The sequence below is a fragment of the Acidovorax sp. K2F genome (assembly GCF_025246485.1).
In the GTDB taxonomy this organism is placed as follows: Bacteria; Pseudomonadota; Gammaproteobacteria; order Burkholderiales; family Burkholderiaceae_C; genus Acidovorax; species Acidovorax delafieldii.
Genome location: NZ_JAOBSQ010000032.1, coordinates 170,055 through 227,256 on the forward strand (window position 1 = coordinate 170,055; position 57,202 = coordinate 227,256).

The 57,202-nt window shown below is 67.2% G+C and carries 51 protein-coding genes (2 of these 51 only partly in view); 35 read left to right on the top strand and 16 right to left on the bottom strand.

All coding sequences use genetic code 11. The annotated features are described in order from the left end of the window. From N4G42_RS11425 to N4G42_RS11440, 4 genes are all read left to right on the top strand, one after another. A protein-coding gene (locus N4G42_RS11425; protein ID WP_260667237.1) for a PQQ-dependent sugar dehydrogenase crosses the window boundary here: on the top strand, nt 1–161 show its 3' portion. 1,012 nt of this gene lie to the left of the window's left edge; the window shows 161 of its 1,173 coding nt (coding positions 1,013–1,173); the start codon falls outside the window, past its left edge; its stop codon occupies nt 159–161. 222 nt (nt 162–383) lie between these two features. Then, nucleotides 384–1,913 (top strand): thymidine phosphorylase family protein, encoded by a 1,530-nt coding sequence (locus N4G42_RS11430; RefSeq protein WP_260667279.1) that lies wholly within the window; start codon nt 384–386, stop codon nt 1,911–1,913. Nucleotides 1,914–1,915: 2 nt separating this feature from the next. Next, a complete protein-coding gene (locus N4G42_RS11435; RefSeq protein ID WP_260667238.1) occupies nt 1,916–2,827 on the top strand; it encodes a ribose-phosphate diphosphokinase in 912 nt (303 codons plus the stop codon). Between the two features lie 88 nt (nt 2,828–2,915). Then, on the top strand, nt 2,916–3,518 hold the full coding sequence (locus N4G42_RS11440; RefSeq protein WP_056744751.1) for an isochorismatase family protein: 603 nt from the start codon (nt 2,916–2,918) through the stop codon (nt 3,516–3,518). Nucleotides 3,519–3,603: 85 nt separating this feature from the next. Here the strand turns inward: N4G42_RS11440 and chrA are convergent, their stop codons facing one another. Continuing rightward, entirely contained in the window at nt 3,604–4,956 is a 1,353-nt protein-coding gene (chrA, locus tag N4G42_RS11445) for a chromate efflux transporter (RefSeq protein WP_260667239.1), read from the bottom strand. Nucleotides 4,957–5,142: 186 nt separating this feature from the next. Here chrA and N4G42_RS11450 point away from each other — a divergent pair, with 186 nt between their 5' ends. Then, entirely contained in the window at nt 5,143–7,044 is a 1,902-nt protein-coding gene (locus tag N4G42_RS11450) for a propionate--CoA ligase (protein WP_260667240.1), read from the top strand. Nucleotides 7,045–7,069: 25 nt separating this feature from the next. On the opposite strand, the gene N4G42_RS11455 is transcribed toward N4G42_RS11450, so the two are convergent. From N4G42_RS11455 to N4G42_RS11475, 5 genes are all read right to left on the bottom strand, one after another. Further along, nucleotides 7,070–7,516 (bottom strand): GNAT family N-acetyltransferase, encoded by a 447-nt coding sequence (locus tag N4G42_RS11455; protein ID WP_260667241.1) that lies wholly within the window; start codon nt 7,514–7,516, stop codon nt 7,070–7,072. A gap of 93 nt (nt 7,517–7,609) precedes the next feature. After that, nucleotides 7,610–11,431, bottom strand: a complete 3,822-nt coding sequence (locus N4G42_RS11460; RefSeq protein ID WP_260667242.1) for an EAL domain-containing protein — start codon at nt 11,429–11,431, stop codon at nt 7,610–7,612. A 157-nt stretch (nt 11,432–11,588) separates the two neighbouring features. Continuing rightward, on the bottom strand, nt 11,589–12,515 hold the full coding sequence (locus N4G42_RS11465; RefSeq protein WP_260667243.1) for a DMT family transporter: 927 nt from the start codon (nt 12,513–12,515) through the stop codon (nt 11,589–11,591). Next, nucleotides 12,512–13,063, bottom strand: a complete 552-nt coding sequence (locus N4G42_RS11470) for a methylated-DNA--[protein]-cysteine S-methyltransferase (RefSeq protein ID WP_260667244.1) — start codon at nt 13,061–13,063, stop codon at nt 12,512–12,514. Before N4G42_RS11470 ends, N4G42_RS11465 begins: the two co-directional genes overlap by 4 nt. 80 nt (nt 13,064–13,143) lie before the next feature. Beyond that, nucleotides 13,144–14,745 (bottom strand): DNA-3-methyladenine glycosylase 2 family protein, encoded by a 1,602-nt coding sequence (locus N4G42_RS11475; protein ID WP_260667245.1) that lies wholly within the window; start codon nt 14,743–14,745, stop codon nt 13,144–13,146. A gap of 163 nt (nt 14,746–14,908) precedes the next feature. Between N4G42_RS11475 and N4G42_RS11480 the strand changes: the two genes are divergently transcribed. From N4G42_RS11480 to N4G42_RS11490, 3 genes are read left to right on the top strand one after another with little or no spacing between them, the layout of a single operon-like run. After that, entirely contained in the window at nt 14,909–16,297 is a 1,389-nt protein-coding gene (locus tag N4G42_RS11480; protein ID WP_260667246.1) for a phosphomannomutase/phosphoglucomutase, read from the top strand. Nucleotides 16,298–16,317: 20 nt separating this feature from the next. After that, nucleotides 16,318–17,097 (top strand): carbon-nitrogen hydrolase family protein, encoded by a 780-nt coding sequence (locus tag N4G42_RS11485; protein ID WP_260667247.1) that lies wholly within the window; start codon nt 16,318–16,320, stop codon nt 17,095–17,097. Further along, nucleotides 17,094–18,467 (top strand): 3-deoxy-D-manno-octulosonic acid transferase, encoded by a 1,374-nt coding sequence (locus N4G42_RS11490; RefSeq protein WP_260667248.1) that lies wholly within the window; start codon nt 17,094–17,096, stop codon nt 18,465–18,467. The genes N4G42_RS11485 and N4G42_RS11490 overlap by 4 nt, the downstream gene beginning before the upstream one ends. 52 nt (nt 18,468–18,519) lie before the next feature. Here N4G42_RS11490 and N4G42_RS11495 read toward each other — a convergent pair whose 3' ends face one another. The 6 genes from N4G42_RS11495 to N4G42_RS11520 all read right to left on the bottom strand — a co-directional run bounded on the left by N4G42_RS11495 (nt 18,520) and on the right by N4G42_RS11520 (nt 26,222). Beyond that, the gene (locus N4G42_RS11495; RefSeq protein ID WP_260667249.1) at nt 18,520–19,848 is read right to left on the bottom strand and encodes a TolC family outer membrane protein; all 1,329 of its coding nucleotides are present in this window, start codon (nt 19,846–19,848) and stop codon (nt 18,520–18,522) included. A gap of 116 nt (nt 19,849–19,964) precedes the next feature. Next, nucleotides 19,965–20,318, bottom strand: coding sequence for a rhodanese-like domain-containing protein (locus N4G42_RS11500; protein WP_055401749.1), 354 nt, complete (start codon nt 20,316–20,318; stop codon nt 19,965–19,967). Nucleotides 20,319–20,351: 33 nt separating this feature from the next. Next, on the bottom strand, nt 20,352–21,065 hold the full coding sequence (locus tag N4G42_RS11505; RefSeq protein ID WP_260667252.1) for a protein-L-isoaspartate O-methyltransferase: 714 nt from the start codon (nt 21,063–21,065) through the stop codon (nt 20,352–20,354). Between the two features lie 41 nt (nt 21,066–21,106). Continuing rightward, nucleotides 21,107–24,289, bottom strand: coding sequence for an efflux RND transporter permease subunit (locus tag N4G42_RS11510; protein ID WP_260667254.1), 3,183 nt, complete (start codon nt 24,287–24,289; stop codon nt 21,107–21,109). 14 nt (nt 24,290–24,303) lie between these two features. After that, the gene (locus tag N4G42_RS11515; RefSeq protein WP_121942895.1) at nt 24,304–25,473 is read right to left on the bottom strand and encodes an efflux RND transporter periplasmic adaptor subunit; all 1,170 of its coding nucleotides are present in this window, start codon (nt 25,471–25,473) and stop codon (nt 24,304–24,306) included. A gap of 2 nt (nt 25,474–25,475) precedes the next feature. Beyond that, nucleotides 25,476–26,222 carry a TetR/AcrR family transcriptional regulator gene (locus N4G42_RS11520; protein ID WP_116749892.1) on the bottom strand — a complete coding sequence of 249 codons (747 nt, stop codon included), beginning with the start codon at nt 26,220–26,222 and terminating at the stop codon, nt 25,476–25,478. Between the two features lie 242 nt (nt 26,223–26,464). Between N4G42_RS11520 and N4G42_RS11525 the strand changes: the two genes are divergently transcribed. From N4G42_RS11525 to N4G42_RS11635, 23 genes are all read left to right on the top strand, one after another. Continuing rightward, nucleotides 26,465–27,277 (top strand): GntR family transcriptional regulator, encoded by an 813-nt coding sequence (locus N4G42_RS11525; RefSeq protein ID WP_199170813.1) that lies wholly within the window; start codon nt 26,465–26,467, stop codon nt 27,275–27,277. 47 nt (nt 27,278–27,324) lie between these two features. Further along, on the top strand, nt 27,325–28,527 hold the full coding sequence (locus tag N4G42_RS11530) for an ABC transporter substrate-binding protein (protein ID WP_099730298.1): 1,203 nt from the start codon (nt 27,325–27,327) through the stop codon (nt 28,525–28,527). A 96-nt stretch (nt 28,528–28,623) separates the two neighbouring features. Beyond that, nucleotides 28,624–29,496: a branched-chain amino acid ABC transporter permease gene (locus N4G42_RS11535; RefSeq protein ID WP_056062878.1), complete on the top strand. Its 873-nt coding sequence runs from the start codon at nt 28,624–28,626 to the stop codon at nt 29,494–29,496. Further along, nucleotides 29,493–30,464 carry a branched-chain amino acid ABC transporter permease gene (locus N4G42_RS11540; RefSeq protein WP_056744784.1) on the top strand — a complete coding sequence of 324 codons (972 nt, stop codon included), beginning with the start codon at nt 29,493–29,495 and terminating at the stop codon, nt 30,462–30,464. The genes N4G42_RS11535 and N4G42_RS11540 overlap by 4 nt, the downstream gene beginning before the upstream one ends. Further along, entirely contained in the window at nt 30,454–31,215 is a 762-nt protein-coding gene (locus tag N4G42_RS11545; RefSeq protein ID WP_056744787.1) for an ABC transporter ATP-binding protein, read from the top strand. Before N4G42_RS11540 ends, N4G42_RS11545 begins: the two co-directional genes overlap by 11 nt. After that, nucleotides 31,212–31,949, top strand: a complete 738-nt coding sequence (locus tag N4G42_RS11550; RefSeq protein WP_260667255.1) for an ABC transporter ATP-binding protein — start codon at nt 31,212–31,214, stop codon at nt 31,947–31,949. Before N4G42_RS11545 ends, N4G42_RS11550 begins: the two co-directional genes overlap by 4 nt. A gap of 84 nt (nt 31,950–32,033) precedes the next feature. Further along, a complete protein-coding gene (locus N4G42_RS11555; RefSeq protein WP_369816973.1) occupies nt 32,034–32,996 on the top strand; it encodes a Bug family tripartite tricarboxylate transporter substrate binding protein in 963 nt (320 codons plus the stop codon). Beyond that, a complete protein-coding gene (locus tag N4G42_RS11560) occupies nt 32,993–34,282 on the top strand; it encodes a 3-isopropylmalate dehydratase large subunit (protein WP_260667256.1) in 1,290 nt (429 codons plus the stop codon). Before N4G42_RS11555 ends, N4G42_RS11560 begins: the two co-directional genes overlap by 4 nt. A 139-nt stretch (nt 34,283–34,421) precedes the next feature. Next, nucleotides 34,422–34,940, top strand: coding sequence for a 3-isopropylmalate dehydratase (locus N4G42_RS11565; RefSeq protein WP_260667257.1), 519 nt, complete (start codon nt 34,422–34,424; stop codon nt 34,938–34,940). Next, nucleotides 34,933–36,639, top strand: a complete 1,707-nt coding sequence (locus N4G42_RS11570; RefSeq protein ID WP_056062862.1) for a hydantoinase B/oxoprolinase family protein — start codon at nt 34,933–34,935, stop codon at nt 36,637–36,639. The genes N4G42_RS11565 and N4G42_RS11570 overlap by 8 nt, the downstream gene beginning before the upstream one ends. Further along, a complete protein-coding gene (locus N4G42_RS11575) occupies nt 36,636–38,708 on the top strand; it encodes a hydantoinase/oxoprolinase family protein (RefSeq protein ID WP_260667258.1) in 2,073 nt (690 codons plus the stop codon). Before N4G42_RS11570 ends, N4G42_RS11575 begins: the two co-directional genes overlap by 4 nt. Then, complete coding sequence (locus N4G42_RS11580) at nt 38,705–39,328, top strand: cysteine hydrolase family protein (RefSeq protein WP_260667259.1); 624 nt, start codon at nt 38,705–38,707, stop codon at nt 39,326–39,328. The genes N4G42_RS11575 and N4G42_RS11580 overlap by 4 nt, the downstream gene beginning before the upstream one ends. Before the next feature lie 8 nt (nt 39,329–39,336). Continuing rightward, entirely contained in the window at nt 39,337–40,749 is a 1,413-nt protein-coding gene (locus tag N4G42_RS11585; protein WP_260667260.1) for an FAD-dependent oxidoreductase, read from the top strand. Nucleotides 40,750–40,753: 4 nt separating this feature from the next. After that, nucleotides 40,754–41,617, top strand: a complete 864-nt coding sequence (locus tag N4G42_RS11590; RefSeq protein WP_260667261.1) for an oxaloacetate decarboxylase — start codon at nt 40,754–40,756, stop codon at nt 41,615–41,617. 104 nt (nt 41,618–41,721) lie between these two features. Beyond that, on the top strand, nt 41,722–42,264 hold the full coding sequence (msrA, locus tag N4G42_RS11595; RefSeq protein WP_260667262.1) for a peptide-methionine (S)-S-oxide reductase MsrA: 543 nt from the start codon (nt 41,722–41,724) through the stop codon (nt 42,262–42,264). A 200-nt stretch (nt 42,265–42,464) separates the two neighbouring features. Next, the gene (locus N4G42_RS11600) at nt 42,465–42,890 is read left to right on the top strand and encodes a Fur family transcriptional regulator (protein ID WP_121942906.1); all 426 of its coding nucleotides are present in this window, start codon (nt 42,465–42,467) and stop codon (nt 42,888–42,890) included. Further along, nucleotides 42,887–43,570 carry an ATP-binding cassette domain-containing protein gene (locus N4G42_RS11605; protein WP_260667263.1) on the top strand — a complete coding sequence of 228 codons (684 nt, stop codon included), beginning with the start codon at nt 42,887–42,889 and terminating at the stop codon, nt 43,568–43,570. The genes N4G42_RS11600 and N4G42_RS11605 overlap by 4 nt, the downstream gene beginning before the upstream one ends. Further along, nucleotides 43,567–44,805, top strand: a complete 1,239-nt coding sequence (locus N4G42_RS11610; protein ID WP_260667264.1) for an FtsX-like permease family protein — start codon at nt 43,567–43,569, stop codon at nt 44,803–44,805. The genes N4G42_RS11605 and N4G42_RS11610 overlap by 4 nt, the downstream gene beginning before the upstream one ends. A gap of 61 nt (nt 44,806–44,866) precedes the next feature. Beyond that, complete coding sequence (locus N4G42_RS11615; protein ID WP_260667265.1) at nt 44,867–45,118, top strand: hypothetical protein; 252 nt, start codon at nt 44,867–44,869, stop codon at nt 45,116–45,118. A 41-nt stretch (nt 45,119–45,159) separates the two neighbouring features. After that, on the top strand, nt 45,160–45,789 hold the full coding sequence (locus tag N4G42_RS11620) for a DUF3299 domain-containing protein (RefSeq protein WP_260667266.1): 630 nt from the start codon (nt 45,160–45,162) through the stop codon (nt 45,787–45,789). Between the two features lie 66 nt (nt 45,790–45,855). After that, nucleotides 45,856–46,317, top strand: coding sequence for a hypothetical protein (locus N4G42_RS11625; protein WP_260667267.1), 462 nt, complete (start codon nt 45,856–45,858; stop codon nt 46,315–46,317). A 315-nt stretch (nt 46,318–46,632) separates the two neighbouring features. After that, entirely contained in the window at nt 46,633–48,744 is a 2,112-nt protein-coding gene (locus N4G42_RS11630) for a TonB-dependent receptor (RefSeq protein ID WP_260667268.1), read from the top strand. Between the two features lie 303 nt (nt 48,745–49,047). Beyond that, nucleotides 49,048–50,670, top strand: a complete 1,623-nt coding sequence (locus N4G42_RS11635) for a sensor domain-containing diguanylate cyclase (RefSeq protein WP_260667269.1) — start codon at nt 49,048–49,050, stop codon at nt 50,668–50,670. A gap of 63 nt (nt 50,671–50,733) precedes the next feature. Here N4G42_RS11635 and modC read toward each other — a convergent pair whose 3' ends face one another. Genes modC through modA form a run of 3 tightly spaced genes read right to left on the bottom strand, consistent with a single transcriptional unit; the run spans nt 50,734 to nt 53,288 of the window. Next, a complete protein-coding gene (gene modC, locus N4G42_RS11640; RefSeq protein ID WP_260667270.1) occupies nt 50,734–51,822 on the bottom strand; it encodes a molybdenum ABC transporter ATP-binding protein in 1,089 nt (362 codons plus the stop codon). Next, on the bottom strand, nt 51,819–52,502 hold the full coding sequence (modB, locus tag N4G42_RS11645; RefSeq protein ID WP_099730282.1) for a molybdate ABC transporter permease subunit: 684 nt from the start codon (nt 52,500–52,502) through the stop codon (nt 51,819–51,821). Before modB ends, modC begins: the two co-directional genes overlap by 4 nt. A gap of 39 nt (nt 52,503–52,541) precedes the next feature. Beyond that, complete coding sequence (modA, locus tag N4G42_RS11650; protein ID WP_409557819.1) at nt 52,542–53,288, bottom strand: molybdate ABC transporter substrate-binding protein; 747 nt, start codon at nt 53,286–53,288, stop codon at nt 52,542–52,544. A 116-nt stretch (nt 53,289–53,404) separates the two neighbouring features. Here modA and N4G42_RS11655 point away from each other — a divergent pair, with 116 nt between their 5' ends. After that, nucleotides 53,405–54,157 (top strand): TOBE domain-containing protein, encoded by a 753-nt coding sequence (locus N4G42_RS11655; protein WP_260667271.1) that lies wholly within the window; start codon nt 53,405–53,407, stop codon nt 54,155–54,157. Nucleotides 54,158–54,209: 52 nt separating this feature from the next. Here the strand turns inward: N4G42_RS11655 and N4G42_RS11660 are convergent, their stop codons facing one another. Next, nucleotides 54,210–54,605, bottom strand: coding sequence for a DUF2845 domain-containing protein (locus tag N4G42_RS11660; RefSeq protein WP_260667272.1), 396 nt, complete (start codon nt 54,603–54,605; stop codon nt 54,210–54,212). Between the two features lie 138 nt (nt 54,606–54,743). Between N4G42_RS11660 and N4G42_RS11665 the strand changes: the two genes are divergently transcribed. The 3 genes from N4G42_RS11665 to N4G42_RS11675 form a co-directional block, all read left to right on the top strand. Further along, the gene (locus N4G42_RS11665) at nt 54,744–55,469 is read left to right on the top strand and encodes a response regulator transcription factor (protein ID WP_260667273.1); all 726 of its coding nucleotides are present in this window, start codon (nt 54,744–54,746) and stop codon (nt 55,467–55,469) included. A 56-nt stretch (nt 55,470–55,525) separates the two neighbouring features. Beyond that, the gene (locus tag N4G42_RS11670; protein WP_260667281.1) at nt 55,526–56,863 is read left to right on the top strand and encodes a sensor histidine kinase; all 1,338 of its coding nucleotides are present in this window, start codon (nt 55,526–55,528) and stop codon (nt 56,861–56,863) included. 177 nt (nt 56,864–57,040) lie between these two features. Further along, a protein-coding gene (locus tag N4G42_RS11675; RefSeq protein ID WP_260667274.1) for an ABC transporter ATP-binding protein crosses the window boundary here: on the top strand, nt 57,041–57,202 show its start. Its footprint extends 924 nt past the window's final position; the window shows 162 of its 1,086 coding nt (coding positions 1–162); the start codon lies at nt 57,041–57,043; the stop codon falls past the right edge of the window.

Genomic DNA, 57,202 nt, shown 5'->3' on the forward strand with positions numbered 1-57,202 from the left:
TGGAAGTGTCTGGCGGCAAGGTGCAAAAGGAGGAGCGGCTGTTGCAAGGCAATGGCGAGCGCATCCGCGACGTACGCCAGGGGCCAGACGGCTTGTTGTACCTGCTGACCGACAGCCCGCAGGGACGGTTGCTGCGCTTGCAGCCCGCTGCGGCCCCATGACCGGTTTTGCTTGATGCAGGTCAAGCAAGCCCGGAGATGGGTGACCGAACCGGCGGACCCGGGGTGATCCCGCAGGCTGGGCGCGTATTTTCGGTATAGGCTGGCGCGATGCATGCTGAGCCCACCACCTCTTCCCCTGCCACGCCCACCGCTCCTCCTGCGACCTCGGTCAATCCGGGCACCGCGCCCGACGATCTGGCGAGCACGCCCGCCCGGTCCCAGCTGGCCCTGCGCCGTGTGGCGATCGACACCTGGCGAGAAAACGTCGCCTATCTGCACCGCGACTGCGCCGTATACCGCGCCGAGGGCTTCCAGGCGCTTTCCAAGATCGAGGTGCGCGCCAACGGCCGCCGCATCCTGGCCACGGTGAACGTGGTGGACGACCCTGCCATCGTGGGCTGCCACGAGCTGGGCCTGTCGGAAGACGCGTTTGCCCAGCTGGGCGTGGACAACGGCCACACCGTGTCGGTGGCCCAGGCCGAGCCGCCCGAGTCCATGGGCGCTCTGTTCCGCAAGATCGCCAGCGAGCGCCTCACGCGCGAGGATTTTGGCGCCATCGTGCGTGACATTGCCGACCACCGCTATTCCAAGATCGAACTCACGGCCTTCGTGGTGGCCTGCCACCGCAACGAGCTGGACCGGGAGGAGGTCTTCTTCCTGACCGATGCCATGGTGGCCAGCGGCCGGCGGCTGGACTGGCACGAACCGCTGGTGGTGGACAAGCATTGCATTGGCGGCATCCCCGGCAACCGCACCACCATGCTGGTCGTGCCCATCGTGGCGGCGCACGGCATGTTGTGCCCCAAGACCTCGTCCCGCGCCATCACATCCCCCGCAGGCACGGCCGACACCATGGAGGTGCTGGCCAAGGTGGAGCTGCCGCTGGAGCAGCTGGCCGACATCGTGCGCGACTACCGGGGCTGCCTGGCCTGGGGCGGCACGGCCAACCTGTCGCCCGCCGACGATGTGCTGATCTCGGTAGAGCGGCCGCTGTCCATCGATTCTGCCGGGCAGATGGTGGCGTCCATCCTGTCCAAAAAGGTGGCGGCCGGTGCCACGCACCTGGTGCTTGACATTCCCATTGGCCCCACGGCCAAGGTGCGCTCCATGCCCGACGCGCAGCGTCTGCGCCGCCTGTTTGAATATGTGGCGCGGCGCATGGGCCTGTCGCTGGACGTGGTCATCACCGATGGCCGCCAGCCCGTGGGCAACGGCGTGGGCCCGGTGCTGGAGGCGCGCGACGTGATGCGCGTGCTGCAGAACGATCCGCGCGCACCCGACGACCTGCGGCAGAAGGCGCTGCGCCTGGCTGGGCGCCTGATCGAGTGCGACCCTGATGTGCGCGGCGGCGACGGCTACGCGATTGCGCGCGACATTCTTGATTCCGGCCGGGCGCTGGCGCGCATGAACGCCATCATCGCCGCCCAGGGCAGCACCGGGTTTGACCACAACCACCCGGCACTGGGTGTACTGACACTGGACGTGGTGGCCCCCGCCAGCGGCGTGGTCGCGGGCATCGACAACTACCAGATCGCCCGCGTGGCCCGGCTGGCCGGGGCGCCCAAGGTGCCCGGCGCCGGGGTGGATCTGATGCACAAGCTGGGCGACACCGTGGCGGCGGGCGACCTGCTGTACCGCGTGCACGCCAGCTACCCGGCTGACCTCGAGTTTGCGCGCCACGCGTGCGAGCGGGACAGCGGCTACCGGCTGGGCACGGCCGACGAGGTGCCGCGCGTGTTTGTGGAGTTCTGAGCATGGCCGCACCTGAAGCCGCGTGCGTGCTGTATTTCGACGATGAAGCCGCACCTGCGCTGCGCCTGGCGCAGGCCGCAGGGGTCACCGCCCAGGCCATCGAACGCCACCGTTTCCCTGATGGCGAACTCAAGCTACGCCTGCCCGTGGATGCCACAGGCCGAATGCCAAAGCACGCCGTGCTGCTGCGCAGCCTGCACCAGCCCAATGAAAAGCTGGTGGAACTGCTGCTGGCCGCGCGCACGGCCCGCCACCTCGGCGTGCAGCACCTCACGCTGGTGGCGCCGTACCTAGCCTACATGCGGCAGGACATCGCCTTCCACATCGGCGAGGCCGTGAGCCAGCAGGTGGTGGGCGGGTTCCTGGCAGGGTTGTTCGATGCCGTGATCACGGTGGACCCGCACCTGCACCGCATCGAGCGGCTGGAGCAGGCCATCCCTGTGCCGCAGGCGGTGGTGCTCAGCGGCGCCGAGCCACTGGCCGACCTGATCGCTGATCGGCGCCCCAATGCACTCCTGGTAGGCCCGGACGGCGAATCCGTCCAGTGGATCGCCCAGGCCGCCGCCCGCCACGGCTTTGACCATGCCGTCTGCACCAAGGTCCGTCATGGCGACCGCCATGTGGCCATCGAACTGCCCGCGCTCAACGCCCAGGGGAGGGCGGTGGTGCTGCTGGACGACATGGCCAGCACCGGCCGCACGCTGGCGCTGGCCGCGCGGCTGCTGCTGCAGGCGGGTGCCGCCTCGGTGCATGTGGCGGTGACGCATGCGCTGTTTGCGGGCGATGCGCTGCAGTCATTGCGCGAAGCCGGGGTGGGGGAGGTGTGGAGCACGGACTGCATTCCACACCCGAGCAATGCCGTGCCCATGGCCGGGCCGCTGGCCAAGGCGCTGCAGTCGATCCTTCGCACCTGAAAACCCCGGGCACGGGCTGCGACAATGCACCATTGCCTCCCACGCTGCGCCCGCACAGCGATTCAACGAACACAGAAACGGTCCCACCATGCTGCTTGACGCCACCGAATCCCAACTCGTCCTGGTCGATTACCAGGAGCGCCTGATGCCCGCCATCCACGAAGGCCCCGCCGTGCTGGCCAACGCCCGCCGCCTGGCCGAGATCGCCCGCATGCTGGATGTGCCCGTGTGGGGCACCGAGCAAAACCCCTCTCGACTGGGCGCCAACGACGCCGCGCTGCGCGCCCTGTGCCAGAAGACCCTGGCCAAGATGCACTTCAGCGCCGCCGAAGAAGGCCTGGGCGAATGGCTGCGCCCTCCCGCCAAGCCCCAGGGCGGCAACGCGCGCAGCCTGCCCAAGCACCTGCAAAAGCCTGCCCCGCTGGCTTCAGAGCGCGGCACCATCGTCATTGCCGGGTGCGAAGCCCATGTCTGCCTGCTGCAAACCGCGCTGGACCTGATCGACGACGAGTTTGAAGTGTGGGTGGTGACCGACGCCTGCGGCTCGCGCACCGAACGCAACCGCGACGCCGCCTTTGACCGCCTGGCCGGCGCAGGCGCCGAGCTGGTGACCACCGAGATGGTGGCGTTTGAATGGCTGGGCAGCTGTGAGCACCCGGCGTTCAAGGACGTGCTCGGGCTGATCAAATAGCGCTTTTCAAGCCAAATTGGCTGCTAGTGCACGATTTTCATGCGCTGGTAGCTATCAAAATAATAGTGATTGATGCAGGTTCCGGTCAGGCGAAGTAGGGCGTTGCCAGCTTGACTGCCAGGCCCACCAGGGCACAGCCGCCCAGCAGCGGCATGACGCCCAGCTTGAAGCGGAACAGTGCCACCAGCGCACCCACGGCGATCACCGCCGACACGGCATCGAAGTGGCCGCCAAATCCTTGTGGCCACAGCAGGTGGTAGGCAAAAAACAGCGCCAGGTTCAGGATCACGCCCACCACAGCAGCCGTGATGGCTGACAGTGGAGCGGTAAATCCCAGCTTGCCGTGCGTGGCCTCCACCAGCGGGCCGCCTGCCAGGATGAAGATGAATGAGGGCAAAAAGGTCACAAAGGTCACGACCGTGGCCGCAGCCACGGCGCCTGCAAAGAGGGCGTCCGGCCCCCACACCTGCTGCAGCCAGCCACCCACAAAACCCACAAACGCCACCACCATGATCAACGGGCCAGGGGTGGTCTCGCCCAGGGCCAGGCCGTCAATCATCTGCGGGCCGCTGAGCCACTGGTAATGCTCCACCGCGCCCTGGTACACATAGGGCAGCACGGCATAGGCGCCCCCAAAGGTGAGCATGGCAGCCTTGGTGAAGAACCAGCCCATCTGCGTGAGCGTGCCTTGCCAGCCCTGGGTGGCCACCAGCAGGCCCATGGCGGCGAGCCACAGCGCCAGCCCCGCCGCCAGCACCTTGACCAGGTGGACGCGAGAAAAGCGCGCATGGGCAGGCGTTGGCGTGTCATCATCGATCAGCGCGGGGCCATAGCCCTTGTGGGCATTGGCATGGCCGCCCCCCAGTGCAAACACGGCGGGCCAGCGCTGCGCGCCAAAGTAGCCGATGAGCCCGGCCGCCAGCACGATGGCGGGGAAGGGCGTGTCGAACGCGAAGATCGCCACAAACGATGCGGCTGCGATGCCCCACATCCAGCCGTTCTTGAGCGCGCGGGTGCCGATGCGGTGCGCTGCATGCAGCACCAGTGCCGTCACGGCGGGCTTGATGCCGTAGAAGATGCCTGCCACCACGGGCACATCGCCAAAACGCAGATACACCCACGACAGCCCGATCAGGATGAACAGCGAGGGCAGCACAAACAGCGCCCCCGCCACGATGCCGCCCCAGGTGCGGTGCATGAGCCAGCCGATGTAGGTGGCCAGCTGCTGCGCCTCGGGGCCAGGCAGCAGCATGCAGTAGTTGAGGGCGTGCAAGAAGCGGTTTTCGCTGATCCAGCGGCGGCGTTCCACCAGCTCGGCGTGCATGATGGCGATCTGGCCTGCCGGCCCGCCGAAGCTGATGAGCCCGAGCTTCAGCCAGAACAGAAAAGCGTCGCGGAACGGGACGGACGTGGGGGCAGGGGACGGTGCTGGGTGCATGGTCCGGGAGTGTGACAGGCCGGTATGACGTTTGCCGACATATCAATATGCCTGCTGTATCTGGAGCCATGGATGACGAGGCAGAGGGTTGGCTGCGTCAGTTTGCCGCAAGCCCGTCATGAATAATTATGAATTCAAAACCTGCTGTCCTGGCAGGGCGAGAGAGATGCCGAGGAGACACCCACAATGACCGCACACAGCACCTACGCCGACTTCTACCGCCAGTCCATCGACCACCGAGACACCTTCTGGAGCGAGCAGGCGAAGTTGATCGACTGGAAGACGCCCCCGCAGCAGGTGTGCGACTACAGCAACCCGCCGTTTGCGAAATGGTTTGTGGGTGGCACCACCAACTTGTGCCACAACGCGGTAGACCGCCATCTGGCCACGCGCGCCAGCCAGGCCGCGCTGGTGGCGATCTCTACAGAAACCGACACCGAACGCAGCTACAGCTTTGCCGAATTGCATGCCGAGGTGCAGCGCATGGCGGCGGTGCTGCAAGGCCTGGGCGTGAAGCAGGGCGACCGCGTGCTCATCTACATGCCCATGATTGCCGAGGCCGCGTTTGCCATGCTGGCCTGCGTGCGCATTGGCGCTCTGCATTCGGTGGTGTTTGGCGGCTTTGCCTCGGGCTCGCTGGCCTCGCGCATCGAAGATGCCGAGCCGGTGGCCGTGGTCAGCGCCGATGCCGGGTCGCGAGGTGGCAAGGTGGTGCCGTACAAGCCGCTGCTGGACGAGGCCATTGCGTTGTCCAAACACAAGCCCAGCGCCGTGCTGATGGTGAACCGGGGCCTTGCCCCCATGCACCTGCAGGCAGGTCGCGACCACGAATGGGCGCCGCTGCGAGAGCAGCACCTGAACACCGTGGTGCCCTGCGAATGGGTGGAATCCACGCACCCCAGCTACACGCTGTACACCAGCGGCACCACCGGCAAGCCCAAGGGGGTGCAGCGCGATACCGGCGGCTACACGGTGGCGCTGGCGGCAAGCATGAAGCACATCTTTGACGCCAAGGCGGGCGATGTGTACTTTGCGACCAGCGACATTGGCTGGGTGGTGGGCCACAGCTACATCGTTTACGGCCCGCTGATCGCGGGCATGACCACCATCATGTACGAAGGCCTGCCCACGCGGCCCGATGCGGGCGTGTGGTGGAGCATCGTCGAGAAGTACCAGGTCACGCACATGTTCTCGGCCCCCACGGCGGTGCGGGTGCTGAAGAAGCAGGACCCGGCCTATCTGGCCAAGTACAACGTGAAAAGCCTCAAGGCCCTGTGGCTGGCGGGCGAGCCGCTGGACGAGCCCACGGCCCAGTGGATCAGCGACGCGCTGGCCGTGCCCATCATCGACAACTACTGGCAGACCGAAACCGGCTGGCCCATCCTGACCCTTGCCAACGGCGTGCAGCAGCAGACCACACGCTTCGGCAGCCCCGGCAAAGCCATGTACGGCTATGGCGTGAAGCTGATCGACGAGGCCACGGGCGAAGAACTGACCGGTGCCAACCAGAAGGGGGTGGTCGCCATCGAGGGCCCGCTGCCCCCCGGCTGCATGCAGACAGTGTGGCGCGATGACGCCCGTTTTGTGAACACCTACTGGAAGAGCATCCCCGGCCGCCTCATCTACAGCACGTTTGACTGGGGCATCCGCGATGCTGACGGCTACCACTTCATCCTGGGCCGCACGGACGATGTGATCAACGTGGCCGGCCACCGCCTGGGCACGCGCGAGATCGAGGAGAGCATTGCCTCCCACCCCAACATTGCTGAAGTGGCCGTGGTGGGCGTGGCCGACAGCCTGAAAGGCCAGGTGGCGATGGCGTTTGCCGTGGCGCGTGATGCCTCAGGCCTGACCGATGATGCCGCGCGGCTCAAGCTCGAAGGCGAGGTCATGAAGCAGGTGGACCACCAGCTCGGCGCCGTGGCGCGGCCGTCGCGCGTGTACTTTGTGACCGTGCTGCCCAAGACCCGCAGCGGCAAACTGCTGCGCCGCGCCCTGCAGGCCGTGGCCGAGCGGCGCGACCCCGGGGACCTGACAACGATGGAAGACCCGGCGGCGCTGCAGCAGGTGAAGGACCTGGTGGGCTGAGTTCAGGCCCGCCCGGGCCGGCGGGTCACTGCGGTGGCTTGGCAACAAATGCCTGTTTACCCAGCCGGTCAAACCCCGCCTGCTCGTAAAAGCGCAGGGTGTTTTCGTCCTTGCGGCCCGTCATCAGCATGACCTTGTAGCAGTGCTCTCGCCAGGCATGGGCCAGGGCGTGCTGCAGCAGCGCATGCCCCCAGCCCTGGCCGCGATGGGCCGAGTGCGTCACGACGTTCTCGATGACGCCGTAGGGACGGCATGCGCGCGTGAGGTTGGGGATGACGGTCAGCGTGCAGGACGAGACCAGCACACCCTCATCCCACCCACCAAAGTACCGAATGCGTGGGTTGGCGAGCGCCTCGGCCCACACAGTCTGCACCTCGGGTAGTGGGGGCAGCGGGTCGTCTAGCGCGTGCAGGTGGGTGTACAGACTGAGCAGGGGGGCCAGGTCTTCGGCGCTGAGTTCACGGATGTTCAAGGCCAGCCTCCAAGGGGCGAAGAATATGCTTGGTTGATACCAAACTCATAGCTGCTGACGCATACGATACTAGCGCCTGGCAAGGTTTTAATGCTACAAAACCGGCCGGTTCCGCTGCCACCCCGCAGGCGGCTGCCAGGTGGGCGTCCAGGCGATGAAATCCTCCAGCGGCATGGGCCGGGCAATGCAGTAGCCCTGCGCCTGCAGGCAGCCCAGCTGCAGCAGCATCTGCCCCTGTTCGACGGTTTCCACCCCTTCGGCGATCACCCGGTAGCCGAACGAGCGTGCCAGGCCGATCACACCCTGCACGATGGCCAGATCCCCCGGGTCGCCCATCATGCCGTGCACAAAGCTCTGATCGATCTTGAGCGTGTCCATGGGCAGGCGGCGCAGGTAGGTCAGCGACGAATAGCCGGTGCCAAAGTCGTCCAGCGCCACCGTCACGCCCATGGCGCGCAGGGCGTTCAGGGTGTCGGCGACTGCGCTCAGGTCGTACAGGGCGGCGCTTTCGGTGATCTCGATCTCGACCAGGTGCGCGGGCACCCGGGGGTGGCGCGCCAGACAGCCAGCCACCCAGTCGGCAAAGTCCGGTTGCTGCAGGTGCTGGGCAGCAATGTTGATGCTCAGCGGCATGGGCATGCCCCGGTCCTGTAGCTGCTCCAGCACCGTGAGCGCGGCCTCGGCCACCCATTCGCCAAAGCCGATCTCCAGATCGGTGCCCTCCAGCAGCGGCAAAAATTCGCCGGGGGACACCAGGCCGCGCTCGGGGTGCTGCCAGCGTGAGAGCACTTCGGCGCCCACCACCGTGCCACTGCGCATGTCCACCTTGGGCTGCAGGTACAGGATGAACTGGGCTTGCGCCAGTGCCTCGCGCAGGTAGTGCCCCTGCGCGCGCAGCAGCTGCAGGGCGCGCTCCTGGGCGGCGTCAAACTGGTGGAAGCGGTTGCGCCCCGCCTGCTTGGCCGCATACATGGCCTGGTCGGCATGGCGCAGCAGGGTGTCGGCGTCGGCGTCGTCCTGCGGAAAGATGGTGTAGCCGATGCTGGCCGTGACGACCACGCGCTCGGTGTCCAGCGTGTAGGGGGCCGAGACGCTTTCCATCACGCGTTCCAGCATGCGTTCGCAGTCGCTCACCGAGCCGAGGCCAGGCATGAGGATCACGAACTCGTCGCCTCCCAGCCGGGCCACCGTGTCCAGCGGTTGCAGTGCGCGCGTAAGCCGCCCGGCCACCACCACCAGCAAGCGGTCGCCAGCCCCGTGGCCCAGGCGGTCGTTGACGGGCTTGAAGCCGTCCAGGTCGAGGTAGGCCACACCCAGCTGCTTGCCGGTGTCACGGGCCTGGGCCATGCATTCCTGCAGCTTGCGCGCCAGCAACACCCGGTTGGGCAGGCCAGTAAGGGCGTCGTACAGCGCCAGGCGCTGCAGCATGACCTCCTGCTCGCGCTGGGGGGTCACGTCGATGGCCACACCGAGCATGCGGGCCGGGCGGCCTTGCTCGTCAAAGCCCACGATCTTGCCCAGGTTGCGCACCCAGCGCACCGGCTCGTTGGGCTGGTTCAACCGCCAGGTGGCGTCAAACGGGGTGCCCAGGTGGGCGGTGTGGCGCGACAGCTCGGTGGTGATGCGGTCGATGTCGTCCGGCGCAATGGCCGTGGTCCATTGCACGGCCGCCGAGGTGTCGCCGGTCACCGGCAGCCCGCGCATGGCACGCCAGCGGCGGTCGCCCGTGACCAGGCCGGTCTGCAGGTCCCAGTCCCACAGTCCCAGCGATGCGGCGGAGATGGTGAGCGACAGCAGGGCCTCGCGTTCCCGCACCTGCACCTCGTTGCGCTTGCGGTCAGTGATGTCGTGCACCGAGAACAACCAGCAGGGCTCGCCATCAAACTCGGTGGCGCGCATGGACTGCAGCACGGTGCGCCGGGGACCATTGCGCACGTTCAGCGTCACTTCGTAGTCGCTGAGGTGGCCGGTCTGGCTGACCTGCTCCATCAGGCGCTGGCGGTCTTCGGCGGTGAAGATGCCCAGCTCCACTGCGGTGCGGCCAATGGCTTCCTCGCGGGGAATGCCCAGCATGTCGACCCAGGCGGGGTTGATGTCCACATAGCGGCCGTCGCTGCGGTGCGACAGGCCCATGGGGTAGGGCATGAGATGGAAGATGCGCGAGAAGCGCTCCTCGGACTGGCGCAGGCGCTGCTCGGCACGCTTGGCTTCGTCGATGTCCTGCATCACGCCGCGCACCCTGACCACGCGGCCGTTCTCGATCACCGGCTCGCCCCGGGCGCGCACCCAAAAAAGATGGCCGTCGGCGTGATAGACCTCCATCTCCATGCTCCACTCAGCGCGTGAACGGATGCTCTGGCGGAATTTTTCGCGCAGCGGCTCGCGGTACTGCGGGGCCACATGGCGGTCGATGTAGTCGCTGGGGGGCGGCTGGTTGGGTGACAGGCCGTGGATGTCAAAACACACGTCCGACCAGTACACCAGGCCACGGCCACGCTCGTCCTCCCATGCGCCCAGCCGGGCCAGTCGGCCGGCTTGCTGCAGCTGGTTGTAGAGCGCCCGAAGTTCGTCGCTGGTGCGTTGGGCTTCGGTCATGTCGTGGAAAACGAAAACAAAGCAGTTTTCGCCATTCACAAGCACAGAGCGTGCCGACATCAGGCCCGGAACCTGCACCCCCTTGCTTTGCGCAACCAGGGGCAACCGGTCCACCTTGCCTTCTCGCTGGTAGGTGTCCAGCAGCCGCTTGCGCTCGTGCTCGTTGGCCCAGATGTGCAGCTCCGACGAGGTGCGGCCCAGGACCTCCTCGCGTGTGAAGCCCAGCAGCTCGCAGAACGCCGGGTTCACATCGATGTAGCGCCCGTCGGCTATGCGGGTGATGCCTGCCGGGTCGGGCAGCGTCTGGTAGAAGGTGGTGTATTTGGCCTCGGCGGACAGCAGGGCCTCCTCGGTCTCGCGGTGGGCGGTGATGTCCACGTCCATGCCCATCAGGCTGGCCGGGCGCCCCTGCGCATCGCGCCGGGCGACGGTGCCACGGGACATCAGCCAGCGCCATCGGCCCTGGGTGTCCATCACGCGGAACTCGGCCTCGTAGCTTTCCTCCAGCCCGTCCATGGCACGGGCCAGCTTGGCGGCATTGCGTTCAGCGTCCAGCGGGTGGCGCCGGGCGTACCAGCGCTGCCAGAGGTCGGGCGACTGCAAGTCGGCACTGGTAATGCCATAGGCCTCGTAAAACCGGCCATCACAGAAAAACCGGCGTTCGACCACATCCCATTCCCAGCGGCCGCCGCCCAGGGCATCCAGCGCCAGGCGCAGCTGGTGCTCCTGCTGGCCCAGCGTTTGCTGGATCTCGTTGCGCGCCAGCTCGGCGCGGGCCCGGCTGGCAATCACCAGCCAGCCAATCCCGAGCATCAGCACGCCGGCGCCGTGGTGCCAGTGCATGTTGCTGGTGCCTTCGGGGGCCGCGCTGGTGGCCGTCGTGACCAGCGAAACCACGAGCGGCAGTGTGAGGGTCAGTCCGGCCAGTGGCGCCCAGTCGGGCCAAGCCCAGCGCTGTCCCAGGCGGCGCCACGCCCAGCCGGTAGCCAGCGCGCCGCCCAGAACGGTGGTGGCGGGCCAGACTGCCGAGGTGTCTGTCCAAAGCGCGGCCTGCAAGGCCAGCACGGCGGTGATGGCCGCCGCTGGCACACCAAAAAACAGCGCCACGAACGCCGTGGCGGTGGGGTAGGCCACGATGTGGAGTTCCGGCGCATTCCAGCGCAGCGCCTCGAAAGCTGCGATGGAGACCAGCCCGCCCGCCACGCCGAGCAGGATCAGGGTGCGCCGGGACGGGTGCAGAGACTCCTGCGGCGACAGCCAGACCGGCACGAGCAGCAGCAGCATGAGGGCAGTGCCCGCCAGCAGCGTGTTGTTACCCATGGTGTTTTCCCTGGGTGGTCTGGTCGCTGAAGCGGTTGGCTGCGGGTCTGGAACGTGGCGGACAAGCCAAAAGAAGGAGCGGGTGCATGTCGCGACCTGTGCCGCATGTGGCCTTGCTCAGAAGGCATGCACCCGATAAAAAAACCATCCGCCAAGTTTAGGCCTGTTCTGAGGTGGGCCGGGCGGGCCGCAGCGTCCTGATAAGTCCGGTTGACAACAAAGTGCCGCACACGATCACCAGCGCGCAGCCCACCATCCACGGCGTGATGGTCTCGCCCAGGAACAGCGTGCCATACAGCACAGCGAACACCGGGGTGATGAAGGTCACGGCCAGCGCGCGGCTGGGGCCCGCGTGCTCGATCAGGCGAAAGTACAGGATGTAGGCAATGCCGGTGCACAGCACGGCAATGGCCAGGATGGCCGCCCAGGCGCGTACACCGGGCATCTGCGCCGGCCACAGCCACAGCGTGGGCAAGGCCAGGCCCAGCGCGGCGCCCAGCTGGCTGCCGGCGGCCGTGGCCAGAGGCGGCAGCCCCGTGAGGTGGCGCCGCGCAAAACTGGCCGACACGCCATAGAACGCCGACGCGAGCAGGCAGGCCGCAATCGCCCAGTGAGCGTGGTCGGTCTTGAACCCGGTGCCGGCAGGTGCGCGCCAGGCCAGCAGGGCCACGCCCACAAAACCCAGTGCCAGCCCCACCCAGCGCAGGCGGTTGATGCGGTCGCCCAGCCACACCCAGGCGATGAGCGCACCAAACAGCGGCACCGTGGCGTTGAGGATAGAGGTCAGACCCGTGGCGATGTGCAGCACCGCCCAGGAAAACAGCGAGAACGGAATCGCCGAATTGATGACCCCCGCAAACAGGATGGGCCGCCAATGCTGGCGCAGCGCAGGCCAGTGGCCCTGGCGCAGCATGATGGGCCACAGGAACACCGTGGCCAACGCCACCCGCAGGCCGGCGGTGGGCAGGGGACCAAAGTCGGACGCACCCAGGCGCATGAACAGGAACGACGCGCCCCAGAGTGCGGCCAGCAGGATGAATTCGCCGATCCAGGTGGAGACGGGCCGGGTGGCGGAGCTGTTCATGCAGTGGCTTTCATGGGATGGGCTGCGGCGGCCAAAAGGGGTGCATTCTCCAGCGTCAGCAAAGCCCTCTTGCGATCGAGGCCGCCTGCATAGCCCGTCAGACTGCCGTCGGCACCCAGCACACGGTGGCAGGGCACCACCACGCTCAGCGGGTTGCGACCCACGGCGGCACCCACGGCCCGCACGGCGCTGGGGTTGCCCAGCTGGCGGCCCAGCGTGCCGTAGCTGATGGTCTGGCCCCGGCCAATCTGCAGCAGCGCGCGCCACACCGATTGCTGAAATGCCGTGCCCCCCGACAGGTCCAGCGGCAGGTCGAAATGTTGGCGCTGCCCGCCCAGGTATTGCTGCAGCTGGTGGGCGGCTTCTTGCAACACAGGGTGGTCGCCAGGGGCCAACGCCCAGGCCTCGGAACCGTGCAAGTGGGCGGTGGGCTCGTGGCGCTGGCCTTCAAACCAGACGCCCGACAAGCCGTTGGGGGAAGCGGCCAGCCGCACGGGCCCCATCGGGGTGTCGGCCCGTGCCTGCACGGTGAAAGCGTGGAACTGCATGCTGAGAGGTCTCGAAAGAGTGGGAGATGCCGTTTTTGGTCGAAATTGGCACCATGCACTAGTGTTTATTGCCTGGTTTGCTACTTTTTTGATAGTGTCTGAGCATCTGTAGGCTGAGCCGCTCCGGCACTGCTGCCACCGGCAGCCCAGGCGCGCAGCACCGCGTAGCTGCGCCAGGGGCGCCAGGCCTGCGAGGCCTCTTGCGCGGCGCGTGCCGGGTTCTTGTGCTGCTGCACCCCCAGCGCCTTGTGCAGCGCCACGTCCCCCGCCGGGAAGGCGTCGGGCCAGCGCAGCACCCGCATGGCGATGTACTGCGCCGTCCAGTCACCAATGCCGGGCAGGGCGCACAGGGCTGCGGTAGTGCTGGGCACGTCGGCCCCCGCGTGCAGGGGCAGGGCGCCGCTGTCCACCGAGCGGGCCAGTGCCACGATGGCCGCTTGACGCTGGCGCACGATGCCCAGTTGGCCAAGCGTGTCGCCATCGGCGCGGGCCAGGGTGGCTGCGGTGGGAAACAGCCGGTGCAGCCCGGGCCAGGGCGTGGCGATGGGTTCACCCAGCCGCTCCACCAGCCGCTGGCCCAGCGTGCGCGCGGCCGCCACGGTGATCTGCTGGCCCAGCACGGCGCGCACGGCCAGCTCAAAGCCGTCAAACGCTCCGGGCACACGCAGGCCATCACCCTCCGGAAAGTGCGGGTGCAGCACGGCGTTGATGGCCGCGGGGTCGGCGTCCAGGTCGAGCATGGCGCGCACGCGGCGGATGACGAGCGGCAGCACGGGGTACAGACTGTCGCTGGTCTGCAGCAGCACCTGGTGGCGCGCCAGGTCAAAACGGGCACTCAGCCAGCCGGTGGTCTCCTGCGGCAGGCCGGTGCAGGTCCTGGCCAGCCGCACGGTGCGGCGCAGGCCGGGGCCGTCCGCACCATGCACCACGCACTCCACGCCATGGAACTGCCGCTTTTCAAAAAAGGCCAGCAACGCCGCCACGTCCAGTGGCGGGCGCCACGCCAGGCGCACGGCGCTGGTGCGCCCCGCGCCCGATGCGGCGCTGCCACCGCCGTTGCGCCGCAGCTGGGTGGGGTTGAGCCCGTAATGCCCCACAAAGGCGGCATTGAAGCGGCGCACGCTGGCGAACCCGCTGGCCAGTGCGACCTGCGTCACGGGCATGGCGGTGTCGGTGAGCAGCTGCTTGGCCGTGAGCAACCGCCGTGTCTGCAGATATTGCAGCGGCGATACGCCCAGGGCCGCCTCAAAAATGCGGCGCAGATGCCGGTCGCTCACGCCCAGCCGCTCGGCCAGGCGGGCCACGGTGGCGCTGCCCTCTCCGGGTGCGGCCGGTGTGGGCCAGAGGTCGGGCGCGTCCAGCAGGCGCACGGCTTGCTGCACCAGAATGCCGCTGGCGTCCTGCACCGACCACACCATCGCCTGGGGGGCCAGCTCCGGCCGGCAGCGCAGGCAGGGGCGAAACCCGGCGCTTTCGGCCTGCGCCGCCAGCGCAAAAAACCGGCAGTTCTCGCGCCGGGGTGTGCGCACGGCGCAGACGGGGCGGCAGTAGATGCCGGTGGAGGTCACGCCGGTGAAAAAATGCCCGTCAAACCGCGCGTCGCGCGCCTGCAGCGCCAGGTAGCGGCCTTCGTCGGATGCCACATCAGCGGCGGTGTACGAGGGGGGGGCGGTCGGGGTCATGGGCCAGATCATAGGAGCCTGGCTTCGCACCACTGGCCGTTTTCGGACCTGTGCCTTTGGCAAGGGCAGGGCGCACGCCTGAGGCATCGACTGACAATCACCCCCAGGGCCGCCGCCTACAATGCAGCGGACTTTTCAACCCCATCACGAAAGGCCCCCCTGCGTGCAACCGACCCCCGCCATCTTCAAAGCCTATGACATCCGCGGCATCGTGCCGTCCACCCTGAACGAAGACGTGGCCCTGGGCCTGGGCCGGGCCTTTGGCACCGCAGCACGCGCGGAAGGGCAGACCACCGTTGCGGTGGGGCGCGATGGGCGCCTGTCCGGCCCCGCCATGTCGGCGGCGCTGATCCGGGGGCTGATGGAGGCGGGCATCGAGGTGATCGACGTGGGCCTGGTCACCACGCCGCTGCTCTACTTTGCGGCCAGCACGCTGTGCACCAGTGGTATCCAGGTCACCGGCAGCCACAACCCCAAGGACTACAACGGCTTCAAGATGGTGCTGAACGGCCGCGCCATCTATGGCGATGAGATCCAGGGCCTGCGCCGCACCATGGAGCAGGAAAGCTGGCAGCTGGTGGCCGGTGGCTCGGTCCGCCACGTGGATGTGCTGCCCGCATACCGCGAACGCATTGTGGGTGACGTGAAGCTGGCCCGGCCGCTCAAGATCGTGGTGGACTGCGGCAACGGCATTGCCGGCGCGTCGGCCCCGGCCATCTTCCGCGCCCTGGGCTGTGAGGTGATCGAGCTGTTCTCGGAGGTGGACGGCAACTTCCCCAACCACCACCCCGACCCGAGCAAACCTGAAAACCTGCGTGACCTGATCGACGCCCTGAAGGCCAGCGATGCCGAACTGGGCCTGGCCTTTGACGGCGACGGCGACCGCCTGGGCATTGTGACCAAGGACGGCACCAACATCTTCCCCGACCGCCAGATGATGCTGTTTGCGCAAGACGTGCTTTCGCGCGTGCCCGGCGGCGAGATCATCTTCGACGTGAAGTGCACCCAGCGCCTGGCGCCCGCCATTGCAGCGGCCGGTGGCGTGCCGGTGATGTTCAAGACCGGCCACTCGCTGATCAAGGCGCGCATGAAGGAGACGAACTCTCCCCTGGGTGGCGAGATGAGCGGCCACATCTTCTTCAAGGAGCGCTGGTACGGCTTTGACGACGGTACCTATGCCGGCTGCCGCCTGCTGGAGATCCTGAGCCGCAGCAGCGACCCGAGCGCCGTGCTGAACGCGCTGCCCACCAGCTTTTCGACCCCCGAGCTGAATGTGGCCTGTGCCGAGGGCGAGCCGCACCGCCTGACGGCCGAGCTGCAGGCCCTGGCCGCAGAAACCTTTGCCGCGCCCGCCGCCATCAGCAGCATCGACGGCTTGCGCGTGGACTGGCCCGATGGCTTTGGCCTGATCCGCGCCAGCAACACCACCCCCGTGCTGGTGCTGCGCTTTGAGGGCCACACGCCCGAAGCCCTGGCACGCATCGAGGCCGCCATGCTGGCGCTGCTGCACCGGGTCAAGCCCGACGCCCATGTGGGCGCAGCCAGCCACTGATATTGCCTGCCGCACGCCCGATGCTGTCGCTCTCCACCCCTTTGTGTGTCGCTGCCGCCCAGACGCCGTCGGCGCCGGGCGACTTGGAGCGCAACCTGCAAGCGCACCTGGCCTGCGTGCGGGCTGCCGCCCACCAGGGCGTGCAACTGCTGCAGTTCCCGGAGCTGTCGCTCATGGGCTACGAGCCCGCGCTCATGGCAGACCATGTACTGACGGCCGACCACCCCGTGCTGCTGGCCTTGCGCCAGGCCGCCCAAAGCCATGGCATGGCCCTGGTGGTGGGTGCTCCGGCTGAGCCTGCGCAGCAGGGCGCATTGCCCGCCATTGGTGCCTGGCTGCTGGGGCCGGACGGCAGCGTGGCGCTGTACCGCAAGCGCCATCTGCACGACAGCGAAGAACAATTTGCCAGCGCGGGCACGGACGACGCGCAGGTGCAACTGGTGGCCGGCGAGCCCACGGCACTGGCCGTGTGCGCCGACATCACCCATCCCGAGCATGCCCAGGCGGCCCGCGGGGCGGGCGCGGCCCTGTATGCGGCGGGCGTGCTGATCTCTGAAAAGGCCTATGCGGCCGAATCGGCCATGCTGGAAGGCTACGCGCGCGACCACGACATGGCGGTGCTTGCCGCCAATTACAGCGGCACCTCCGGTGGCTACGTGAGTGCGGGGCGCAGCGCCTTCTGGGCGCCCGGTGGCCGCTGTGTGGTGGCTGCGCCGGGTGACGCGCCCTGCATCGTCTGGGCACAGCGCAGCGACAGCGGCTGGGCGGGTGGTGTGCTGAGCCTGTCTGTGCCCGCATGAACGCCGCGCGGGCCCTGTATTCGCTGCTGACCTGGAGCGCGCAGCCGCTGCTGCGCCGCAAGCTGCGCCGCCGTGCAGTAGCCGAGCCGGGTTACGCCTACGCGGTGGGAGAGCGCTTTGGCCGCTACCCGGCACCCATCGACAGCCTGATGCCCCACAGCAGCACCGACCCGCTGGGGCGGTTTGTGTGGGTGCATGCCGTGTCGCTGGGCGAAACCCGGGCCGCCGCCATCTTGCTGGCCCAGTTGCGTGAACAGCTGCCGGGCATGCGCCTGTTGCTCACCCACGGCACCGCCACAGGGCGGGCCGAGGGCGAAAAGCTGCTGCTGCCGGGCGATGTGCAGGTGTGGCAGCCCTGGGACACGCCGGGCGCCGTGGGTCGGTTTTTGCGCAAGTTCCGCCCGGCCATCGGCATCCTGATGGAAACCGAGGTGTGGCCCAACCTGGTGGCGGGCTGCCGGCAGCGGCGCATTCCGCTGGTGCTGGCCAATGCGCGCTTCAACGAGATATCGCTGCGCAAGGCGCAGCGCCTGTCAGCCCTGGCGCGGCCTGCGTATGGCGGATTAACGGCAGTCTGGGCCCAGACGCAGGAAGACGCCACGCGGCTCGCGGCCATGGGCGCGCCGGTGCGTGGTGTGCTGGGCAACCTCAAGTTTGACGTGGTGCCCGACGCACAGCTGCTGGAGCGGGGCCGCGAGTGGCGCACCCGCACCGGCCGCCCGGTGGTCTTGCTGGCCAGCAGCCGCGAGGGCGAGGAGGCCATGTGGCTGGAGCAGATCCAGAAAATACGGCAAAAATCGCCTCAAGCGCTAGTGGATCATGCCTTGGCAGCTATCAATAGTGAAGCATCTGGCGGTGATCTGCCCCCCGTGCAATGGCTCATCGTGCCGCGCCACCCGCAGCGGTTTGACGAGGTCCACCAGCTGCTGCAGCGGGCCGGCCTGTCGGTGTCGCGCCGCAGCACCTGGGCTGCGGCACCTGCGGCCGCTGACGTCTGGCTGGGGGACTCGATCGGCGAAATGGCGTTGTATTACGGCCTGGCCGATGTGGCTTTGCTGGGCGGGAGCTTCGCCCCACTGGGCGGCCAGAACCTGATCGAGGCCGCTGCCTGCGGTTGCCCCGTGGTGCTGGGCCCGCACACCTTCAACTTTGCCGAGGCGGCCGAACTGGCGTGCGCGGCGGGGGCAGCACAGCGGGTGCCCGACCTCGCACAAGGAATGGCACAGGCTGCAGCGCTGGCGGGGGACGCCCGCGCCCACGAACAGGCCAGCGAGCGGGCCACCCGGTTTGCCGCCACGCACCGAGGGGCTGCGCAGGCCACGGCGCGTGCGATTGTGGCACTGGTGCAGCCTGAGGGCGGCCTGCACTAGGCCTCAGCAATTCATGCACGGGATGCACCCCGGCGCGGGGTGCAAGGCCCCATTACTTGGCCAGCAGTGCGTTGACCGCTTCGATGTCCTGCTGCGACAGCGTGCCTGCCGCTTGGCGCAGCTTGAGCCCGCCCAGCAGCACGTTGTAGCGGGCCTGGGCCAGGTCACGTTTGGTCTGGTAGAGCTGGCTTTGGGCGTTGAGCACGTCGATGTTGATGCGCACACCCACCTGGTAGCCCAGCTTGTTGGCGTCCAGCGCGCTCTGGCTGGAGGCTTCGGCCGCTTCCAGGGCCTGCACCTGGCCCTGGCCAGACTGCACACCGTAGAACGCGGCGCGCGTGGCCTGGGCCACATTGCGGCGGGCAGTTTCGAGGTCGGCCTCGGCCTTGGTTTCGAGGGCCAGGGTTTCCTTCACGCGGTTTTGCACGGCAAAGCCTGCAAACAGGGGGAGGTTCAGTGCCACGCCCACGCTGGCGGCATTGCTGCGGGCCGTGACGCCGGGCGAGGTGATGGTGCCGTGCAGGTTGCGCGTGACGTTGTAGCCCGCCTGCAGGTCCACCGTGGGCAGGTGACCGGTTTCGGCTTTTTTGGTCTCCAGCCGCGCAATGTCCAGCGCAATGGCGGCCTGGCGCACGCCGGGCTGCTGGTCGCGGGCGGTGTCCACCCAGGTGGCAAGGTTGTCCGGCACTACGCCGGGCAGTTGCACCGGCAGTGCCAGGGGCTGCGGCTTGGTGCCGGCGATGCCGACCAGCTGGTCCAGCGCCAGGCGCTTGACGCGCAGATCGTTCTCGGCGGCGATCTCCTGGGCAATCACCAGGTCGTAACGGGCCTGGGCTTCACGCGAATCGGTCACCGTGGTGGTGCCGACCTCGAAATTGCGCTTGGCGGCTGCCAGTTGCTCGGACACAGCGGCCTTCTGGGCCTGCACAAAGGTGAGGGTGTCTTGCGCCGCCAGCACGTCGAAGTAGGCCTGGCTCACCCGCACCAGCAGGTCTTGGGTGGCGGCATCCAGCTGGGCCTGGGCCACGTCCACGCCGCGGTGGCCTTGTTCCAGCGTGATGCGATTGGCAGGCCGGTACAGCGGCTGGGAGGCATTGACCCCCACGGTCTGTGCCGTGCCGGTGTTCTCGATCTTGGGTTTGCTCAGCTCCACGTTGGAGCGGGTGAGGCCCCCGGTGAGTGCGGCGGAAGGCAGCAGGCCGGCGCGGGCCTGGTCGGCCTTGCGGGCTGCGGCGTCCAGCTGCGCACGCGCCGACTGCCAGGCCGTGTCATAGGTGCGGGCCGATTCGACCAGCTGCAGCAGGCTTTGGGCCTGGGCCGGCGCACACAGCGCTGCACCCAGCGCCAGGGACAGGATGGACAGGGGCCTAAACGGTGTCATTGGGGGTCCTTCGGAAGAGTCTGCGAATCGAATCGGGGTGGGCAGCGGCGGGCAGCACTGGGGCATGGGTGCGGCAAGTGCGGTCCATCAACAACGGTCCATCAACCACAAGGGCGTCAGTAGCGCGGCACCGCCGGATCGCTTTCGTGCGACCAGGCGTCAATACCGCCGGTGATGTTGGCCAGATGCTCGAACCCGTGGTGCTGCAAGAACGAGGCCACGCGCAGGCTGCGGGCGCCGTGGTGGCACAGGCAGGCAATAGGGCGTTGCGCCTGGCGGGCGGGCTCCAGCTCGGCCAGCCGCGCGGGCAACTCGCCCATGGGGATGGCCACCAGCTCAAACCCGTCGGCGCGCACGCTGGCGGTCTGCAGCTCCCAGGGCTCACGCACGTCCAGCACCAGGGGCTGGCTGCCTTCAGGTGCAGCGGCAAACCAGGCAGACAGCTGGGCGGGGCGGACGTGATCGATCATGCAAAACTCCGAAGGCAACCGAAGGGCTGGGGGTCAGAACGTGAAGCCAGAGGGCTCGGGGAAGTTCACCAGGCGCGGTGCGATGGTGTCCCACGGCGATGTGGTCTCAAAGCGGTCGCCGGTGCGGCGGGTCAGGGTGAAACGCATCACGGGCTCGCCACCCACGATGGCGCCCAGGCGGCCCCCATCGCGCAGCAGGGACAGCAGGTGGCTGGGTACCTCGGCCACGGAGCCGCTGAGCACAATCACGTCAAACGGGCCGTCAGGGATGGCATCGCGGGCGCCATCGGCCTGGCGCACGTCGGCGTTCTGCACGCCCGCGTCGCGCAGGTTCTCGCGGGCCATTTCGGCGAGCTCAGGGTGGATTTCGAGGGACACCACACGGTCGGCACGGGCGGCCAGCAGGGCGGCCATGTAGCCCGAGCCGGCACCGATTTCGAGCACGCGGTCGGTGGGCAAAACCCGCAGGTCTTGCAGGATGCGCGCTTCCACGCGGGGCTGCAGCATGCTGTGGCCCTTGCGGACGGCCTCTTCGGCGTCATTGCCCAGCAGCGGGACTTCAATGTCCATGAAGGCCATGCTGCGGTAGGCCGGGGGCACAAAGTCTTCGCGGCGCACCACGCCCAGCAGGTCCAGCACGTCGGCATCGAGCACATTCCAGGGGCGGATCTGCTGCTCGATCATGTTGTAGCGGGCCTGGGCGATGGGATCGCTGATGTTGGCGGACGTGTTCAGGGGCAGGTTCATGGGATTTCTCCGTGGGGCAGATGCAAGGCCGATCGGGGCGATCAGGACAAACCTTCGATTTTAGGCGCTGCCGGGGCGCGTCCCATCTTGCGAAGGGCCCACTGGGCCAAGTCGTCCATGTAGCAATACACCACCGGCACCACCACCAGGGTCAACAGGGAGGAAGTAATCACGCCGCCAATCACCGCCTGGCCCATGGGCGCGCGCTGTTCCGAGCCTTCGGACAGCGCAAACGCCAGGGGCACCATGCCGAAGATCATGGCCAGCGTGGTCATGAGGATGGGGCGCAGCCGCACCCGGGCGGCCAGCAGCAGGGCATCGGCGCGGGGCAGGCCGGGTACGGTCTGGCCCTGGTCGTTCACGTGCTCCTCGCGGGCGCGGATCGCAAAGTCCACCAGCAAGATGGCGTTCTTGGTCACCAGGCCCATCAGCATCACCACGCCAATGATGGAGAACATCGACAGCGTGGAGCGGAACATCAGCAGCGCCAGCACCACACCAATCAGCGTGAGCGGCAGCGACGTCATGAGCGCGAGCGGCTGCAAAAAGCTCTTGAACTGGCTCGCCAGGATCATGTAGATGAAGATGATGGCCATGGCCAGTGCCGAGATGGCGTAGCCAAACGATTCGGCCATGTTCTTGGTGGAGCCGCCAAACTGGTAGCGGTAACCCGGCGGGAAGGTCACGGTCTCCAGCGCCTTCTTGATGTCGTTCGACACTTCACCGGCCGAGCGCTGGGACACGTTGGCGTTCACCGCCACTTCGCGGGTCAGGTCGCGGCGGTTGATCTGGTTTGCGCCGGTGGATTCGGTGACGCTGGCGACCTGGTTCAGGCGCACGATGCGGGTCGTGCCGTCGGTGGCGGCCAGGGCAAAGGGCAGGCGCTCCAGGTCGGCCGGGGTGGTGCGCGCCTCGGGCGCCAGGCGCACATTCACGTCATAGGTCTGGTCGTCGGGCGCACGCCAGTTGCCCACCGTGGTGCCTGCCACCAGCGTGCGCAGCGAGGCCGCCATGGGCGCCACCGACAGGCCCAGGTCCGACGCCACTTCACGCTTCACATCCAGCGCAATCACAGGCTTGTCAGGCTTGGCGCTGGTGTCCAGGTCCACGAGGCCGGGAATGTCGCGGATCTTCTCGGTGACGATTTTGGTCAGGCGCTCCAGTTCGCGCAGGTCGGGCCCCTGCAGCGAGAACTCCACCTGCTTCTGGCCGCCCACCGCATCCAGCAGGCCCACATGGGTAACGGTGATGCCGGGCACGGTCTTCAGGCGCTCGCGCAGCACGTCGGACATCTGGTCCACGCTGCGGCTGCGGTCCTTGCGGTCTACCAGCCGCACGTAGATGCTGGCGTACATCTTGCCTTGGGCGTTGCCGGTGTTGATGGTGGCCAGTGTGTAGCGCACTTCGGGCATCTCGCGCAGGATGCCTTCCACCTGCCTGGCCTTGGACTCTGTGGCCTCGAGCGACGAACCCACGGGGGTGTAGAAATTGAGGGAGGTCTCTGAAAAATCGGCCTTGGGCACAAACTCGGTGCCCAGCAGCGGCACCATGACCACGCTCAGCACGAACACCGCCAGGGCGATGACCATGGTGGCCAGCTTGTGCACCAGCGACCACCGCAGGATGTGCTGATAGCCCTCTGCCAGCGCATCGGTGGCGCGGTCAAACCAGCCGGTGACGCGGCCAATGGTCTTGTCGTAGAAGGTGACGGGCGCCGTCTTTTGTCCGTGCGCATGAATGCTCGGGTCGTGCCAGATGCTCGACAGCATCGGGTCGAGCGTGAAGCTCACAAACATCGAAATCATCACCGCCGCGACGATGGTGATGCCGAACTCGTGGAAGAACTTGCCGATGATCCCGCCCATGAAGCCGATGGGCATGAACACTGCCACGATGGACAGCGTGGTGGCCAGCACCGCCAGGCCGATCTCCTGCGTGCCGTCCATGGCGGCCGCGTAGGCGCCTTTGCCCATCTGCACGTGGCGCACGATGTTTTCGCGCACCACGATGGCGTCGTCGATCAGCAGCCCCACGCACAGGCTCAGCGCCATGAGCGTGATCATGTTGATGGTGAAGCCAAACATGTTCATGAACAGGAACGTGCCGATCAGCGCGATGGGCAGCGTCAACCCGGTGATCACGGTGGAGCGCCAGGAGTTTAGGAACAGAAAGACGATGAGCACCGTGAGGATGGCCCCCTCGATCAGCGTCTGGCGCACGTTGTTGACCGCCACGCGGATCGGGCGGGCGCTATCGCCAATGGTTTCGAGCCGCACCCCGGGTGGCAGCTGGTTCTTCAGTTCCACCACGGCGGCGTTCAGGCCATCGACCACCTCAATGGTGTTCTCTCCCTGCGACTTTTGCACCGACAGCAGCAGCGTGCGCTGGCCGTTGTAGAGCGCCAGGCTTTCCACTTCCTGCGCGCCGTCGTTGACGCGGGCCACCTGGTCCAGGCGCACCGGCGCCCCGTTCTTGCGGGCCACGATGATCTTGCCGAAATCCTCGGGCCGCTCCATGCGCGCGTCGATCTGCACCACGCGTTCCTGCGCCAGCGAGCGGATCGCCCCCACGGGCAGGTCCTGGTTCTCGTTGCGCACGGCATTGGCCACCTGGTCGGGGGTTACGCCAAAGGCTTCCAGGGCCTGTGGGTTGAGGTAGATGTTGATTTCGCGCTTGGTAGCACCCACCAGGTTCACCGCGCCCACGCCGCGCACGTTTTCCAGGCGCTTCTTCAGGATCTGCTCGGCCCAGGTTGTCAGTTCCACCGCGCTGCGACCCGATTTTTCGTCGGGCAACACGGCCAGCGACCATACGGCGCGGCTGGCAGGGTCAAAGCGCAGCACGCGTGGCTCCTTGACCTCGGTGCGCAGCAAGGGGCGCACGGTGGCGACCTTTTCGCGCACATCCTCGGCGGCCTTGCGGCCGTCGATGTGGAGCTGGAACTCGATGATGACAACCGCCGTGCCCTCATAGCTGCGCGAGGTGAGGGCGTTGATGCCCGCAATCGAGTTGACACCTTCCTCGATCTTCTTGGTGACCTCGCTCTCGACGATTTCAGGCGACGCGCCGGGGTAGTCCACGGTGACCACCACCACCGGGAAGTCGATGTTGGGAAACTGATCGACCTTGAGGCGCTGGTACGAGAACAGGCCCAGCACGACGATGGCGAGCATCACCATCGTGGCGAACACGGGGTTTTTAAGACTGACTTTGGTGAACCACATGGCGCGTCCGCTGGTCAGGGCGCAGTGCGCGAGGCGGGAGCGGCTTGCGGCGCAGCAGTTGCCGCCGCCACGGGCGTGCCCTCGCGCAGCGAACCCATGCGGCCCGCAATGACCGTCGTGCCCACGGGTACGCCGTCCACCGCGACCAGGGTCTGCCCATTGACCACGGCGCGCGCTCCCGTCTGTACCGGCGCATAGGCCACGCGGCCCTCCTTGATCGTCTGGAGGTAGGGTGCCGGTTTGTCGGTGCGCACGGCATCCAATGGAACGGTCAATACCTGCGCACTGCCCGTGGCCAGAAGGCCTTGCACAAACAGGCCCTGGCGCAGGCTGGCGTTGTGGGGTGCCTGGTCCACCCGCAAATAGACTGGCACGGTGCGGCTGCCCGCCTGGGCGCTGGGGTTGATGCGCACGACGGTGGCTTGTACCGGCGCCGAGGCGCCTTCGACCGTGAGCTGGGCCTTCTGACCCACACGTACGCCGACGGAGTCAGCCGGGGTGAGGAGGGCTTCGAGTTCCAGGCGGGAGAGGTCCACCACTTCGATGATGCGGGCGTCGATGGGCACCCGCTCTCCCGGCTGGGCCAGCCGCTGCGCCACCAGGCCGCTGATGGGGCTTTTGAGGACGGTGTCTTCCAGCGCCTTGCGGGCGACATCGGCGGCCGATACGGCTGCCTGGTAGCTGGATTGGGCCGCTTCCAGGCTGGCCTGCGAGGTGACCAGCGCCGTGGCAGAGATAAAGCCCTGGTCTACCAGTGCACGGTTGTTGTTGTACTGCCGCTGGTTGATGTCCACCTGCGATTTGGCTGCATCGGCCTGTTGCTGGGCCTGGCGCAGGCGTGCACGGGCTTCGGTCGGGTCGATGCGGGCCACTTCCTGTCCCGCCTTGACGCTGTCGCCCTCGCGCAAAGTCAGGCCCTGCAGCTCGCCGGCCACGCGTGCCTTGACCATGGCCGAGTCCACGGCACGCAACGATCCTGATACCGGTACCCCCAGCGAGAGTTGGGACGATTGCACGGTGATCACTTCGTCGGCCGCCAGCTGCAGCGGTGCCTCGGCCCGTTGTGTGGACGCCTCGGCCAAAGCCTTCTGCTGCGCCTGCCGCGCCGCCATGGCACGCCAGACACCGCCACCGAGCAGCACGACAACGACGGCTGCAGCCATCCAGGGAATCCAGCGTTTCATGGTCAGGGTGTGCGCGAGCGCGTGAAAGAAGGGGGAGGGGACGGCTTGTCAGACGGCAATGTGCCTGCTGCGCCGGAAGCCGCAGGCGCCTCGGGGCGCACACACAGGCCGTGCAGGATGTTGTCGATCTGCGTCTCGATGTATTGCTCAGGCGTCAGCTCCTGGGCATCAGGCACGCAGGCGCCCACTGAGTGCTTCCACATCATGAGGAAGATCATGGGGGCCAGCACCAGGTACACGGCGTAGTCGAGGTTCACGGGGCGGAATTCGCCCCGCGCAATGCCACGCTCCAGGATGCGGCGAATCAGCGCCTGGCCGGGCAGGATGACTTCGTGCTGGTAGAACTGCGCAATCTCGGGGAAGTTCTGCGCCTCGCTGAGCATGAGCTTGGTAATGCCTGAGGCCTTGGTACACCCGATGCGTTCCCACCAGACCTGGTAGCAATAGCGCAGGACCTCGCTGGTGGTTCCCACAAAGGTCTCCAGCTCGCTGTTCCACTCGGCAAAGCGGCCGGCGATGTTTTCGCGCACCACCGCCTTGAAGAGCTCTTCCTTGCTGGGGAAGTACAGAAACAGCGTGCCCTTGGATACCCCTGCGCGCGCCGCTACCTCATCCACCCGTGTGGCGGCAAACCCCTTCTCGACGAACAGGTCGAGAGCAGCCTCCAGCAGCTCGCCCGGGCGGGCTTCCTTGCGGCGCTCGCGTTTGGTGCTGGTCGTGGCAGAGGAGGGTGGGGGGGGAGTGGTCAAACCGGCTATTTTTAATGACTGACTGGTTAGTAATGTAGCCAGTGCCTGTGGGCGCGTCAATGCGGCCTTGTCACAAGCTGCCAAAAAGGCGCGTCGTTTCGCATTGATGCGGTGCACATCTCTCCTTGCTGGCACGGTGGTTGCGTGCGCTCGGTGCAGTGCACCGGTGCCGCAAATGTCTGCAGCGAGACAAATTTCGCTTCTAAATGTCTTATTGACAGGACATTAGAACTATTCCTAATATGACCTCCATGCCGTCCAACAACCTGCCGCTCCCCAAGTACCACCAGATCTATCTGGTGCTGCGCGAGCAGTTGCAAGAGGGGCGGTTTGCCGATGGCCTGCCGGGCGAACTGGCGCTGATGCGGCAGTTCGCGGTGGCGCGTGTCACGGTGCGCCGCGCGCTGGAGCTGCTGGAAGGCGAGGGCATGATCTCCCGCGAGCCCGGCCGGGGCACCCGCCCTGTGCCACCCGCCCCAGCTACCGCCAACGGCGCGGGCGGTGAGGGCGAGAGCAGCCGCGCGCATCTCACGGGTCTGCTGGAGAACCTGGTCAGCATGGGCCTGCGCACCTCCGTCAAGGTGCTGGATGTGGACACAGTCACAGCATCGCGTGCCGTGGCCGGCGCGCTGAACATCGCGGTGGGCGACGCCGTGCAAAAGGCGGTCCGGGTGCGGAGCACCAAAGAGGGGCCGCTGTCCCATATCACCACCTATGTGCCCGCCGACATTGCCCGCCAGTTCGGACGGCGCGAGCTGGCGCGCAAGCCCATCCTGGTGCTGCTCGAAGAGTCGGGCGTCAAGGTGGGCCGCGCGCACCAGACCATCTCGGCCAAGCTGGCTGACGCTGTCGTGGCCCGCCACCTGGATGTCTCGGTGGGCTCGGCACTGCTGGCTGTGCGCCGTCTCATCTATGACGACCAGGAGCGCCCTGTGCAGTGGCTGCACGGCCTGTACCGGCCGGACCGCTACGAATACGAAATGCAGCTGTCCCGTGTGGGCAGCATCGACGCCAAGGTCTGGGTCAGCAAAGAGCTGTCGGCCCAGTTCCACTGAATCCGTTCCTCCAACCTCAACCCGACCCATCTGCCAGGAGAATGCCCATGAGTACTCGCCGCCATTTCATGTCCCAGTCGGCTGCCGCCGCGTCGGCGCTGGCCTTCCCATTGGTGGGCGGGGCGCAGGCCAAGTCCGTCAAGGTGGGGGTGCTGCACCCGGTGACCGGCGCACTGGCCTATTCGGGCCAGCAATGCCGCGAAGGCGCGATGATGGCCATTGAAGACATCAACAAGGCTGGTGGCATCAAGGCTCTGGGCGGCGCCAAGCTCGAAGCCCTGCTGGGCGATGCGCAGTCACAGCCTCAGGCCGGTGCCGCCGAGGTCGAGAAGATGAATGAAGCGGGCGTGTCCGCCGTGGTGGGGGCGTTTGCCTCGGCCATCTGCCTGGCCACTACGCAGGCCGCCGCCAAGTACAACCTGCCGCACATCGTGGATGTGGGCGTGGCCGATCAGATTGTGGAGCGCGGCCTCAAGAACACCTTCCGCTTTGGCCCCGGCTACAAGAAATGCGCCGAGACCGCCGTGGCCAACCTGCATGTGCTGAACACGGCGGCAGGCAAGCCCGCCAAAACAGTGATGATCATCCATGAAGAATCGCTGTTTGGCACCGGCACTGCACAGCTGCTGGCGCGTGAGCTGCCCGGCTACGGCTACGAGGTCAAGGAAGTCGTCAAGCACGCCAACCCCACGCGCGACTTCAACAACATCGTGCTGCGCATGAAGGCGATCAACCCTGACATCGTCATCCCCGCCAACTATTACAACGAATACGCATTGCTGGTGCGCACCATGCAGCAGCAAAAGGTCACGCCCAAGGCGATCTACTCGGTGTTGGGTGGGGCGGCGTCGAGCTACAAGTTCGTCAAGGAGTTTCCGGACGCTGCCAACGGCATCATCGACTGCAACCACTGGTTCAACCCCAAGGACAAGCGCGCGCAGGACCTGAAGAAGCGGGTCGAGGCCAAGGGCCTGTTCTTCAGCTACGAGCTGTTCATGACCTACACCTCGATGTGGCTGCTGGCCGATGCGCTGGAGCGCGCCAAGTCGATGGACCGTGCCGCCCTCATCGACGCACTGGAAAAGAGCACCTTTGCCGATCACATCATGCCGTACGGCCCGACCAAATTCGTCAATGGACAGAACCAGGGTGCCCAGCCGCTCATGACCCAGGTGCTGAACAAGGACATCAAGGTCATCATCCCGCGCGACTATCGCGAAGCGGACCCGCTCTTCCCGCTAAAGGCCTGACACCCACCACTTTTCGGCCCTGAATGCAGGGGCTGCGGGGCGCTCCCACGCGGAGCGCCAGGCCGCGCCTTTGCCTCAACGCCGGACTCCACACCTATGTTCGAGCTCAGCATCCTCTTTCCCTCCCTCCTGAACGGCCTGACGACGGGCGCGGTCTATGCACTGATCGCGCTCGGGCTCACGCTGATCTACGGCGTGCTGCACATCATCAACTTCGCGCATGGCGCGTCGCTGATGTTGGCGCTGTACGCCGTGTACCTGCTCAAGCAGCACTTCGGGCTCGACCCCTACCTGGCGCTGCCCATCCTGGTGCCTGGCATGTTCGCCCTGGGCTATGGCCTGCAGCGCCTGGTGATCAACCGCGCCAGCCACGGCAAGGACGAGAACATCCTGCTGGTCACGCTGGGCATCTCCATCGTGATGGAGAACCTCGCCCTGCTGTTCTTCAAGTCCGACACGCGCACCATCGAAACGGCCTACACGCTGACCACCGTCGCTGTAGGCCCCGCCATGATTGCGCTCCCGAAGCTGGTGGCCTTTGCCGGGGCGCTGGTGGTGTCGGGCGTCTTGCTCTGGATCGTCGGCAAGACCGACCTGGGCCGCGCCATCCGTGCCGTGGCCAAGGAAAAGCATGGCGCCAAGCTCATGGGCATCAACGTGGACCACGTGTACGCGATGAGCTTTGGCATCGGCCTGGCTTGCCTGGGGGCGGCCGCGTGCTTTCTGCTACCGGCTTACTACGTGAATCCGCAGGTGGGCAGCGGCTTTGTGCTGGTGGCTTTCACCATCGTGGTGCTGGGCGGCATGGGCAGCTTTAGTGGCGCGCTGGTGGGTGGGCTGCTGATTGGGGTGGTGGAGTCGCTGGGCGGCCTGTATCTGGGCGAATCGCTGGGGCAGATCGGCATCTTTGCCATCTTCATCGCGGTGTTGCTGTTCCGCCCGCAGGGCTTGTTTGGAGCCAAGGCATGAAGCAACTCTGGACCATTGGAGTGTTCGCGGCCATCGTGGCGGCCGTGACGGGCGTGTCGGACTCCGGCGTGCTGCTCAACTTCGTGATGATGGCGCTCTACGCCGCCTTGCTGGCCCAGGCATGGAACATCCTGGGCGGCTTTGGCGGGCAGTTCTCGTTCGGCCATGCACTGTTCTTTGGCACGGGAGCGTACATCCAGGCCATTGCGCAGATGCAAGGAGGCATCAACCCCTGGGTGGCCTTGCCCATGGCCGTGGCGGGCAGTGCGCTGGTGGGGTTGTTCGTGGGCGGGCTGTCGTTCCGCTACGGGCTCAAGGGTTCGTACTTTGCGCTGGTCACACTGGCCTTTGCCGAGGTGTTCCGTATCCTGGCGCTGTCGGTGCCGTTCACCGGGGCGGGTGTGGGCCTGATGCTGCCGCTCAAGGAATCTCTGGGCAACATGCAGTTCGGATCGCGCAAGGGCTATGTGTTTCTGATCCTGGCGCTGGTCACGCTGGCGCTGCTGGTGAGCTGGTGGCTCAAGAACTCGCGCTTTGGTGCCTGGCTGCAGGCCGTGCGCGACAACGAAGACGCGGCGCGCGCCATTGGCGTGAATCCTTTCAACGTGAAGATGGGCGCGATTGCACTGTCGGGTGGTTTCATGGGCGCTGCCGGTGCGTTTTATGTGCAGGTGTTCCAGTACATCGACCCGGGCATTGCCTACGGCTCCGTCACGTCGGTAGAGGCCCTGGTGGCCGCCATCGTGGGCGGTATCGGCACCGTTTGGGGGCCCGTGCTGGGCGCCCTGGTGCTGCACATCCTGGCCGACATCACGCGCAACCTGTTCGGGCAGCTGCCAGGCATCAACATGGTGATCTACGGCGTGGTGCTGGTGCTCATCGTGATGTTCCTGCCGCGTGGTATCGCAGGCATTGGGCAGTCGGTGGTGGCGGTGTGGAAACGTTCGGGAGGCCGCCATGGCCAATGACCTGTTGCAGCTCAGTGGCCTGAGCAAATCCTTCGGCGGCCTGAAAGCCGTGCAAAACGTGAGCCTGGCGGTGCCAGAAGGTTCGTTAACGGCGCTGATCGGCCCCAATGGCGCAGGCAAGACCACGCTGTTTGCACTGATGTCGGGCTTTGTACGGCCCGACGCAGGCACGGTGCGCTTCGCAGGCCAGGACATCACCGCCCAGGCGCCCCATCTCAATGCCCGGCTGGGCATGACGCGCACCTTCCAGATCGTGCAGCCGTTTGCGGCACAAACCGTGCGTGAAAACATTGCCGTGGGCGCGCACCTGAAGGAGCCCAACCGCCGCGCGGCGCTGGCATTGGCGAGCGACGTGGCCGCCCGCGTGGGCTTGTCGCCCCAGCTGGACAAGCCTGCAGCCGACCTCACGGTGGCGGGCCGCAAGCGGCTGGAGCTGGCGCGCGCGCTGGCGACACAACCGCGCCTGCTGCTGCTCGATGAAGTGCTGGCGGGCCTTAATCCCCAGGAGATTGCCGAGATGATTCCCGTGGTGCGCGGCATCGCCGATGGTGGCGTGACCGTGTTGATGATCGAGCACGTGATGCAGGCCGTGATGAACCTGGCCGAGCATGTGTGGGTGCTGGCGCAGGGCCAGTTGATTGCCGAGGGCAGCCCGGGCGTGGTGACGTCCGACGAGCGCGTGATCGAGGCCTACCTGGGCCACGGCACGGCGGCGCGCCTGCGTGCCGCTGCCGCGAAGGAGGCCGCATGAGCATCGCCGTCCCATCGTCCGCATCCAGCCCCTTGCTCAGCGTGGCGGGCTTGCGCGGCGGCTACGGCCGCGTCGAGGTCCTGCGGGGCGTGGACCTGCAGGTCCAGCCCGGCGAGACCGTGGCGCTGCTGGGCAGCAACGGCGCGGGCAAATCCACCTTCAACAACGTCGTGTGTGGCATTTACAAGGCCTGGGACGGTACTGTCGCTTTTGGCGGTGCGGACCTGAGCGGCGCGCACTACACCGAGGTTGTCAAGGCCGGGCTAATCCAGGTGCCCGAAGGGCGCAAAATTTTCCCGAACCTCAGCGTGCTCGAAAACCTCTCGCTGGGCAGCTTCACCCGCGCGCGGGAGCGCCGGGCCGACAACATTGACAAGGTGTTTGCCACCTTTCCACGCCTGAAGGAGCGCACCACCCAGCTCGCGGGCACCATGAGCGGCGGCGAGCAGCAGATGCTGGCCATTGGCCGGGGCCTGATGGCCGAACCCCGCCTGCTGATCCTGGATGAGCCATCTTTGGGCCTGTCGCCCCTGCTGGTAGAGGAGATGTTCGGCCTGATTCGCCAGCTGCGTGCCACCGGGCTGGCAGTGTTGCTGGTCGAGCAGAACGTGGGCCAGTCGCTGGAGATTGCGGACCGTGCCTACGTGATGGAAAACGGCAGCATCCGCTTTTCTGGCGCGCCCGACGAACTGCTGCGCAGCGACGACCTGCGCCGCGCCTATCTGGGCCTTTGAATCCCATGCTCCTCGCCCGTGCCATCCCGTTTGACCAAGGCACGGTGATGCCTGCGCTGTGACTGAAGAAGGAGACACCACACCATGATCCAACGCCGCAGAATCCTCCAAGCTCTTGCCCCTGTGCCGGCCGTGCTGATGGGCGGGCGGGCCTTTGCCCAGTCCGCGCCCATCCGCATCCTGGTCGGCGCCCCGGCCGGCGGCTCCACCGACACCCTGGCGCGCACCCTGTCCATCGAAATGGGCCGCCTGCTGGGCCGCACCGTGATCGTCGAGAACCGGCCCGGTGCGGGCGGCAACATTGCCGCCGACGCGGTGGCCAAAGCCGCACCCGATGGCAACACGCTGCTCATGAGCTTCACCAGCCATGCCATCAACGCCAGCCTTTACCCCTCGCTGCCGTTCGACCCTGTCAAGGACTTCACCCCGCTGACCTGTGTGGCCACCTCGCCCTCGGTGCTGGTGGCCCACCCCACGCTGCCTGCCAAAGATGTGCGTGAGCTGATCGCACTGGCCAAGGCCAAGCCTGGCAAGCTCAACTTTGCGATTGGCGCGGTGGGTTCATCGCTGCATCTGGCGGGCGATGCCTTCAAGATGCAGTCGGGCGCCTACATCGTCAACATTCCGTACCGGGGCACTGCGCCAGCGTTGCAGGATGTGCTGGCCGGGCAGGTCGACCTGATGTTCGCCGCCGTGGGCAATGCACAGGCGCAGATCCGCGCGGGCAAGCTCAAGGCGTTGGGCGTGACCAGTGCCAAGCGCCTGCCCGCCTTTCCGGATGTGCCTGCGATTGCTGAGGTGCTGCCGGGCTACGAATCCAGCGCCTGGTTTGGCCTGTTTGGCCCGGGGCAGATGAACCCCGAGCTGGCCAAGCGCCTGAGCGATGCCGCACGCCAGGCCATTGCCACCCCCGACGTGAAAAAGCGCCTGGAGCTGGAGGGTGCCGTGCCCGTGGGCAACAGCCCGGACGAGTTTGCGCGCTTTGTGCAGGCTGAAATCCCGCGCTGGGCCAAGGTGGTGAAGTTTGCCGGAGCCAAACCCGAATGACCGCCACCCCTGATGTTGTGGCCAGCACCCTGGCCCAGAAGCTGGTGGCCCGCGCCAGCGGCCGCGCCAGCGTCACACCCGGTGAAATCGTGAACTGCCGGGTGGATCTCGCCATGTTCCACGACTCGTCCGGCCCCCGGCGCCTCAAGCCCATGCTCGACGAACTGGGCGCGCAGATCTGGGACAAATCGCGCGTGGTCCTTGTCATGGACCACTACCTGCCCGAGCGCGACGAAGAATCCCGCCGCATCGTGCGCATCGCCCGCGACTGGGCGCGCGAGCAGGCTTTGCCCCATGTGTATGACGGCCAGGGCATCTGCCATGTGGTGGTGCCCCAGCACGGACATATCCGCCCCGGCATGTTCTGCGTGGGCGGCGACTCGCATTCGCCCACAGGCGGTGCTTTTGGTGCCTACATGTTTGGCATCGGCAGCACCGAGATGTTGGGCGTGGTGGTGACCGGCGAAATCTGGCTGCGCGTGCCCCACACCCTGCAGATGCATTGGAGCGGACAGCTGGCCCAGGGCGTGACGGCCAAAGACATGATGCTGCACATGATTGGCCGTTTTGGTATGAACGGCGGGCAGTACCAGGCCGTGGAGTTTGCCGGCCCCGCCGTGCAGGCGCTGGGCATGCAGGAACGCATGACGCTCTCGAACATGAGCGCCGAGCTGGGCGCCCAGGCCGGGCTGATTGCCCCCGACGCCACCACACGCGAGTGGTTGCGGGCGGCGGGAGTGCCCAACGCAGACCTTCAGGGGCTGGATGCCTGGCGCACGGATGAAGGCGCAGCCCTCACGCGCCACACCTTCGACGCCACCACGCTCACGCCGCAGGTCGCCGCGCCCCACAGCCCGGCCAACGCCGCCCCCGTGGCACAGCACGCAGGGCAGGGCATCGACGTGGCCTACATCGGCGCCTGCACGGGCGCCAAGCTGGACGACCTGCGCGCTGCCGCCTCGGTGCTGCGTGGCAAACGCGTGGCCAGTGGAGTGCGCCTGATGGTGGCCCCTGCCAGCCAGCAGGACCAGGCCGCTGCGCGCGACGAGGGCGTTCTGCAGGTGCTGCAGGACGCGGGGGCCGAACTGTTCCCTACCACTTGCGGTGCCTGCGCCGGCTATGGCGACACGGTGGGCGATAACACCAAGGTCATCTCCAGCACCGCGCGCAACTTCAAGGGCCGCATGGGCTCGGCCACCGCGCAGGTGTACCTGGCATCGCCCTACACCGTGGCGGCCTCGGCCCTGCGGGGCTTCATCACCGACCCCCGCGAGGTGCTCGCATGAGCATGATTCCCCCCCTGAGTCGCTTCGCGCCTTCCCCCTCTCTCGCTGCGCGGGAGGGGGACGCCACCGGAGGCCTGGCAAAGCCAGTTCCACGGTGGCACTGGTCTGGGCCTTGCCGGTTTCATACACAGCGCGTTGGATGAACGAAATGACGAATATTCACAGGGTATGGCGCCTTGGCGCTGACATCGACACGGATGTACTCGCCCCCGGCCATGCCATGAAGCACGGCCTGGACGTGCTGGCGCGCCACTGCCTCGAATCGGTGCGGCCAGATTTCGTGGGCGGCGTGCGCAAGGGCGACGTGATCGTGGCCGGGCCCAACTTCGGCATTGGCTCCTCGCGCGAGCAGGCGGCTGCGGTGCTGGTGCGGCTGGGCATTGTGGCGGTCATCGCGCCGTCGTTCAGCGGCCTGTACTTTCGCAACGCCTTCAACCTGGGCCTGCTGCTGCTGACCTGCGCCGAGGCCGATGCACTGGGTGCGCTGGGTGACGGCGATGCCGTCACGCTCGACTGGCAAGCGCCCGCTGTCATCACCCCCCAGGGCCGCGCTCTGGCCTGCGATCCGATTCCCCCGTTTCTCATGGACATGGTGCGCGCTGGCGGTCTGCTGAACCAGCTGCGCACCCGCTTTGGCAAGGAGGCCCTCAATGGCTGAACACAACACCACCACCGCACCGCCCTCGATGGACCCTGTCACCCTGGCCGTCTTGCGCGGCCGCCTGGAGCAGATCGCGGACGAGATGGACGCCACGCTGTACCGCAGCGCGTTCAACCCCATCATTGCCGAGGCGCACGATGCCTGCCACGGCCTGTACGACGCCATCAGTGGCGACACGCTGGTGCAGGGCAAATCGGGCCTGCCCGTGTTTGTGGGGGCGATGGCTTTCGCCGTGCGTGCTGCCATGCGGGCAGCGGGCGAGCGAGGTGGCATCACAGCGGGCGACACCTGGCTGTTCAACGACCCCTACGAAGGCGGCACACACGCCAATGACTTCAAGCTGGTGCGTCCCTTCTTTCGCGGTGGCACGCTGTACTGCTTTCTGGCATCGGCCGCGCATTGGCACGACGTAGGCGGCAATGTGCCCGGCAACTACAACCCGGCCGCTACCGAATGTTGGCAAGAGGCCGTGCAAATTCCGCCCGTGCGCATCGTGCGCAGCGGCGTGTTCGATGACGATGTGCTCGCCATCCTCAAGGCCAACACCCGCCTGCCCGACAGCCTGTGGGGCGACCTGAACGGTCAGCTGGCCGCGCTGGACCTGGGCGAGCGGCGCCTGCACGACCTGCTGGACCAATACGGTGACGCCCTGGTGCAACAGGCCATGGGCGAGCTGCGCACGCGCGCCGTCAAGCTCATGCAATCGCACATCGCGGCGCTGCCCGACGGGCGCTACAGCTTCAGCGACATCCTAGACAACGACGGCGTGAAGGATGAGGCGCTGACCATCGCCCTCGACATGACGGTGCAGGGCGAGCGCCTCACGCTCGACTTTTCGCGCACCTCGCCGCAATGCGCCGGGCCGGTCAATATTTCGCGCGCCACGGCGATTGCGGCGTGCTACGTGGCGCTCAAGCATTTGTTTCCCGATGTGCCTGCCAATGCCGGTGTGCTGGACGCGGTGGACTTTGTATTGCCCGAGGGGCTGGTCATCAGCGCCGCACGGCCGCGCCCCGTGGGTGGCTACACCGAGACCATCTTGCGCATGATCGATGTGATCTTCAGCGCCACAGCGCAGGCCGACCCCAAGCGCGCCATGGCCCAGGCCTACGGCACCATCAACGCGCTGTCCATCGCCGGGCTGCGCACCGACGCCGCGCGCAAGGGTCAGCGATGGGTCATGTTCAGCTTCTTTGGCGGCGGCCACGGCGGGCACAGCGATGGCGATGGCCTGAGCCATGGCAATGCGCCCATCTCCACCGCCACCATCCCGCCGCTCGAAATTCTGGAGGCTGCGTACCCCGTGCGCTTTACGCAATGGGCGCTGCGCCCTGATTCGGGCGGTGATGGCGAGCACCGCGGCGGCTTGGGTGCGATCTATGAAATCGAGCTGCTGGAGCAGGACGCCGAGGTGTTCATTTTTGGCGAGCGCGGCAAGGCCGCACCCCAAGGCATTTCGGGCGGTAGCGCCGGTTCCATGAACGTCTTCAGCTATGAAAACAATAGTGAATGGAAGCAGCCACCCATGCGCTCCAAGATGATCGGCATCCGCCTGAAGCAGGGCGAGCGCGTGCGGCTGGAAACCCCCGGTGGCGGTGGCTACGGTGTGCCGGCCGCACGGGCCGCAGCAGCGCGTGATAAGGATTTGGCGATGGGCTACGTCACTGCCCCCGCCACAGCGAAAGGCAAGGCATGAGCAGCGGCAAGGTTTCGGATCAGGCTTCGTATGTGGTGGGTGTGGACGTGGGCGGCACGTTCACCGACCTGTTTGTACTGGACGAGCGCGATGGCAGCGCCCGCATCGTCAAGGTGCCCAGCACCCGGGGCGAGGAGGCGCGCGGTTTCATGAACGGCGTGGCGCGCGTGGCCGACTCGGCCGCGCAGATCGCCACCATCGTGCACGGCACCACCGTGGGCACCAATGCGCTGCTGGAGCGCAAGGTGGCACGCACCGGCATCATCACCACCCGCGGCTTTCGCGACGTGCTGGAGATGCGCCGCCGCGACCGGCCGCAGACCTGGGGCCTGCGCGGCAGCTTCGAGCCCATCGTGCCGCGCAACCTGCGCCTGGAGGTGGACGAGCGTGTGCTGGCCGATGGCACGGTGCACACGCCCGTGGACATCGAGCAGGTCAAGGCCCAGGCGCGCGCGCTGCTGGAGGCGGGCTGCGAGGCGGTCTGCGTGTTCTTCATCAACACCTACGCCAACCCCGCCAACGAGCAGGCCGCCGTGGCCGCCGTGCGCAGCGTGTGGCCCAACCCACATGTGACGGCCGCCAGCGAGGTGCTGCCCGAAATCCGCGAGTTCGAGCGCTGCTCCACCGCCACGCTCAACGCCGCCCTGCAGCCCGTGGTGGGTAGCTACCTGGAGCGGCTGGAGGGCGACCTGCGCACGCAGGGCTTTGGCGGCGAGCTGCTCATCGTGCAAAGCAACGGCGGCGTGATGTCGCGCCAGACGGCTTGCGATGTGCCCGTGCGCACCGCGCTCTCGGGCCCGGCGGCGGGCGTGATTGCCTGCGCGGCGATTGCGCGTGCGGCAGGCTTCCCCGAAGTGATCACGGGCGACATGGGCGGCACCTCGTTCGACGTGTCGCTGGTGGCCAAGGGCGAGGCGGCGTTGGCCGCACAGACGGCCATTGAATTTGGCATGGTGGTGCGCTCGCCCATGATCCAGATTGAGACCATTGGCGCGGGTGGTGGCTCGATTGCCTCGGTGGACGCCAGCGGCATGCTGCAGGTGGGCCCCGAGTCGGCCGGCAGCATCCCCGGCCCGGCCTGCTATGGGCGGGGCAATACGCGCCCCACGGTGACGGATGCCAACGTGCTGCTGGGCCGTATCGCCGCCGACCGGCCCCTGGGCGGTGGCCTGCTGGCCGCCATGGACGCGCAAAAGTCGCGCGACGCCATCGAGACCCACGTGGCCCGACCCCTGGGTCTGGATGTGATGGCAGCCGCCGAAGCCATCCTCACGGTGGCCAACGCCAAGATGGCGGGCGCCGTGCGCGTGGTGTCCATCGAGCGCGGGCACGACCCGCGCCAGTTTGCCTACATGCCCTTTGGCGGCGGCGGCGCACTGCATGTGTGCGCCATGATGCGCGAGGTGGGCGTGGGCACGGGCATCGTGCCGCGCTACCCCGGCGTCACCTCCGCCCTGGGCTGTGTGATGGCTGACATGCGCCACGACGCGGTGCAGACGCTGAACAAACCCCTGGTCGACCTGGACGTGGCCGACCTGCGCCAGCGCGTGGCCACACTCGCAGCCACCTGCCAGCAGCGCCTGGATTCAGCGGGCGTGAAGTTTGTGGAAGTGCAGGAAATCATTGCGCTCGACATGCTCTACGCCGGGCAGACCCACACCGTGCAGGTGCCCGTAGCAGCCGACGCGCTGAGCCACGAAGGCATCCGCGCCGCGTTCGAGACCGCCTACCGCGCCGCTTTTGGCCGTGTGCTTGACGGCATTGCCGTGCGGGTGATGAACCTGCGCTATGCCCGCGTGGGCGTGCGCCCCAAGTTCGACCTGACGGTGCTGGCACCGCAGACCACCACCGTGAACCCGTCGCTGGGCGTGCAGCGCGTGTTCCACGCCGGCCGCTGGTGGGACGCCGCGCGCCACGCACGGCTGGACCTGCCCGTTGGCACCCGCATCGACGGCCCCGCCATCCTGGAGCAGCCCGACACCACGGTGTGGCTGGAGCCTGGCTTCAGCGCCACGGTGGACCCGCTGGGCAATCTGCTGGTGCGGGCCGACGGGGAGGGCGCAGCATGAGCCACAGTGCCATCGACCCGCGCCACACGGCGCTGGTCATCATCGACCTGCAAAACGACTTTTTGGCCCCGGACGGCGCCTACGCGCGCGGTGGCGCGGTGAGCGCTGCCGCCCAGGCCTTGCCACCCCGGGTGGCAGCGGTGGCCAAGGCACTCAAGGCGGCGGGCGGCATGGTGGTGGGCAGCCAGTTCACCCTGTGGCCTGACGCGCAGGGCGAGCCGATGGTCTCGCCCCACCTCAAGGCCTTGCGCCCGTTTCTGCGGCGCGGCGACTTTGCGCCCGGCAGCACAGGCCAGGCGCATGTGGCCGAGATCGCACCGTGGGTGGACGTGTCGGTGTGCAAGGTGGCGTATTCGGCTTTCTTCAACACCCAGCTGGACTGGGTGCTGCGCCGCGCAGGCATCACCACCGTGGCGGTGTGTGGCATCGTCACCAATGGGGGCGTGGCCAGCACGGTGCGCGATGCACACATGCGCGACTACCAGACGCTGGTGCTGTCCGACGGCTGCGCGGCCTTCAAGCAGGCAGTGCACGACACCTCGGTGGCCGACATGGCCAACGTGGCCCAGGTGCTGACCTGCGCCGACTTTGTTGCCGCTGTGGCCGCCCCTTCCGCATGAATGCGCCCATGAGCACACCCCGCATCTGCCATGCCGAGCACATGCCCGGCACCGTGGCGCAGGACGCACATGTGCCAGTAATCATCGTGGGCGGCGGCGCCTGTGGCCTCACGGCGGCGCTGATGCTGCACGACGCCGGTGTGGACTGCGCGGTGCTGGAGCGCGATGCCACGCCGCTGGGCTCGTCGGCCCTCTCATCCGGCTTTATCCCCGCGCCCGGCACGCAGGCGCAGCGCGCGGCGGGCATTGATGACAGCCCGGAGCGGTTTGCCGTCGACATCAGCGCCAAGGCCAAGGGCAGGGCGGCGCCCCATTTGGTGCAGGCCTATGCCCAGGCCATCGGCCCGGCGCTCGACGCACTGCAAGACCGCCATGGCCTGCAGTGGCAGGTGCTCGATGGATTTTTGTACCCCGGCCACAGCGTGCGCCGCATGCACGCCACGCCCGAAAAAACCGGCGTGGGCCTGATGGGCCGCCTTGCCAACGCGGTGACGGCGGTGGACATTCCCCTCATCACCGAAGCCACCGTGCGCGAGCTGTGGGTCAATGCCCAGCAGCGCGTGATCGGCGTGGGCTACGAGCGGCCTGATGGCACCCTGGAGCACCTGGCCTGCGACGCACTCATCCTGGCCTGCAACGGCTTTGGCGGCAATCCGTCCATGGTGCGCGAGCTGCTGCCCGAGATGCGCGATGGGCTGTTCGCCGGCCACACCGGCAACGACGGTAGCGCCATCGCCTGGGGCCAGGCGCTGGGCGCACGGCTGGCGGACCTGGGCGGCTACCAGGGCCACGGCTCCTGGGCCATTCCGCAGGGCGCGCTGATCTCGTGGGCGCTGATGATGGAAGGCGGCATCCAGGTCAATGCGCTGGGCGAGCGCTTTCACGACGAGACGCAGGGCTACTCCGAGGCCTCGGTGCATGTGCTGGCGCAGCCGGGCGGCGTGGCGTGGAATGTGTTCGATGCGCCCATCCTCGCACTGGCGCGTGGATTTCCGGACTTTGTCGATGCCGAGGCAGCCGGTGCGGTAAAGCACTGTGACAGCGTGCAGGCGCTGGCGGCATTGATCGGCTGCGATGAATCAAAATTGATAGCAACCCTGGCAAGTACTACTAGCGCTAGCGGCCAGAACGACCACAACCGACGTGTGTTTGCCCGCCCATTGCAGGCGCCGTTCTGCGCGGTCAAGGTGACCGGCGCGCTGTTCCACACCCAAGGCGGGCTGGACATCGACGCCCAGTGCCGCGTGCTGACGCAGACCGGCCAGCCATTCCCCAATCTTTTGGCCGCAGGCGGCGCGGCCCGTGGCGTGTCGGGCGATGCGGTGTGGGGTTATCTCTCCGGCAACGGCCTGCTCAGCGCCGTGGCCGGTGGCTACATCGCTGCGAACACGGCGGCCGGGCTGAACCGTCAGAAAGTGTGAAGACATGACCCCCCCATCGTTGAAAGAACGCCTTCACGAACCCCGCGCCATCCTGGCCCCCGGCGTGTACGACGCCCTGAGCGCCCTGGTGGCAGAGCAGGCGGGCTTCGAGGCGCTGTACCTCTCAGGCGCGTCGATTGCCTACACCCGCCTGGGCCGCTCCGACGTGGGCCTGACCACCTACACCGAGGTGGAAGACACCCTGGCACGCATCACCGAGCGCGTACCCACGCCGGTCATCGTCGATGCCGACACCGGCTTTGGCAACGCACTCAACACCCAGCGCACCGTGCGCGGCTTTGAGCGTGCGGGCGCCGCCATGGTGCAGATCGAGGACCAGGGATTTCCCAAGCGCTGCGGCCACCTGGACGGCAAGACGGTGGTCCCGGTGGGCGAGATGTGCGGCAAGCTCCACGCTGCGCTGGACGCGCGCCGCAGCGCCCACACGCTGATCCTGGCCCGCACCGACGCGCTGGCCGTGGAGGGCATCGACGCCGCCTTCGACCGCGCCGAGGCGTACCTGGAATGTGGTGTGGATGCGCTTTTCATCGAAGCCCTGCGCACCCCCGAGCAGATGGACGCGGCCTGCCAGCGCTTTGCCCACCGCATCCCGCTGCTGGCCAACATGGTCGAAGGCGGCAAGACACCGATCCAGAGCGCGGCCGAGCTGCAGCAGCGCGGCTTTCGCATCGTGATCTTCCCCGGCGGCACCGCCCGCGCCGTGGCGCACACGCTGCAGGGCTACTACGCCAGCCTGCACACGCACCAGACCACCGCGCCCTTCAAGGACCGGATGATGGACTTTGACGGACTGAATGCGCTGATCGGCACGCCCGAACTGATGGCACAGGGTCGCCAGTACGAGTAGCCCCCCAAGGGGTAAAGGCCAATGCCCCCGCCCGCACTGCGGCGGGTGAGGGCGCGTACCATGCCGTGGATCTTTTCCCCTGACTTCACCGCATGGAGACCCACATGGCCCACAACCAACAAACCATCACCCTGGGCGGCGGCTGCTTCTGGTGCACCGAAGCCGTGTTCGACCGCGTGCGCGGCATCACCGATGTGGAAAGCGGCTACACCAACGGCCACACCATCAACCCCACGTACGAGCAGATCTGTGAAGGCGATACCGGCCACGCCGAGGTGGTGCGGCTGACGTTCGACGCCGACGAAATCAGCCTGGAAGAAATTCTGGAAATCTTCTTCCACACCCACGACCCGACCACGCTCAACCGCCAGGGCAATGACGTGGGCACGCAATACCGCAGCGGTATTTACTACGACAACCCCGAACACGGCGAAATCGCCAACACCATGATCCGCCAGATGTCGCAAGACAAGCTGTTTGGCGCGCCCGTCACCACCGAGGTGAAGCCGCTGTCGAACTACAGCACGGCCGAGGCCTACCACCAGGATTACTTTGCCAACCACCCCAACGCGGGGTATTGCGCGTTTGTGGTGGGGCCGAAGGTGGAGAAGTTTCGCAAGACGTTTGCGCGGTATTTGAAGGGCTGACGCTGACGCGCTGGCGGCTGCCAGAGGGGCGGGATCCGGGGTTTGCGCTTCGGGTTCAATGCTTGGAGGGAGCAAATTCGCTCAGAGCGAGGCCGCATGCAGGCATAATGCAACCCGATTGCGTTATGCGCAGTTCATGCGCACCACCCATGTCTTCCCCGTCCCCCCAAAGTCTCCAGCCTTGGTCGCTTCCCCACGGCATGCGTGCCACCCGCGCCACACGGGCGTTGGCTGCCGTGTACGAAGCCCGGCCGGATGCAGCCCTGTCGGAGCCCGAGGTTGAAGCGGCCTTAGCTGCAGCGGGCGTTGCGGTCAACAAGGTCACGGTCTACCGCATGCTCGATCGTTTTGCCGCCGCCGGCCTGCTGCACAAGCAAGTCGATGCCGCCCGGGTGACGCGCTACGCTTTAGCCCCACAAGGGGAAGAGGGTGCCGCACCGCGCTTTGAATGCGACGACTGCCACCGCCAGTTTCGCCTGTCGCAGGGTTCGGCCAAGGTGCAGACCGCCCTCAAGCAGGTGCTGCAGGCGCTGGCCACCGCAGGACACGAAAGCCTGGCGGTGGACATTGCAGTGCACGGGCGCTGTGCCGACTGCGCGCACCCGGCAGAGGGCGCTGCCGCATGATCCGCACCCGGGGGCTTTCTTACACCTATGCCACGGGTGGCGCCGCGCCGCTGCGCTTTCCGGATGTGGACCTGCGCCAAGGCGGCACGCTGCTGCTGCGCGGGCGCTCGGGCACCGGCAAGTCCACCTGGCTGGCGCTGATGGCGGGCTTGCGCGGCGCCAGCGGGGGCGATCTGTTTGTGGCGAGCACCCAGCTGGGCACGCAGCGTGGGGCCGAGATCGATGCCTGGCGTGCCCGCAACATCGGCTTTCTGCCGCAAAAGCTGTACCTCAGCAGTGCACTCACCGTGGCGGACAACCTGGCGCTGGCGTACTTTGCAGCCGGGCTGCCGCGTGACGATGCGGCCATCCACCGCGCGCTCACCCAAGTGGGCGTGGCCGAACTGGCCGCCCGCAAGCCGCACCAGCTCTCCAGCGGGCAGGCGCAGCGCGTGGCTCTGGCGCGGGCCGTCCTTTTGGCGCCGCAGGTGCTGCTGGCTGACGAGCCCACGGCCAGTCTGGACGACGAGGCGGCGGCCGACGCATTGGCCCTGCTGCAGCACAGCGCCGCTGCCTGCGATGCCAGCCTGGTGATTGCCACGCATGACCAGCGTGTGGTGTCCGCCCTGGCAGGTGTCCAGACCCTCAATTTGAATGAAATCGGCACGGAGCGCCGGTTGAATATGCCTGAGCAGCTATGAATTCAGGAGTGTTCAAACTCGCCCGCCTGTCCTGGCGCTACCTGTGGTCCCGACCGCTGGCCGCCGTGCTCAACCTGCTGGTGCTCACGCTGGGCCTGGCCGCCATCACTTTGGTGCTGCTGGTGGCCACGCAGCTCGACAAGGCGTTTGAACGCGACCTGAGTGGCATCGACCTGGTGGTGGGTGCCAAGGGCAGCCCGCTGCAGCTGATCCTGGCGGGCGTGTTCCACATCGACGTGCCCACGGGCAACATCCCGCTGCAAGAGGTGCAGGCGCTGCAGAAGAACCCGCTGGTGGCGCAGGTCATCCCGCTGAGCCTGGGCGACAGCTACCAGGGCTTTCGCATCGTGGGCACCACGCCCGACTACGTGGCGCACTATGAGGCCCAGTTTGCCGAAGGCGCGCTGTGGCAGCAGCCCATGGACGCGGTGCTGGGCGCCAGCGTGGCGCGGGGCATTGTCAAAGCCAGCCATCAAGGCGCGCCGCTGGTGGGGGCCACCTTCATTGGCAGCCACGGCCTGGGTGGAGGAGGGCACGCCCATGGCAACCACCCCTACCGTGTGAGCGGGGTGCTTGCGCCCTGCGGCTGTGTGCTGGACCGATTGATCCTGACCAGCACCGAATCCGTCTGGATGGTGCACGAGACCGCCACGGCCAACGATGCTGAAGACCTGGAAATCATGAAGGAAGAGCGTGAGGTGACCGTAGCCCTGGTGCGCTACCGCACGCCCATGGCGGCCATCACGCTGCCACGCCTGATCAACGGCGGCACCTCGATGCAGGCGGCGGCGCCCGCCATCGAGGTCACGCGCCTGCTGCGCCTGCTGGGCGTGGGTGCCGATGTGCTGCGCGCCTTTGGCGGCGTGCTGCTGGCCGTGGCTGCGCTCAGTGTGTTCATCGCGCTTTGGAATGCCGTGCGCGAGCGCCGCGCCGACCTTGCCATGCTGCGCATGCTGGGCGCGCCGCCAGGCCGTGTGGCCGGGCTGGTGCTGTGGGAGGCGCTGTGGCTGGCCGCGCTCGCGTCCATCCTGGGGCTGCTGCTGGGCCACGGCCTGGCGCAGGCCTTGGGCTGGGCATTGCAGGCGCAGGGCTTGCTGCCGGTGACGGGCTGGATCTGGCTGCCCGCCGAAGCCGGGGTGCCGCTGCTGGCCGCAGGCGTGGCGGCCTTGGCGGCGCTGCTGCCGGCCATGCAGGCCTACCGCACCGATGTGGCCGACTTGTTGAGCCAGCCCTGATGCGGCCCCCCGAGTTCTGACCTCCATAAACCCTCTAGCCACTCAACCTGAAAGTCTTTCCATGAAAAAACTTTTCGCTGCTCTCGCCCTGGCCCCCATACTGCTCGCCGGTGCCCTGGCCCACGCGCAAGCCCACAACGACAAGGACACCCAGGAAGACGTCGCCCGCCACCGTGCCATGGCTGCCGCCCACGAGGCCGCCGCCAAGTGCCTGGAGTCCGGCAAGGGCCACGACCAGTGCCAGAAAGACCTGCAGGCGGCGTGCAAGAACCTGGCCATTGGAAAATACTGCGGCATGAAACACACACATTGAGCGCCTGTTTTTTTGATGCTCGTTCGCCCGGAGTCCCCGCCATGTCCTGCACCTTGAAACCCTTGCCCATCCCCGGCCTGATGGCTCGCGTGGCTTGTCTGGCCGCCACGCTGGTTCTGGCAACCGGTGCGCACGCGCAGCAAGGCGGCGCCACCAAGCCCGCGCCGGGCGCTTTTGAGCGCGCCAAGGAAGGCGCGGCCGCAGCGCCAGTGCTGTCGTCGCCCCTGCCTGCGGGCGCTGGCACTGTCGTGCCATCGGGGTCGGGGGCGGGCTACCACAGCCCCAACAGCCCGATTGCCCCGCTGCCCCAGCGCAACGACGTGGTGCCCTGGTTGGTGCTGACCGACCTGAGCAAAAAGACCACCAAGGACGGCATCCTGCCCGTGTTCAACGATGCCCAGAAAGGCATGGACAAGACCACGCAGCGCATTCAGGGCTTCATGGTGCCGCTGGACGCCAAGCCGACGCAGACGCACTTCATCCTCACCTCCGTGCCGCTGACCTGCTCGTTCTGCACGCCGGGCGGGCCCGAGAGCATGGTCGAGGTCAAGGCCAAGACGCCCGTGCGCTATTCGCTGGAGCCCGTGGTGGTGGAGGGCAAGTTCACCGTGCTCCCTAATGACCCCTACGGCCTGTACTACCGCGTGGTGGACGCGGTGCCGGTGAAATAATCCACGGCTTTTGGCGCTGCAGGCGCTACAGCCTCCGCCGCAATCCTTTTCCCTTTCGCTCCTGACGTGACCCGCGCGCTTCTTCGCCCCCAGTACCTGCCGTCCGCCGCCCTGCGCGGCGCAGCGGTGCGGCGCATGGCGTTGGCGTGGCTGCTGCTGGCATTGGTGGTGGTGCCCACGCTGGGTCGGCTGCACCAGGTGGTGCACGGCGGCGCGCTGGACCAGGCGCATGCCGGGGTGCTGGCCGCGCCCTCTTCGTTGCCCGGGCAGCCGGCGTGGGACCTGGCCCCCACTGTGCGCCCCGCTGCCACACCCGGCCACGGTCTGTGGCTGCCCTATTTGCTGGCCCACCACGCGCCGGTGGACTGCCTGTTGCTCGACCAGCTGGCGCTGGGCGACGCATTGCATGCCGCCCCGCTGGCGCTGCCTGCGGCCGATGCGCCACTGCCGCCGGCCGTGCATGCGGCAGGGCGGGCGAGCACACCCCACATTGCGCTATTCCACGCGCGCGGCCCACCGGTCGCCTGACGCGCAGCGCACCTCCAGCCCCACCTTCTCAGCCGGCGTACCCGCTGTGTGCCTTGCAGGGCAACGCGGCGGTGTTGCGCCTGCTGGCGCAGGGCGCGGTATGCAAGCCGATGTATGCAGGCCGATCTGGCGGCTGCCAGCGGCCGTATCACGGCGCGCCGCCCATCATTACTCCTGTTTTCATAGCTGCTAGCGCATATTTCACTAGCGCTTGCAGCGGTTTTTATTCATCAACCCGCGCCCCGGGCGCGGGTCGGCATGCGCAGGCGCGTTGGCACCGCCAGCGCCGCGCATGCCTTGTTGCAGGCCACCACCATGACCCACACCTTTTCTACCCACCGCTTTGCTTCCCGCCGTGCACGCCCGGCGCTCCACCCTGTGGCCCTGGCGACCCTGCTGGCGCTGTCTGGCACCAGCGTTGCCACCCAGGCGCAGACTGCACCCGCGCCCGCTGCGGCGGCTGACGCTGCACCCAGTCTGCCCGCAGTCACCGTTTCGGCCAGCGGCCTGCAACTGGGCGCCAGCGACATGACCACCCCCGCCACCGTGCTGGAAGGCGATGAACTGGTGCGCCGCCGCGAGGCCACACTGGGCGAAACGCTGAACAGCGAGCCCGGCATCACCAGCAGCCACTTCGGTGCGGGCGCCAGCCGGCCCATCATCCGCGGCATGGACGGCCCGCGCGTCAAGGTGCTGAGCGATGGCGCCGAGCTGCACGACGCCTCCACCATCAGCCCCGACCACGCCGTGGTGTCCGAGCCGCTGCTGGCCACGCAGATCGAGGTGCTGCGTGGCCCCTCGGCCCTGGTTTATGGCAACGGCGCCGTGGGCGGCGTGGTCAACGTGCTGGACGGCAAGGTGCCCACCGCCATCCCGCAAAAGGGTTACGAAGGCAGCGCCGAGCTGCGCGCCAACTCGGGGGCGGGCGAGGGCGCCGGGGCCTTTTCGCTGACGGGTGGGGCGGGCAACCTGGCCGTGCATGTGGAGGGTGTGGCGCGGGATGCGGGCGACTACCGCGTGGGCAAGGGCTGGTCGGGCGGTAGCAAGGTGCTGGGCAGCTTCAACCGCACGGACACTGGCAGCGTGGGCCTGTCGTGGGTGGGCGACCAGGGCTACCTGGGGGCGGCCTACACCCGCCAGACCGCCAAGTACGGTCTGCCCGGCCACAATCACAGCTTTGACGGCTGCCACACCCATGGCGACCACCTGCACTGCGGCGCCCACGCCGACGACGAAGCCGACGGCCATGACCACGACGCCGCCGCAGGCGATGTGCCGGTGGTGGACCTGCGCAGCGAGCGCTTTGACGTGCGGGGCGAGCTGCGCAACCCGTTTGCGGGCTTCTCGGCACTGCGGCTGCGCGCGGGTGTCACCGACTACAAACACGACGAGGTCGAAGACGGCGCCATCAGCACCACCTTCAAGAACAAGGCCTACGACATGCGTGTCGAGCTGCAGCACGAGCCCATCGGCGGCTTCAAGGGCGTGATCGGCCTGCAGACCTCACAGCGCAAGTTCAGCGCCGAGGGCGAGGAGGCCTATGTGCAGCCCACTGTGACCCGCAAGACGGGCCTTTTCGTGCTGGAGGAGTACCGCTGGAACGACTGGCGCTTTGAAGCCGCCCTGCGCCATGACCGCCAGACGGCCGAGGCCCAGACCAGCGGCATTGAGCGCAGCCACAACGGCACCTCGGCGTCGCTGGGCGCGGTGTGGAAGTTCACGCCGGGCTACCAGGTGGGCACCTCTTTCACCCGCGCCAGCCGCGCGCCGTCGGCCGAAGAGCTGTACGCCCAGGGCCTGCACATGGCCACCAGCACGTACGAACGGGGCAACGCCGACCTGCGCTCCGAAATCTCGCAGAACATCGATGTGAGCCTGAAGAAGACCAGCGGCGACACCACCTTCGGCGTGAGCGTGTTCCGCAACCGCATCCAGAACTACATCTATGGCCGCACGCTCGACGCGCTGGACGGCCTGCAACTGCTTCAGTACAGCCAGGCCGACGCCACCTTCACCGGCATCGAAGGCCAGGTGCGCCAGCGCCTCACACGCAATCTGGGCATCACCCTGTTTGGCGACACCGTGCGCGCCAAGCTGGACGGCGGTGGATTGCTGCCGCGCATCCCGGCCACCCGCGCCGGTGTGCGGCTGGACGCCAACTGGCAGGCCTGGGAAGGCCAGGTGGAATGGGTGCAGGTGGCCCGCCAGAACCGCGTGGCCGATTTTGAAACCGCCACGCCCGGCTACGGCATGCTGAACCTGGGCGTGAGCTACAACGGCCAGTTCAGCAGCGGTACCCCCTGGCAGGTGTACCTGAAGGCCAACAACCTGACGGACCGCCTGGCGTACGCGCACACCTCGTTCATCAAGAACGCAGCGCCGCTGATGGGGCGCAATCTGACGGTGGGGGTGAAGGTGGCGTTCTGACGGGTGATGCCGTCGTGATGTTTTGAGTGAGCCAGCGGCGGAGGAGGGCGTTGCTGGCTCGCACACCTCCCGGACCCAAACCACCGAGTCCAAAGGTGACTTGGATGCATGCCATACTCGCTTTGACGTGGTTGATTTTTCGATCCGTCAAGGCGACGCTGCCTCAGTCCCGGTGATGGCGCGCAACCGATTCGGAAATGGGATTGGCACCGCAGCAGGCCGCCCAACGCCGGGTCGCGCGACGCGCGAAGGACTTGTTTGGCGCGGCCCGGCATGAATCTGACCCATTTGCAATAGCCCTGCATGCCCATCACTCCCACGCCGTCCGCAAACCTGTTGCAACTGCTTCCCGAGGCGGTGGTGCAGACCGATGCGCTGTGGGAGATCACGTATCTGAACCCGGCGTGGCACAAGCTCACTGGCCACTCGGTGGCAGCGGCGCTTGGCAGGTCATTGCTGGAGTTCGTGCATCCCGACGACATCGGAACCATGCGCTCGGGCATGCCGGTGTTCCGCTTGCGCTTTGCCGACGCGGACTACCGCTGGGTGCGTCTGCAGTTCCACCCGGAGACGGATGCGGCAGAGCGGGTGATCAGCCGCCAGGGTGTCCTGATCGAGATCACCGAGGTCACCGAGCAGGTGCTGGTGGAAATTCGCCAGCGCTTTCTGCGCTTGCTGGAAACCATTGATGGCGTGGTGTGGGAGGCTGAAATCGGGGTGGGCAATACCTTTCTGAGCCCACAGGTCGAACGCTTGTTCGGCTACTCCGTCGAGGAGTGGCGGGCTGACCCGGGCTTCTGGAGGGCGCATGTGCATCCCGATGATCTGGAGGAGGCCTTGGTGATCGACGATGCCGCCTACACCGCCACGCACAGCCATGCCTACGAGATGAGCTACCGGCTGATTGCCAAGTCGGGCAAGGTCGTGTGGGTGCGTGACCTGTGCCGCGCAGTGGTCGAACCGGGTCGCCCGAACCGCATGATCGGCCTGATGATCGATGTCACCCAGCAGAAGAACACCGAACTCGATCTGTTGCGCTCCGAAAACCGCTATTCGCTGGCGACCCGCGGATCCAATGACGGTATCTGGTATTGGGACTTGCGAACGGACGCCCTGCATGTGTCCGGGCGCTTTCTCCAGATCGTCGGGCTGGGTAGCCGCGATCATGTGTACGACGGAGGCTGGCGCTTTCTCGAGCAACTGATTGATCGCGAGGATCGCGCTCGCGTGCAGGAGGCCTACCGCAGGCACCTGTCCGGAAACAGCGCGAACTTTTCGGTGGACTTCCGTGCGTTCCACGGGGCGGGGCGGCTGGTGTGGGTCAATTGGCGCGGGCTCGCCGAGTTTGAAGACGGTGTTCCCGTGCGCATGGCGGGATCGTTGAGTGATCTGGCCGAGCGTGGCAGCTCCTACGATGCGCTGACCAACTTGCCCGGCCGGCCGTTGTTCCGCGATCGCCTCGCACAACTCATCGCGCTGCACCAGAACGACGGGGTGAACGGTGATGGCGAGCCAATACGCGGTGGGGCCACGATGTTTGCCGTGCTGCTGCTGGACCTCAACGGGTTCAAGGCCGTCAATGACTGCTACGGACACCATGTGGGCGACCAGCTATTGCAACAGGTGGCGCGGCGGCTCGAATCATGCGTGCGGGCGGTGGATCTGGTCGCCCGCATGAGTGGCGACGAGTTCAATGTGCTGCTGGAGTCCATTGACCCCGCTGAAGCCAGCCAACGGGCAGAGCAGATCGCCGCCGCCCTTGCCGCGCCCTATGTGATCGGCGAACACACCGTGATCAGTGGCGCGAGTGTTGGCTTGGCCACCAGCGCATCCAGGCTGGCGACGGTCGACGACTACCTGCGCGCGGCAGACACCGCCATGTACCAGGCCAAAAGTCAGTCATTGGGCGTGTGCGTGGCCCCATAAGGCGTCGTGGCCACGCCCTGCGAGGGCGTGCGGATCCGGGCTGCAGGGCCGCAGGTGGGCACCTCAAGGAACAATCGCCACCGATTTGACCTGGGCCCACACCGCGCTGCCGGGCACCACCCCCAGCGCATGCAGGGACCGGTGGGTGACCCGCGCGAGCAGAAAAGACTCCCCACAGCGCAGCTGCACGAGCGCCTGCGAGGGGTGGGCGTCGGGCGCGACCGAGTCGATCACGCAGGGCAGGTGGTTCTGGATGCTGGTCTGCATGGGCTCCTGCACCGTCAGGCTCACGTCGCGGGCCAGCACTCGCAGCCGCACCGCCTGGCCCACGGGCAGGCCGCTGTCGCGCAGCCACATGGCGCCACCGGCAAAACCCACGCGCGCCAGGTGCCAGGCCGTGTCCCTCTCCAGCACCTGGCCGCGCAGCAGCGCGCCCGCATCGTCGCCCAGCACCACGGGCAGGTGCACCGACGACAGCACCTGGTCCACTGGCCCGGCGGCCTTGACATGGCCGCCCTCCAGCACCACCAAGTGGTCGGCCAGCCGTGCCAGTTCGTCGGCAGAGTGCGTGACATACAGCATGGGGATGTGCAGCTCGTCGCGCAGGCGCTCCAGCCAGGGCATGATCTCCTGGCGCCGCGCCAAGTCGAGTGCGGCCATGGGCTCGTCCAGCAGCAGCAGCCGGGGGGAAGTTGCCAAGGCACGGGCAATGGCGACCCGCTGGCGCTCGCCGCCCGAGAGCTGGCCGGGCCGGCGCTGCAACAGACGGCCGATGCCCAGCAGTTCGATGGCCGTGTGCAGCGTGGCCTCGGCCTGCGCAGACCGGGCGCGCTTCAGGCCATACCGCAGGTTGCCCAGCACGTCCAGGTGCTCGAACAGGCTGGCCTCCTGGAACACGTAGCCCAGCGCCCGCTGGTGGGTGGGCAGAAACACCTGGGTGGCATCGTCCTGCCACACCTCGCCAGCCACCACCACCAGGCCGGGGTGCGCGCGCTCCAGCCCCGCCACGCAGCGCAGCACGCTGGTCTTGCCCGAGCCCGAGGCGCCAAACAGCACCGTGATGCCGCTGCCGGGCAGGTGCAGGTCCACGGCCAGTTCAAAGTCGGCACGCAGCAGAGCGAGCCGGATGCGCAGGTCTCCAGGCGCACTCATGGCAGCACCCGCGAGCCACGGTTCTTGAGCAGCGCCAGGCACAGCAGCACCACGAACGAGAACAGCACCATGCCGCCCGCCAGCCAGTGCGCCTGGGCGTATTCCATGGCTTCCACATGGCCGTAGATCTGGGTGGAGACCACCCGCGTCTTGCCCGGGATGTTGCCTCCAATCATCAGCACCACGCCAAACTCGCCCACCGTGTGGGCAAAACTCAGGATGGCCGCGGTGAGCAGACCAGTGCGGGCCTGCGGCAAGGCCACCGTGAAAAACGCATCCACCGGGCTGGCCCGCAGGGTGGCGGCCACTTCCATAGGACGACGACCCATGGACTCAAAGGCATGCTGCAGCGGCTGCACCGCAAACGGCATCGAGAACACCACCGACCCGATCACCAAGCCCGTGAAGGTGAACGACAGCAGGCCCCAGCCCATGGCCTGCGTGAACTGCCCCAGCGGCCCGGCGGGCCCCATGGCCACCAGCAGGTAAAAGCCGAGCACCGAGGGCGGCAGCACTAGCGGCAGGGTCACAAATGCGCCCACGGGCCCTTTCCACCACGACTCGGTTTGCGACAGCCACCAGGCCAGTGGCGTGGCGATCAACAGCAGCACGAGGGTGGTGAGGGTGGCAAGCTGCAGGGTCAGCCAGATGGCTTGCAGTGCTTCAGGGCCCAGAGGCATAAAAGAAAAGGGCGGTGGCGTGGATGGGGTGTGAGTATCTCAGTGCTCGTAGCCAAAGCCGCGGATGACCGCACGCGCCTTGTCGCCCTTAAGGTATTGCAGCAATGCCGCCGCTGCCGCGTTGCCCTGGCCCTTGTTCAGCAGCACGGCGTCCTGGCGCAGCGGGGTATAGAGCGCTGCAGGGACGGCCCACACCGAGCCCTCCACCAAGCGACCATCGGCCATCACCTGCGACAGGGCGACAAAGCCAAGCTGGGCATTCTGGGTGGCAACGAACTGGTGGGTCTGGGCAATGTTCTCGCCCTGCACAAACTTGGGCCGCAGGGTGTTCAGCACGCCCATCTGGGTCATTACCTCCACTGCGGCGGCTCCGTAAGGGGCGAGCTTGGGGTCGGCCAGCGCGATCTTTTCGAAGGTGCCGGATTGGAGCACCTGGCCCTGTGCATCTACCAGGCTGGGCTGCTTGCTCCAAAGGGCCAGCTTGCCAATGGCGTAGGTGAAACGGCTGGCATCGACCGCCAGGCCTTCCTTCGCGAGCCTGGCTGGGGTTTCATCATCGGCGGACAGCAGCAGGTCAAACGGCGCACCGTTCTTGATCTGCGCATAGAACCGCCCGGTGGAGCCAAAAGCCAGCGTGGCTTTGTGGCCGGTGTCCTGCTCAAACAGGCGGGCAATCTTTTGCATCGGGGCTGTGAAGTTGGCGGCCACGGCCACCGACACCTCACCCGCTTGGGCCGAAACCGCCATCGCCAACGAGGCGGCCACGGACAACAGGAAACGCTTCACGACAGACTCGCTATTCTTCATTGGAATAGCGGGACTGTAGCATGTCAGCCGCTGCGCTATTCCGTTGATGAACAGCGAGGCCTCAAGCGTCAGCACCACCCAGTTAACATGCCCGCATGAGCAATTCTTCACTGCCACTGGCCGAGGTGCTGGGCCACGAGGCCACGGACAAGCGCATCGACATCCTGCGCCGCATTGGCGAGGTGGGCTCCATTTCCGAGGCGGCGCGGGGCGCGGGCGTGAGCTACAAGGCCGCCTGGCAGGCACTGGAGACGCTGACCAACCTGGCCGGGGTGCCACTGGTGGAGAAGGTGGTGGGCGGCACCGGCGGCGGCGGTGCCGCGCTCACCCCAGCCGGCCAGCGGGTGCTGCAGGCGGCACATGCGCTGGCGGATGCACGCCAGCAGGTGCTGGGGCGATTGAAGAGCGACGACGACGCAGCGACTGGCCGCGCCGCACTGGCGCTGCGCACCAGCATGCGCAACCAGTTTCCTTGCACCGTGGGCAAGGTGCGGGCAGTGGGAGGGCTGGTGCGTGTGCAGCTGCTGCTGGCGGATGGGCAGGCGCTGCATGCATCCATCACCCGGGTCAGCGCGCAGTTGCTGGGTTTGAAGGCTGGGCTGAGTGTGCTGGCGCTGTGCAAGGCGACAGCGGTTCTGGTGGCCCCAGAATTGTCCAGTCCCAGAGGCAATGCCATGGCCGGAGTGGCGCGGAGCGTCGCTCGCGGTGCAGCCCCCGAGGTGGTGCTGCAGCTGCCGAGTGGCATCCAGCTGGTGGGCTTTGCCGCTGAGGGAGCCAAGGTCCGAGCGGGCCAGCAAGCCACGGCGGTTTTTGACGAATCCAGCATCGTCATCGCTGCAACTTCCTGAGGATTGAGCGCCTTCCTCGACATTTGAAAGGCAGGAGGGTCAGCGGCACCCACTATCTGGCGCGGTCGCCGTCGCGCACAGATTCGATGGCGCCGTTGTAGATGCGAACCACCCCCAGGAAGGTGCCCGGCCCCCGGTCGTAGGTCCACTCTTCCATGGGTACGCACTGGTTGGCCAGCACCGCTGCGGGGCTGCCCGGGCGGTAGGGCGTCACCACCCAGCCCAGCTGCAGCATGGAAATGCACACGCCCTGGCGGTAGATAGGGTCACCACATTTCTGGAGCAGGGTCACCGGAGAGTCGCCTTTGCCCACCAGCGAACCATTGCAGCGCAGCGACTGCGAGGCCTGGGCGGGCAGCACCATGCACAGGGCCAGTGCGGCTACCAGCAGTTGCAAGGTCTTTAGACGAGGGCCTGACAGCGCGGTCTGGGTCAAAAGTGATCTCATGGCGGCGGATTCCAGAAGGCTGGGCCCCACTGTACAGCGGCACGCCGCAGAAGGACGAACCCGCCTTTCGCTTCCCTTTCATCGCGCGTCCGTAGAAGCACAGTGGCTCGGGCCTGCCGCAGGCGGCATGATCGGGGGATGAAACTGTTGTTGGTCGAGGACGATTTTGATCTGGCCGGGGCCCTGAGCCGGAGTCTGGTGGCCCGTGGGTTCGAGGTGTTGTGCTGTGCCGATGGCAAGGAGGCCCTGGCGGCTGCGCGGCGCACCGCGTTTGACGTGATCACGCTCGACCTGTCGCTACCGGGCCTGGACGGGCTGGAGGTGCTGCGGCGCCTGCGCGACGGCGGCAGCACCACGCCGGTGCTGGCATTGACGGCCCGCGCGGCCGTCACGGACCGGGTGGCGGGGCTGGAGGCCGGGGCTGACGACTACCTGGCCAAGCCGTTTGACCTGGACGAACTGGTAGCGCGGCTGCGGGCCCTGACGCGCCGTGTGGGGCGCGACGGGCAGTTGCGCTGCGGGGCGCTGTACCGAGAGCCGGGCAGTGGCGTGTTCTACAACGATGCCTTGCCGCTGGAGCTGTCGCAGCGGGAGTCCGAACTGCTGCGGCTACTGATGTCGCGCGTGGACCGGGTGGTGAGTAAGGAAGAGTTACGCACCCAGGTGTTTGCCAACACGGACGAGCAGGTGCAAGCCGACGCAGTGGAAGTGGTGGTGCACCGGCTGCGCAAGAAGCTGGTGGGCACCAACGCCGAGATCGTGACCTTGCGCGGCGTGGGCTACCTGCTGTGCGACGCCGACAGCATGGCCGCCCACAAGACGGAAAAATCCGAAAAATCCGACAAAGGCGGGGTCGCCCGGTGACGCTGCGGCGGTGGCAGCGGCGGCCCTGGCGGCCGCGGGGCGGCTCATTGCAGCGGGTGCTGCTGGTGGGCTGGCTGGTGCCGCTGTGGGGGCTGGTGGCCGTGATCTGCGTGGTGCAATGGACCTATCAGGCGCAGCATGACGCCACCGCGCAAGACGAGGCCCTGCGCCAGGCGTTGGCGCACTGGCCTGCAGATCTGTCAGCAGAGCCTGCCGCATCCCTGCCTGCCCAACCAGTGCCCGGTGTCTGGTACCGCGAGAGCAATCTGGACGGCGAACGCCTGGCGGGCAGCGCCGACCTGCCGCGCGTGCCTCCCACCGAGGTGGTGCGTGACCCCGGTGCCGTGCACTTCTACCTGGCGCAGGTCGGGGACCAACTGGTGCGGGTGGCCGTGACCCTGTACCAGCCCACCGGGGTGAAGGAGGGGCACGCCGTGGCTGCGCCCGTGGTGCGCCAGGCGGCACGCCCGCTGGCCGAGCGCCTGCCGGGTGGGCGCCGCCTGCTGGGCGGTGGCTCGGGCCTGTGGTGGGCGGTTCTGCTGGCACTGGCGATGACCACCGTGGCGGTGCTGCTGGCGCGGGCGGCATCGGGCTGGTTGCGGCATGCGGATGTGTCGCTGATGCGGCCGCCCAGCGGCGACGTTGTGGGCACGGCAGAGCGCATCTACGAAGGCCCGTCGGAACTCGCGCCCGCCGTGCAGCATTTTGCCGAGCTGCAACACAGCCAGAGCCGCTGGATTGAGGAGCAGCGGCGCTTTCTGGCCGATGCCACCCACCAGCTGCGCACCCCCATGGCCGTGCTGCGCACCCAGCTGCAGGCCGCCATGGCGGGTGACATGCTGGTGGGCGATGCGCTGCAGCAGATGCTGCACACCGTGGACCGCGCCTCGGGCCTGGCCAACCAGTTGCTCAGCCTGAGCAAGGTGGAGCAGCTCAAGCGCATGGGCGAGCTGCCCAGCGTGGACCTGAACGCGATTGCCCGCGAGGCCGTGATGGAACTGGCACCGCTGATTGCGGCCAAACGGCTCGACTTTGCGCTGGAGGGCCCCGACACGCTGTGGGCACCCGGCGACGCGGCGCTGCTGGGCGAGCTTATGCGCAACCTGCTGGCCAACGCCATCCACCACACGCCCACCCATGGGCGGCTGGGTGTGCTGCTGCGCGACAGCACTGGGCGGCGCGAGGTGCTGGTGTGGGACGAGGGCCCCGGCATCGACGACGCCGTGCGGCAGCGACTGTTCCAGCCGTTTTCGGCGGGGAAGGGAGGGGTGGGGCTGGGGTTGTCCATCTGCCGGCAGATTGCCGAGGCGATGGGCGCCCAGGTCACGCTGTTCAACCGCATGGACGCGGGGCAGGTCATCGGCGTGGATGCCGTAGTGGCCTGGGAAAGTTGATATGAAGCCCCCCTGTGTCGCCTGCGGCGCCTTCCCCCCAGGGGGATGCAGCCCTTGCTGCGGGGCGGCCCTTGCTCGGCTGCTCTGGCGCAGGGCGCGCGGGTTTCATGGGGCCAGTTGTCGTTCATTGAGCTTCCCATCGGCCTCAGACATGGCAGTCGCCAAAACGTACGCACCATGACGAACTCTGCGGGCCATCACGGCATTGAATTCAGGGACGTGTGCAAGCGGTATGGGGCATCGCCCGGCGCCCCGCTGGTGGTGGACCACATCAGCTTCAGCGTGCCACGCGGCACGCTCACCACCATCCTTGGGCCGTCGGGCTGCGGCAAGACGACC

Excerpts from the sequence above, each read along its gene's own strand:
- N4G42_RS11655 (WP_260667271.1), top strand. The coding sequence starts at position 53,405 with ATGAGCAATTCTTCACTGCCACTGGCCGAGGTGCTGGGCCACGAGGCC.
- N4G42_RS11465 (WP_260667243.1), bottom strand. The coding sequence starts at position 12,515 with ATGAACAGCTCCGCCACCCGGCCCGTCTCCACCTGGATCGGCGAATTC.
- modC (WP_260667270.1), bottom strand. The coding sequence starts at position 51,822 with ATGAGTGCGCCTGGAGACCTGCGCATCCGGCTCGCTCTGCTGCGTGCC.
- N4G42_RS11630 (WP_260667268.1), top strand. The coding sequence starts at position 46,633 with ATGACCCACACCTTTTCTACCCACCGCTTTGCTTCCCGCCGTGCACGC.
- N4G42_RS11450 (WP_260667240.1), top strand. The coding sequence starts at position 5,143 with ATGACCGCACACAGCACCTACGCCGACTTCTACCGCCAGTCCATCGAC.
- N4G42_RS11635 (WP_260667269.1), top strand. The coding sequence starts at position 49,048 with ATGCCCATCACTCCCACGCCGTCCGCAAACCTGTTGCAACTGCTTCCC.
- msrA (WP_260667262.1), top strand. The coding sequence starts at position 41,722 with ATGGCCCACAACCAACAAACCATCACCCTGGGCGGCGGCTGCTTCTGG.
- N4G42_RS11620 (WP_260667266.1), top strand. The coding sequence starts at position 45,160 with ATGTCCTGCACCTTGAAACCCTTGCCCATCCCCGGCCTGATGGCTCGC.
- N4G42_RS11545 (WP_056744787.1), top strand. The coding sequence starts at position 30,454 with ATGGCCAATGACCTGTTGCAGCTCAGTGGCCTGAGCAAATCCTTCGGC.
- N4G42_RS11475 (WP_260667245.1), bottom strand. The coding sequence starts at position 14,745 with ATGACCCCGACCGCCCCCCCCTCGTACACCGCCGCTGATGTGGCATCC.
- N4G42_RS11535 (WP_056062878.1), top strand. The coding sequence starts at position 28,624 with ATGTTCGAGCTCAGCATCCTCTTTCCCTCCCTCCTGAACGGCCTGACG.
- N4G42_RS11440 (WP_056744751.1), top strand. The coding sequence starts at position 2,916 with ATGCTGCTTGACGCCACCGAATCCCAACTCGTCCTGGTCGATTACCAG.
- N4G42_RS11485 (WP_260667247.1), top strand. The coding sequence starts at position 16,318 with ATGCTGTCGCTCTCCACCCCTTTGTGTGTCGCTGCCGCCCAGACGCCG.
- N4G42_RS11490 (WP_260667248.1), top strand. The coding sequence starts at position 17,094 with ATGAACGCCGCGCGGGCCCTGTATTCGCTGCTGACCTGGAGCGCGCAG.
- N4G42_RS11605 (WP_260667263.1), top strand. The coding sequence starts at position 42,887 with ATGATCCGCACCCGGGGGCTTTCTTACACCTATGCCACGGGTGGCGCC.
- N4G42_RS11530 (WP_099730298.1), top strand. The coding sequence starts at position 27,325 with ATGAGTACTCGCCGCCATTTCATGTCCCAGTCGGCTGCCGCCGCGTCG.
- N4G42_RS11615 (WP_260667265.1), top strand. The coding sequence starts at position 44,867 with ATGAAAAAACTTTTCGCTGCTCTCGCCCTGGCCCCCATACTGCTCGCC.
- N4G42_RS11660 (WP_260667272.1), bottom strand. The coding sequence starts at position 54,605 with ATGAGATCACTTTTGACCCAGACCGCGCTGTCAGGCCCTCGTCTAAAG.
- N4G42_RS11525 (WP_199170813.1), top strand. The coding sequence starts at position 26,465 with ATGACCTCCATGCCGTCCAACAACCTGCCGCTCCCCAAGTACCACCAG.
- N4G42_RS11500 (WP_055401749.1), bottom strand. The coding sequence starts at position 20,318 with ATGATCGATCACGTCCGCCCCGCCCAGCTGTCTGCCTGGTTTGCCGCT.
- N4G42_RS11510 (WP_260667254.1), bottom strand. The coding sequence starts at position 24,289 with ATGTGGTTCACCAAAGTCAGTCTTAAAAACCCCGTGTTCGCCACGATG.
- N4G42_RS11600 (WP_121942906.1), top strand. The coding sequence starts at position 42,465 with ATGCGTGCCACCCGCGCCACACGGGCGTTGGCTGCCGTGTACGAAGCC.
- N4G42_RS11495 (WP_260667249.1), bottom strand. The coding sequence starts at position 19,848 with ATGACACCGTTTAGGCCCCTGTCCATCCTGTCCCTGGCGCTGGGTGCA.
- chrA (WP_260667239.1), bottom strand. The coding sequence starts at position 4,956 with ATGCACCCAGCACCGTCCCCTGCCCCCACGTCCGTCCCGTTCCGCGAC.
- N4G42_RS11515 (WP_121942895.1), bottom strand. The coding sequence starts at position 25,473 with ATGAAACGCTGGATTCCCTGGATGGCTGCAGCCGTCGTTGTCGTGCTG.
- N4G42_RS11575 (WP_260667258.1), top strand. The coding sequence starts at position 36,636 with ATGAGCAGCGGCAAGGTTTCGGATCAGGCTTCGTATGTGGTGGGTGTG.
- N4G42_RS11550 (WP_260667255.1), top strand. The coding sequence starts at position 31,212 with ATGAGCATCGCCGTCCCATCGTCCGCATCCAGCCCCTTGCTCAGCGTG.
- N4G42_RS11570 (WP_056062862.1), top strand. The coding sequence starts at position 34,933 with ATGGCTGAACACAACACCACCACCGCACCGCCCTCGATGGACCCTGTC.
- N4G42_RS11585 (WP_260667260.1), top strand. The coding sequence starts at position 39,337 with ATGAGCACACCCCGCATCTGCCATGCCGAGCACATGCCCGGCACCGTG.
- N4G42_RS11580 (WP_260667259.1), top strand. The coding sequence starts at position 38,705 with ATGAGCCACAGTGCCATCGACCCGCGCCACACGGCGCTGGTCATCATC.
- N4G42_RS11610 (WP_260667264.1), top strand. The coding sequence starts at position 43,567 with ATGAATTCAGGAGTGTTCAAACTCGCCCGCCTGTCCTGGCGCTACCTG.
- N4G42_RS11555 (WP_369816973.1), top strand. The coding sequence starts at position 32,034 with ATGATCCAACGCCGCAGAATCCTCCAAGCTCTTGCCCCTGTGCCGGCC.
- N4G42_RS11590 (WP_260667261.1), top strand. The coding sequence starts at position 40,754 with ATGACCCCCCCATCGTTGAAAGAACGCCTTCACGAACCCCGCGCCATC.
- N4G42_RS11565 (WP_260667257.1), top strand. The coding sequence starts at position 34,422 with ATGAACGAAATGACGAATATTCACAGGGTATGGCGCCTTGGCGCTGAC.
- N4G42_RS11460 (WP_260667242.1), bottom strand. The coding sequence starts at position 11,431 with ATGGGTAACAACACGCTGCTGGCGGGCACTGCCCTCATGCTGCTGCTG.
- modB (WP_099730282.1), bottom strand. The coding sequence starts at position 52,502 with ATGCCTCTGGGCCCTGAAGCACTGCAAGCCATCTGGCTGACCCTGCAG.
- N4G42_RS11470 (WP_260667244.1), bottom strand. The coding sequence starts at position 13,063 with ATGCAGTTCCACGCTTTCACCGTGCAGGCACGGGCCGACACCCCGATG.
- N4G42_RS11540 (WP_056744784.1), top strand. The coding sequence starts at position 29,493 with ATGAAGCAACTCTGGACCATTGGAGTGTTCGCGGCCATCGTGGCGGCC.
- N4G42_RS11665 (WP_260667273.1), top strand. The coding sequence starts at position 54,744 with ATGAAACTGTTGTTGGTCGAGGACGATTTTGATCTGGCCGGGGCCCTG.
- N4G42_RS11435 (WP_260667238.1), top strand. The coding sequence starts at position 1,916 with ATGGCCGCACCTGAAGCCGCGTGCGTGCTGTATTTCGACGATGAAGCC.
- N4G42_RS11505 (WP_260667252.1), bottom strand. The coding sequence starts at position 21,065 with ATGAACCTGCCCCTGAACACGTCCGCCAACATCAGCGATCCCATCGCC.
- N4G42_RS11560 (WP_260667256.1), top strand. The coding sequence starts at position 32,993 with ATGACCGCCACCCCTGATGTTGTGGCCAGCACCCTGGCCCAGAAGCTG.